At 44.4% G+C, this 57,671-nt stretch carries 47 protein-coding genes and 1 tRNA gene (2 of these 48 running past the window's edge); 26 read left to right on the forward strand and 22 right to left on the reverse strand.

Features of this window, described 5'->3' with window-relative positions:
- Both ACZ5QV_RS08480 and ACZ5QV_RS08485 read right to left on the reverse strand, forming a co-directional pair.
- Positions 1-451: the start of a methyltransferase domain-containing protein gene (locus ACZ5QV_RS08480; RefSeq protein WP_464599411.1), read on the reverse strand. Its footprint begins 1,697 nt before the window's first position; 451 of the gene's 2,148 nt are visible here — the first part of the coding sequence; its start codon is at positions 449-451; its stop codon lies beyond the left edge, outside the window.
- 240 nt (positions 452-691) lie between these two features.
- The gene (locus ACZ5QV_RS08485; RefSeq protein WP_464599412.1) at positions 692-1,984 is read right to left on the reverse strand and encodes an anion transporter; all 1,293 of its coding nucleotides are present in this window, start codon (positions 1,982-1,984) and stop codon (positions 692-694) included.
- Positions 1,985-2,304: 320 nt separating this feature from the next.
- Between ACZ5QV_RS08485 and ACZ5QV_RS08490 the strand changes: the two genes are divergently transcribed.
- Positions 2,305-2,377 (forward strand) — tRNA-Gln (locus ACZ5QV_RS08490).
- 212 nt (positions 2,378-2,589) lie between these two features.
- Here ACZ5QV_RS08490 and dsr1 read toward each other — a convergent pair.
- Both dsr1 and ACZ5QV_RS08500 read right to left on the reverse strand, forming a co-directional pair.
- Entirely contained in the window at positions 2,590-6,381 is a 3,792-nt protein-coding gene (gene dsr1 / locus ACZ5QV_RS08495) for an anti-phage defense-associated sirtuin Dsr1 (protein ID WP_464599413.1), read from the reverse strand.
- On the reverse strand, positions 6,381-6,545 hold the full coding sequence (locus ACZ5QV_RS08500) for a hypothetical protein (protein ID WP_464599414.1): 165 nt from the start codon (positions 6,543-6,545) through the stop codon (positions 6,381-6,383). Before ACZ5QV_RS08500 ends, dsr1 begins: the two co-directional genes overlap by 1 nt.
- 645 nt (positions 6,546-7,190) lie before the next feature.
- On the opposite strand from ACZ5QV_RS08500, the gene ACZ5QV_RS08505 reads away from it, so the two are divergent.
- Together ACZ5QV_RS08505 and ACZ5QV_RS08510 are read left to right on the forward strand one after the other, a co-directional pair.
- Positions 7,191-8,366: an AAA family ATPase gene (locus tag ACZ5QV_RS08505; protein WP_464599415.1), complete on the forward strand. Its 1,176-nt coding sequence runs from the start codon at positions 7,191-7,193 to the stop codon at positions 8,364-8,366.
- A gap of 277 nt (positions 8,367-8,643) precedes the next feature.
- On the forward strand, positions 8,644-11,109 hold the full coding sequence (locus ACZ5QV_RS08510) for an SUMF1/EgtB/PvdO family nonheme iron enzyme (protein ID WP_464599416.1): 2,466 nt from the start codon (positions 8,644-8,646) through the stop codon (positions 11,107-11,109).
- A 105-nt stretch (positions 11,110-11,214) separates the two neighbouring features.
- Here ACZ5QV_RS08510 and ACZ5QV_RS08515 read toward each other — a convergent pair whose 3' ends face one another.
- The 10 genes from ACZ5QV_RS08515 to ACZ5QV_RS08560 all read right to left on the reverse strand — a co-directional run bounded on the left by ACZ5QV_RS08515 (position 11,215) and on the right by ACZ5QV_RS08560 (position 20,439).
- Entirely contained in the window at positions 11,215-12,207 is a 993-nt protein-coding gene (locus ACZ5QV_RS08515; RefSeq protein WP_464599417.1) for a radical SAM protein, read from the reverse strand.
- 172 nt (positions 12,208-12,379) lie between these two features.
- A complete protein-coding gene (rpl12p, locus tag ACZ5QV_RS08520; protein WP_464599418.1) occupies positions 12,380-12,682 on the reverse strand; it encodes a 50S ribosomal protein P1 in 303 nt (100 codons plus the stop codon).
- 35 nt (positions 12,683-12,717) lie between these two features.
- Positions 12,718-13,746, reverse strand: a complete 1,029-nt coding sequence (locus ACZ5QV_RS08525) for a 50S ribosomal protein L10 (protein WP_464599419.1) — start codon at positions 13,744-13,746, stop codon at positions 12,718-12,720.
- Between the two features lies 1 nt (position 13,747).
- Positions 13,748-14,389 (reverse strand): 50S ribosomal protein L1, encoded by a 642-nt coding sequence (locus ACZ5QV_RS08530; RefSeq protein ID WP_464599420.1) that lies wholly within the window; start codon positions 14,387-14,389, stop codon positions 13,748-13,750.
- Positions 14,390-14,646: 257 nt separating this feature from the next.
- On the reverse strand, positions 14,647-15,132 hold the full coding sequence (locus tag ACZ5QV_RS08535; protein ID WP_464599421.1) for a 50S ribosomal protein L11: 486 nt from the start codon (positions 15,130-15,132) through the stop codon (positions 14,647-14,649).
- Between the two features lie 463 nt (positions 15,133-15,595).
- Entirely contained in the window at positions 15,596-16,057 is a 462-nt protein-coding gene (locus ACZ5QV_RS08540; protein ID WP_464599422.1) for a transcription elongation factor Spt5, read from the reverse strand.
- On the reverse strand, positions 16,054-16,257 hold the full coding sequence (locus ACZ5QV_RS08545) for a protein translocase SEC61 complex subunit gamma (RefSeq protein WP_464599423.1): 204 nt from the start codon (positions 16,255-16,257) through the stop codon (positions 16,054-16,056). Before ACZ5QV_RS08545 ends, ACZ5QV_RS08540 begins: the two co-directional genes overlap by 4 nt.
- A gap of 555 nt (positions 16,258-16,812) precedes the next feature.
- Complete coding sequence (gene ftsZ / locus ACZ5QV_RS08550) at positions 16,813-17,937, reverse strand: cell division protein FtsZ (protein WP_464599424.1); 1,125 nt, start codon at positions 17,935-17,937, stop codon at positions 16,813-16,815.
- A gap of 415 nt (positions 17,938-18,352) precedes the next feature.
- Positions 18,353-18,943, reverse strand: a complete 591-nt coding sequence (locus ACZ5QV_RS08555; protein WP_464599425.1) for an endonuclease dU — start codon at positions 18,941-18,943, stop codon at positions 18,353-18,355.
- Positions 18,944-19,143: 200 nt separating this feature from the next.
- Complete coding sequence (locus tag ACZ5QV_RS08560; RefSeq protein WP_464599426.1) at positions 19,144-20,439, reverse strand: proteasome-activating nucleotidase; 1,296 nt, start codon at positions 20,437-20,439, stop codon at positions 19,144-19,146.
- 57 nt (positions 20,440-20,496) lie between these two features.
- Between ACZ5QV_RS08560 and ACZ5QV_RS08565 the strand changes: the two genes are divergently transcribed.
- Entirely contained in the window at positions 20,497-20,982 is a 486-nt protein-coding gene (locus ACZ5QV_RS08565) for a multiprotein bridging factor aMBF1 (protein ID WP_464599427.1), read from the forward strand.
- 207 nt (positions 20,983-21,189) lie between these two features.
- Here ACZ5QV_RS08565 and ACZ5QV_RS08570 read toward each other — a convergent pair whose 3' ends face one another.
- A complete protein-coding gene (locus ACZ5QV_RS08570; RefSeq protein ID WP_464599428.1) occupies positions 21,190-22,032 on the reverse strand; it encodes a TatD family hydrolase in 843 nt (280 codons plus the stop codon).
- A 336-nt stretch (positions 22,033-22,368) separates the two neighbouring features.
- On the opposite strand from ACZ5QV_RS08570, the gene ACZ5QV_RS08575 reads away from it, so the two are divergent.
- Positions 22,369-23,397: an isocitrate/isopropylmalate dehydrogenase family protein gene (locus ACZ5QV_RS08575; RefSeq protein ID WP_464599429.1), complete on the forward strand. Its 1,029-nt coding sequence runs from the start codon at positions 22,369-22,371 to the stop codon at positions 23,395-23,397.
- Between the two features lie 170 nt (positions 23,398-23,567).
- On the opposite strand, the gene ACZ5QV_RS08580 is transcribed toward ACZ5QV_RS08575, so the two are convergent.
- Positions 23,568-24,878: a homocitrate synthase/isopropylmalate synthase family protein gene (locus tag ACZ5QV_RS08580; RefSeq protein ID WP_464599430.1), complete on the reverse strand. Its 1,311-nt coding sequence runs from the start codon at positions 24,876-24,878 to the stop codon at positions 23,568-23,570.
- A gap of 1,098 nt (positions 24,879-25,976) precedes the next feature.
- Here ACZ5QV_RS08580 and ACZ5QV_RS08585 point away from each other — a divergent pair.
- Positions 25,977-27,641, forward strand: a complete 1,665-nt coding sequence (locus tag ACZ5QV_RS08585; protein ID WP_464599431.1) for an IS1634 family transposase — start codon at positions 25,977-25,979, stop codon at positions 27,639-27,641.
- Between the two features lie 28 nt (positions 27,642-27,669).
- Here the strand turns inward: ACZ5QV_RS08585 and iscB are convergent, their stop codons facing one another.
- On the reverse strand, positions 27,670-28,488 hold the full coding sequence (iscB, locus tag ACZ5QV_RS08590; RefSeq protein WP_464599432.1) for an RNA-guided endonuclease IscB: 819 nt from the start codon (positions 28,486-28,488) through the stop codon (positions 27,670-27,672).
- A 360-nt stretch (positions 28,489-28,848) separates the two neighbouring features.
- A complete protein-coding gene (locus ACZ5QV_RS08595; RefSeq protein ID WP_464599433.1) occupies positions 28,849-29,001 on the reverse strand; it encodes a hypothetical protein in 153 nt (50 codons plus the stop codon).
- A 381-nt stretch (positions 29,002-29,382) separates the two neighbouring features.
- Between ACZ5QV_RS08595 and cbiT the strand changes: the two genes are divergently transcribed.
- From cbiT to ACZ5QV_RS08670, 15 genes are all read left to right on the forward strand, one after another.
- Positions 29,383-29,976 carry a precorrin-6Y C5,15-methyltransferase (decarboxylating) subunit CbiT gene (cbiT, locus tag ACZ5QV_RS08600; RefSeq protein ID WP_464602072.1) on the forward strand — a complete coding sequence of 198 codons (594 nt, stop codon included), beginning with the start codon at positions 29,383-29,385 and terminating at the stop codon, positions 29,974-29,976.
- A gap of 345 nt (positions 29,977-30,321) precedes the next feature.
- Positions 30,322-30,930, forward strand: coding sequence for a cobalt-factor II C(20)-methyltransferase (locus tag ACZ5QV_RS08605; protein WP_464599434.1), 609 nt, complete (start codon positions 30,322-30,324; stop codon positions 30,928-30,930).
- Between the two features lie 9 nt (positions 30,931-30,939).
- The gene (cobM, locus tag ACZ5QV_RS08610) at positions 30,940-31,707 is read left to right on the forward strand and encodes a precorrin-4 C(11)-methyltransferase (RefSeq protein ID WP_464599435.1); all 768 of its coding nucleotides are present in this window, start codon (positions 30,940-30,942) and stop codon (positions 31,705-31,707) included.
- On the forward strand, positions 31,704-32,222 hold the full coding sequence (locus tag ACZ5QV_RS08615; RefSeq protein WP_464599436.1) for a cobalamin biosynthesis protein CbiG: 519 nt from the start codon (positions 31,704-31,706) through the stop codon (positions 32,220-32,222). Before cobM ends, ACZ5QV_RS08615 begins: the two co-directional genes overlap by 4 nt.
- A 182-nt stretch (positions 32,223-32,404) precedes the next feature.
- Positions 32,405-32,758 carry a cobalamin biosynthesis protein gene (locus ACZ5QV_RS08620; protein ID WP_464599437.1) on the forward strand — a complete coding sequence of 118 codons (354 nt, stop codon included), beginning with the start codon at positions 32,405-32,407 and terminating at the stop codon, positions 32,756-32,758.
- A complete protein-coding gene (cobJ, locus tag ACZ5QV_RS08625) occupies positions 32,727-33,527 on the forward strand; it encodes a precorrin-3B C(17)-methyltransferase (RefSeq protein WP_464599438.1) in 801 nt (266 codons plus the stop codon). The genes ACZ5QV_RS08620 and cobJ overlap by 32 nt, the downstream gene beginning before the upstream one ends.
- Positions 33,517-34,242 carry a precorrin-8X methylmutase gene (locus ACZ5QV_RS08630; RefSeq protein WP_464599439.1) on the forward strand — a complete coding sequence of 242 codons (726 nt, stop codon included), beginning with the start codon at positions 33,517-33,519 and terminating at the stop codon, positions 34,240-34,242. Before cobJ ends, ACZ5QV_RS08630 begins: the two co-directional genes overlap by 11 nt.
- A 210-nt stretch (positions 34,243-34,452) precedes the next feature.
- Positions 34,453-35,925 carry an IS66 family transposase gene (tnpC, locus tag ACZ5QV_RS08635; RefSeq protein ID WP_464599339.1) on the forward strand — a complete coding sequence of 491 codons (1,473 nt, stop codon included), beginning with the start codon at positions 34,453-34,455 and terminating at the stop codon, positions 35,923-35,925.
- A gap of 272 nt (positions 35,926-36,197) precedes the next feature.
- Positions 36,198-36,347 carry a hypothetical protein gene (locus ACZ5QV_RS08640; protein ID WP_464599440.1) on the forward strand — a complete coding sequence of 50 codons (150 nt, stop codon included), beginning with the start codon at positions 36,198-36,200 and terminating at the stop codon, positions 36,345-36,347.
- A gap of 150 nt (positions 36,348-36,497) precedes the next feature.
- The gene (locus ACZ5QV_RS08645) at positions 36,498-41,600 is read left to right on the forward strand and encodes an S-layer protein domain-containing protein (protein ID WP_464599441.1); all 5,103 of its coding nucleotides are present in this window, start codon (positions 36,498-36,500) and stop codon (positions 41,598-41,600) included.
- A 364-nt stretch (positions 41,601-41,964) separates the two neighbouring features.
- Entirely contained in the window at positions 41,965-42,180 is a 216-nt protein-coding gene (locus tag ACZ5QV_RS08650; protein ID WP_464599442.1) for a hypothetical protein, read from the forward strand.
- Positions 42,167-43,987, forward strand: coding sequence for a CehA/McbA family metallohydrolase (locus ACZ5QV_RS08655; RefSeq protein WP_464599443.1), 1,821 nt, complete (start codon positions 42,167-42,169; stop codon positions 43,985-43,987). Before ACZ5QV_RS08650 ends, ACZ5QV_RS08655 begins: the two co-directional genes overlap by 14 nt.
- A gap of 79 nt (positions 43,988-44,066) precedes the next feature.
- Complete coding sequence (tnpC, locus tag ACZ5QV_RS08660) at positions 44,067-45,629, forward strand: IS66 family transposase (protein ID WP_464599444.1); 1,563 nt, start codon at positions 44,067-44,069, stop codon at positions 45,627-45,629.
- Between the two features lie 47 nt (positions 45,630-45,676).
- Entirely contained in the window at positions 45,677-46,705 is a 1,029-nt protein-coding gene (locus ACZ5QV_RS08665) for a right-handed parallel beta-helix repeat-containing protein (protein WP_464599445.1), read from the forward strand.
- Between the two features lie 211 nt (positions 46,706-46,916).
- Positions 46,917-49,898: a NosD domain-containing protein gene (locus ACZ5QV_RS08670; RefSeq protein WP_464599446.1), complete on the forward strand. Its 2,982-nt coding sequence runs from the start codon at positions 46,917-46,919 to the stop codon at positions 49,896-49,898.
- Between the two features lie 43 nt (positions 49,899-49,941).
- On the opposite strand, the gene ACZ5QV_RS08675 is transcribed toward ACZ5QV_RS08670, so the two are convergent.
- A complete protein-coding gene (locus tag ACZ5QV_RS08675) occupies positions 49,942-50,598 on the reverse strand; it encodes a cytochrome c biogenesis CcdA family protein (protein ID WP_464599447.1) in 657 nt (218 codons plus the stop codon).
- Between the two features lie 79 nt (positions 50,599-50,677).
- On the reverse strand, positions 50,678-51,178 hold the full coding sequence (locus tag ACZ5QV_RS08680) for a thioredoxin family protein (RefSeq protein WP_464599448.1): 501 nt from the start codon (positions 51,176-51,178) through the stop codon (positions 50,678-50,680).
- Between the two features lie 270 nt (positions 51,179-51,448).
- On the opposite strand from ACZ5QV_RS08680, the gene ade reads away from it, so the two are divergent.
- The gene (ade, locus tag ACZ5QV_RS08685; protein WP_464599449.1) at positions 51,449-53,128 is read left to right on the forward strand and encodes an adenine deaminase; all 1,680 of its coding nucleotides are present in this window, start codon (positions 51,449-51,451) and stop codon (positions 53,126-53,128) included.
- Between the two features lie 131 nt (positions 53,129-53,259).
- On the opposite strand, the gene ACZ5QV_RS08690 is transcribed toward ade, so the two are convergent.
- Together ACZ5QV_RS08690 and ACZ5QV_RS08695 are read right to left on the reverse strand one after the other, a co-directional pair.
- Positions 53,260-54,090, reverse strand: coding sequence for a P-loop NTPase (locus tag ACZ5QV_RS08690; RefSeq protein ID WP_464599450.1), 831 nt, complete (start codon positions 54,088-54,090; stop codon positions 53,260-53,262).
- Between the two features lie 120 nt (positions 54,091-54,210).
- Entirely contained in the window at positions 54,211-54,597 is a 387-nt protein-coding gene (locus ACZ5QV_RS08695; protein WP_464599451.1) for a DUF134 domain-containing protein, read from the reverse strand.
- 167 nt (positions 54,598-54,764) lie between these two features.
- Here ACZ5QV_RS08695 and ACZ5QV_RS08700 point away from each other — a divergent pair, with 167 nt between their 5' ends.
- The 4 genes from ACZ5QV_RS08700 to ACZ5QV_RS08715 form a co-directional block, all read left to right on the forward strand.
- Complete coding sequence (locus ACZ5QV_RS08700; protein WP_464599452.1) at positions 54,765-55,193, forward strand: NifB/NifX family molybdenum-iron cluster-binding protein; 429 nt, start codon at positions 54,765-54,767, stop codon at positions 55,191-55,193.
- Between the two features lie 152 nt (positions 55,194-55,345).
- The gene (locus ACZ5QV_RS08705) at positions 55,346-55,711 is read left to right on the forward strand and encodes a NifB/NifX family molybdenum-iron cluster-binding protein (protein WP_464599453.1); all 366 of its coding nucleotides are present in this window, start codon (positions 55,346-55,348) and stop codon (positions 55,709-55,711) included.
- A gap of 82 nt (positions 55,712-55,793) precedes the next feature.
- A complete protein-coding gene (locus ACZ5QV_RS08710; RefSeq protein WP_464599454.1) occupies positions 55,794-57,050 on the forward strand; it encodes a cation diffusion facilitator family transporter in 1,257 nt (418 codons plus the stop codon).
- Positions 57,051-57,134: 84 nt separating this feature from the next.
- Positions 57,135-57,671, forward strand: partial view of an ATP-binding protein gene (locus ACZ5QV_RS08715; RefSeq protein ID WP_464599455.1) — the 5' portion only. 414 nt of this gene lie beyond the right edge of the window; 537 of the gene's 951 nt are visible here — the first part of the coding sequence; the start codon lies at positions 57,135-57,137; its stop codon lies off the right edge, out of view.

Raw genomic sequence — 57,671 nt, forward strand, 5'->3', positions numbered from 1 at the left:
AGTTGTCATACCCTTCCACATGAGAGAAACCCCTGCGAGCAAGTTCCAGGGCGTGCCTGCCCTGCCCGCAGCAGAGGTCAAGTACATTCTCTTCGGGGGAAAGTTTCAGGATTTTTGTGAAAAGCTCGACTTCCAGGGCTGAGATTTCCGGGTCATCCAGCACATCGGCATCGGTCTTCAGGTAAAGAGAATTGAAGATCTTTTGCCACCAGTTTGACTCCACATGCGCCTCAAGGTCGGGCACCGGGCCCAGACTATTTTTCCGGTCTGCACCCTTCTGTCCCCTGAGCTTTTGTCCGATGAGGCCTGAGCCTGAATGAGTCATTTCTGCCCCACAGGCTCTTTTCGTTTCCATTTCTACCCCAGCCTGGAGAGCCGGTCCTGAGACCGTGCCCGGGCTGCCTACCCGCTTTGCCTGCGGGCCTGTTTTCTGGCGTATTCTCTGGCTCATGATTTGATATCTTCCGAAAATATGATGTATTTTGCTTGTTTTCCGAAGAGTTACAGGATTGAATTTAAGGGATTTTTAAGGATTTTTATGAAATTTTAAGAACTTTTATGAATTTTTAACGATATTTAAAGCGATTAGGAGGTTTTTTTACCTAAATAAATCATTTAAGTGGATTAATTTCAAATTTAAACCCTTATTTTCCTTTATTATGGCTAAAAAATGGGTTATACTCTATAGATATCAGATTCTACCTGATAATAAAAATCTATTAAGCAAAAATAGATATATAAATGTATTTAAAACAGTTATAATCAAACCATAACGGATGAAATCTAAAAAAGAGAGCTTAAAACCCTTTTTTTCTGCATTCTGGACGATAATAACGTTGCTTGCAGCCCCAAGAACCGTAAAATTCCCTGCAATAGTGCTTCCGGCAGCCAGCGCCAGGGCCTGGGCCTTAGAAGCTCCGATAGCTTCCATTGTAGGAAGGTAGAGGGCCACGAACGGCACGTTGGAGATAAGCTGGCTCAGCCCTATGCTCAGGAGGAAAATCGTGGAAAGAGCTGTTGGGTCAAAGCCGGAGACTGCAAGAAGGCCCTGGAAAAAGCCCGAGTCCCAGACGCTCTGCATGAGCACGAACATGGAAGCGAAGAAAACAAGGGTCTGCCAGTCAAGCTTTTGCAGGACCTCTATTCTCCGCCTGTTCAGGAGGACCGGAAGCGAGGCAAGGAGAGCTATCCAGGTCAGCCTGAAATCCAGCTCCGGGGCCAGGGAGAGCAGTCCAATCTTGCAGGCGATCAGCCCCAGGAGGAGCAGGAGCGAGAGCTTTGAGACCAGGGCCAGTTCGGGGTCCGCAATTTCAGCCTTGAAAGGCTCAAGTGGCCCTTTCCGGAATTCCGACGCAAAGCCGAGCCTGAGCACCAGGTAAACCACAAAAAGGTTCAGGAGCGTGGCAGCCCCGAGATAGCGGAAAAAGGCCAGAAATGGGTTTTCAAACCCGCTTTGCACGGCTACGAGCAGGTTCTGCGGGTTTCCTATGGGACTCATGACGCTTCCGGTGGTAACCCCAAAGGCCAGAGCCAGCAGGAGCAGTTTCGGGGAAAGCCGGTAGCGCCTCGAAAGCTCCAGCACAAGGGGTGTCCCCATGATAGCCACAGTATCATTCATAAGGAGAGCCGAAAGCCCCCCGGCCGAAAAGATCAGCAGCAGGACAAGCCCGTCCACAGTCCGGGCCCTTCCAAGCAGTTTTCCCGCAAGCACTCCAAGGTAACCGCTCCGGTTTAACCCCTCCCCGACCACGAACATCCCGAAGAGAAAAAGCATCACGTCCGGGTCCACGGCCTTCAGCGCCTCCCAAACCCCGATTTTTCCGGAAAGCAGGACGGCCAGGGCTCCCCCGAACATTATCTGCCAGATCTGAAGCCTCAAAGACCCGACCTGCCGGAGGGCCGTCAGCCCGAAGACGGCGAGCAGCACCAGGACCGAAAAGTCAAAAGCATCGGCCACGGAAGAAAGAGCAGGACCTGAAATCATGGATCTGCGTGCATTACATTCTCAATATATAAGCTCTGCGCCCCTTCCACATGAACGATTTCCCAAACACCCGGGCTTGAAACCGGCCTGCGGAAACAGTGTTTATATAAAAGAGAGGAGATGGGGCCGATTTCGTTTATGGGGCCAGCCTGAGGAATCAAAAAATAAAAACAGGCCCGGATTTCTAAATTATACTGAAAAAAGAACGTAATACGGGACGAAAAGCTCAAAAAAAGCAAATATCCGGCCGGCGGCCAGAGTTCCGGTAAGCATAAGAAATAAGTACCATAATAAAACTATAGAGGAAAGTATTCAAACGCAGTCCTGTAGGGTAGTGGTCAATCCTTCGGGCCTTTGGAGCCCGGGACAGCGGTTCGAATCCGCTCAGGACTATACAACAACTTTACATAATCTTATATATATCACTTTTTTGACGTGTTGCATATAGCTACTTTCTACGATGGACACTTAAGAGCCACAAAAGATGAAAATGGAACCTCGCTTTTTTGAGTGGCTATCCCTTGCAAAAACCAATACGGTCCTGAATTGAATTCCATCTTACCCACAGAAAACGGCGAAGAGCCTATAAAATTTCCATTTTATTTTTAAATATCATGCCTCCTAGCTAAAGTAGTTAAGCGAACAAAACGAGGATCACTGATAAGTTGCTGATTCTTTTGTTCAATGACATCCAAGCATTTCTGGAAATCTCCTGAAAGCCAATGTGCATCATCGCTAACAACCAAATCCAAAAAGTTGAGCGCTTCTTTCGAAAACTTCGTACAAATCTGATTTTTATCCATGCGATCAAATAGAATCTGTGGACTTTGCGATGGCTTTATCCAGGACTCCAATTTTTGTAATGCTTCTGGAAATGATTCATCAGCAGCCAAACACAATAGTGCAAAACTTTCTGATATTATAGGTGTTATTAGACTGATGTCCTTTGGCCAAATAGAGTGAAGATATGGAATCAAGCGATTATCCCAGTATTCACCCCGACGGTCCTGTGCACTTACAAGAGCAGTTACTAATGTTTGAGCTGTTCTTTCGAGTCCTTCTTTTGGTAAACATTTAGTCGCATTGGACAATTCTTCAGTTGTAAAAATGTCGCCAGGATCAAGAGCTACATATGTCAAAAAAGCTGCGAACTGCCCTGCATGCTTGCCGAGTTCCTGATAGTGCTTTGCTCCCTCCAAAAGAGGTTCCTTTATATCTTCCAGAAGCGGCCGGTACAAGCGTGGAGACCACAAAAAGCCTTCCCAGACCACAGGAGCCTCAGTTAATAAACTCCAGTCAAACAAAGGCAGAAGGTATTCCTTAGTCCAATTCGGATCTATTCTGTAAAGTGATATAACATGTGAAGCCAGTAAGACTCGGCCATGCCTAAATTTGTTTATTTGTATGTTGCATAAATCCATAAAAGTAATTTTGAGTCCTTCTGGTAAGGATTGATCATTTTCTAATTTCCGATACCACCATTTTAGCAGTGCATCTGTTACGATGCCCACAGGCTGGTTAATGGCCCGCATAACAGGATCATCCGAATTCTCTTCATCTGGGTAATCTTGTTCAAGAATGCGATGGCAAAGATTAAAGTAAATTTCGTCATGGCATTCAAAAGTCTTGGCAATTGCCCGTAGCCACCAACTAAGCTCATGAGCGAGTGATTGTATTATCTCATTTGAAGCATTGTTTAGAATGGGGGCCAGTTTGTTCCAAGATTTATTGTTATTAGGTTCATTTTTAGTATCGTCTTCTGACCAAACCAAAAGTGCCTGTTTCCAACGTCCAATAATCCATATATCTTTTTTAGATAGCTCACACAGAGCACAAGATGTATTAGAGAAGTCATTGCGACAACGCTGCCTCCAGTCATCTTCTTCCCAATGATCAGGAGTTTCGTGTTCCTTGAGCCATTCAATCAGTCCCGAGCAGTCTTGTGGTGTGAGAGATAATTTATGCCAATCATCACTGCTCCCTATCCAGGATGAAAACTCGTCTCTCTCGTCTTCGGCCAGTGTCCAATTTGGAGATTCTTGATTCAATTTATCCAATTTGGCATTGGCTCGCTCACCCCATTCCCCACCAGCCGCCTGAAATTTTGCAAGACGCAACCATACCATCCGATTAATAATACGTTCCCACTTTTCATCCTCAAAGTCTGCTTTGAACATCTCATGTGGTGGTCCTACCAGAATAGCCCGCTCCAGTTCAGAAACCTCTGAAGAAACCAGTTTTGGTGCCAAAGAGACTAATAGGCGTATTGCCTCGCGTCGTGTCTCTATTGACCACAGCCACCAGCAATTATCTCCCAGTAACCAGTCAAGTGCCTGCCGCTGTGAAATCACTTCATCATGTGAAGCAGCAAATAAAGCTAAACGCTTAAACACTGGATAAGATTGTTGCCACCAGCCTTCAGCGGCATATCTAGCCTTTTTAGAATCACTTTGCGCAGTTGCCAGCCATGCATCTCTGGTAAGTTTAATCAGAGCCGTCCAATCATAATGATTGCTATTTTGAGGGTGTTCGCTGATGGAAGGTTGATATACATAAGACGAATCTCTTTTGTCATTCGCATCGCCTAATTCCCGTACCAAATCCAATGCATCACGCAACAACAAAGTGAAATCTTGCAAAAGGTCTGGCAAAACTTTCTGGTAATTCTGATCTTTTGACCAATCATCTATCAAAGAATGCACTTCATCACTTTGTAATACAAGGTCCCAGTTAACTAAATCTTTAATATGAACTGGCTCTGATGGGATATGCGCATTCTCAACTAAATGAGAAGATGCTCTCAAGACTACCCGAGGTGCCAGATTTTCACGCAGTTCCATACGCAAAAAAAATGTCAGCCCATTTCTTTTGATACGGTTTACACAATTATGTAAACTATAGGTTGAGTGTAATTTAATCCGTCCAGCCATAAAGATCTCCCATAGAGATCTCATTGGTGGGCTGGGAATGGCATTTGGTGCATCTGCAATGATACTATTAATTTCATCCTGTTCCCCGTTTGCAAGACGATCTAATTTATCTAATCGATTACAAATTTGATGGACGAATCTTTCATGCAAACGATCACCGTAACTAGCAAGCCAAATAATTAGTTTAGGATCACCAAGATGTCGAGTGAGCCAACGAGACAAGTGAAAAATTACATCGTCACGGGTGCAATATTGTGCTCCATTATCAACAATGCACATCCACGATGAATGTGTATATGGTGCTGGACGGTGAAATATACTGAAACGTAAATCCTTATCTTCAACGCTGTTAGCAGTAACCCCAAAACGTGATAAATCTCGATGTTCAAACTGCTTCTCTGAGAGCGGCCCCAACCATTCTAATGGGGGGACGGGATTCAGATTGGCAAAGTGTTTCGCTGCCAAATCATCTGTTAGTGCCCAGAGTACTCTACCGACTGCATAATCTGTTCGTGATGAAGTCAGTGGTGGGGTGCTTGCATGCTGTGAGATTATCATCTCTTTTCCCTGCACACCGTCGTGGTAGGTATCAGCCCACTCTTTTAGAGTCCTGTGAAGTGCAGAGTGATCATGCGTGCCAGCAGGCACCTCATAGAGCAGTGGGATGACACCTTTCGCTTCCCATTCAATCTTTGCCTGTTCTCGTACTCCATTCTGATAACTTGCAAAGGCAAAGGCTTCAGGCCGGGTTTCACCAAGTAATTCATCTGCTGCAAGTGCATCCATCATGTAGCGCAAGACCGGATCGTTGATCCCATATCCAATAAAGCAAACTATGTAATGTCGAAACAGCTCGGTTATAAAACGAGATGCCCATCGTTCAGTGAGGTAGGCCAGACCAAAATCCCCGCTAGTTAAAACAAGCCGATTAAGTTCAGTTTCATCAAGAGAATCAGGTAACAACCCGTGAAGATACACAATTCCATCCCAACGGCTTTTTTTGGGAATGGGTAAAAAAGGTGCAGAATAACTTGTAATGTCTAATTTGTCTTTTGTAATTACATGTTGAAAAAGTCTGTCAAAGTTAGTTGTAACTAGCCGGACTTTACCCTTGCGATTAGTAGCTAATTGAATCAGGGCTTTGTGTGTTATTGTAGAGTCATCTTCAATCTGTGATAGAGTGAGAACAGTATTTAATGCTGTTCTTACCGCAATACGCTTTCCGGGGTGACGTCGTTCCAATAGATCTAATGTTGTGTCAAACTGTTTTTTGTTATAAGTTTGCTGTTCTGTGGGAGTGGGCGTAGTGCCAAGGTTTTCATATATATTATCAACTAAACCTTTGAAACCGGGAAGGCCCGCAGGGTAGGAAATTCCGGCACCACAAAAAAAGACGATTCTTCCTTCTTCTTGTGCTTCTAATAGATTTTCAGGGATGTCAGGGCCATTGGCGACGAAGGCAGGCATCAGAGCGTCACTACTCCTTTTACCAAGTCCTGGATGAAGATTTTTCCTATAATACCGTCTTCAAATTCCTGAGACTCATTTTTGAGCAGAACACCGCACAGGCTATCATCAAAATCTACTTCAATGGATTCTATTACTTCAACGTGCCCAAATTGAGTCAACATATGATTTTCCTTCCATTATATACTATATTTTTAGACTTATATTTTTACTTTTAACGGTTTAATTGAACGTACTCACTGAATAAAATCTTTTTTATATGAATTGTCCCAAAATTACTCCAAATTTTTAATTAATATTACAACCTGAATGAAAAATATAAGTTCTAAAATATATTCTTTTTAGATCCTTGCTTTCCCCACAGATATTTTTTTTGATTATTGATTCTTAGGTTCTACACGTTTTCACAAGCAAGCGACCTATTAAATCAACATCTTTGAAACCTTGGCCAGAGTTGATAACTTCTCTTTTTACCTTCTCATGCTTTTCGGATAGTTTTTTCCTCCTTCAACCAACCTTCTGACAAAAATATCCATGTTGACAATCTTCTCATAAATTCTTCTGGCGTCTCGTTTTTTTGTGTGGTTAAACCTCACAAATTTAGAAACGTATTTAATAAAGCGGCCAGTGTTCCGAGGTTCATATTCACCCGCATGTACCTTATCTGATCGGGCTAGCTGAAGTGGAATACAGGGTTAATTATTGGGCCGCATGTTGTTTATAGTCATAATCAACTAATAAATAATTAGTCGAAATAAACTAATAAATTCTTAGTTAAATCTAAATGCATTCAAATTTAACTATAATATATGGCCGAAAAAGTGTTCATGGTTGGTGGAGAAACCGAGCCTCCGTATTTTATCGGAAGGGAGCTAGAAATTAAAAAGCTGACACTGGATATTCTGGAAGAGGCCCAGATCAGTGTAATCTTTGGCCCGCGCAGAATAGGAAAAACAACTCTCCTCAAAAACTTCAAATCGGCCGTGGAAAAAGAAATCCTTTTTGTCCCGGTCAACTGCCGGGAAATGACCGATCTTTCCGATTTTTTCAGGGTAACGACTCAGGCCCTGGTAGAAGCCCACGCAGAAAAACACAGTATTAAAGGCCTCGCTCAAAAATTTGCCGGAATTTTCAGGGATAAAATCACGGTAGCTTCCGGCTCTCTTGCAGAAATCGGAGGCAGCATAGAACATGTTGGAAACGTTTACCTCAAATTCAGGGACAACGAAATAGAGGAAAAAGACCTGATTCCGGAAACCTTTGACTTCATTGAAAGCTTCTCTCAGGAAAAAAAAGAGCCCTTAATAATCGCTTTTGACGAATTTCAGGAACTCCGCCGGTTTAACGGCAGCATCTTCAATACGGTGAAAAGCCGGATGTACATGCCTCCTGAAGTCAGATACATTTTTTCAGGCTCATCCATATCCTTCATGCAAAAGGTTTTCTTAAAGCCTGATTCCCCTCTCTACCTCACGGCCGTCAAAACCGAACTCAAACCGATAAAGGAAGATGATCTTAAAAAATATATCAAAAGCCGGCTCGCAACAAAGCATATAGATATCTCGGAACATGCCCTTGAAAATATCCAGGAGCTGACCGGAGGCTTCCCCTTTTACTTCCAGAAATTAGGAGCCCTGCTCTACCAGGACGCTCTCCTTGAAGAAAAAACCCGAATTAAAGCTAAAGACGTGGAAAGAGTTTTTGCCGCAATGCTTGAAGAATTCGACAGCGAATTCGAGGCCCGCTACCTAAACTTCAGCGATCAACAAAGAAAGGTTTTGAGATCTCTCTCCTCAGAAAAACAAAAGCGTCTCAGCCAGATAGCTCTCGACATGAACACGCCGGCCTCATCCCTTACCACATCCATGCGGGGCCTTTATGGAACAATGACCGTCAGGAGGCCGGAAGGAGGTTTGTATGAGATCACGGATAATGTTTTCAGGCTCTGGGTAAAGAGGAATATTCTGGGGCCGGGGGCGGAATAAGTTATTAGTTGTATTTAAATATAGTCAAATTTAACTAGTTTTTACACTTATAATTTTCCTTTTGCATGATGGTTTTTGAACAGGGTTGAAGAATGGGCCGTAAATACCAGTTTACGGCTCTCGTGTTTTTCAGGAAATTTCAATATATATTTATACAGCTTGAATTAATATATTAAGTAGTGTTGACATTCCTAAAGACCTAAGGTGTATATTACATTCCGCATTAATTCATGTGGGACCTGTTCAGGAAATTGATTGAAAATGGAGCTAAATTCTTTTGGTAGATGAGAAGTCGAACTTGACGTCGAAATATTTTAACGACGTTGCAACTGGTAAAGATTCACTTGGATTCAAACCTTACGTCGAGGCTATCGCAGAGTTTCTTACTGACGAGGATACGCTAGCTCCGATCACTCTTTCTATTGAAGGCCAGTGGGGTTGCGGTAAATCTTCTTTCATGAAACAATTGAGTGATAAAATCGAGGAAGGGAATGGCCCCGAATCAACACGAAAAAAATATTTCACAGTATGGTTCAACTGCTGGAGATATGAAAAAGAAGACGAGTTATGGGCTGCTTTTGCACTTAATTTTATGGATGAGTTATCGAAACAGCTTTCATGGAAACCTCTACAACATTCAAGACTTGAATTATTTTACTTAAGGTATAAACTTAAACTTAAAAGTAATTTTCTAATTTTTGTTCATTTTTATTGGAGCATTCTTTCTTTCGTTCTTGTTTTTTTATTTTTGTCTCTGATTATTACTTATGTTTTGCATTATCTGGGAATGCCTTTACCTTTCTTTATAGAGAATAAAGTAATCGAAAACTTCGCTAATGTTGTTCTGATTTTAACTCCACTTGTGGGTCTCATGAATTATTTTTCTACCGAAAAGTGGTTTATAGATTTGTTTAGAGACCCTTTTGGTCTGAAAAAACTTGAGTCAAATACGAATTACAAAGAACGTATCCCTTTCAGAGAGCATTTTCATTCCGATTTCAACCAAATAATCAAGTCCTATGTAGGGGATTCGAAAGTCTATGTTTTTATTGATGACCTCGATCGGTGTGAAGTCCCAAAAGCTGCTGAACTCATGCAGGCGTTAAACCTCATGATCTCGGATAAATCTAATGTTTATTTTTCCATAGGCATGGACAGAAAAGTTATTTCTGCGGGGCTTGCTGCAAGGAATGAAAATATTCTTCCGTATTTGGGTGTGGACGGACTTAAATACGGTTATGATTTCATTGAAAAATTTATCCAGCTCCCTTTTAAAGTGCCAAGTCCCACAAATGAAGATTTTAAGAAACTTCTAAACCCTCAACATGAACAGGAAAGTTCCTCCAAAGCCTCTGACCTATCTGTGAATTCATCGAGTAATCTTAAAGCTCCTCACTCCAGTTCACAGTCTGATAAAGAAAACGACCAATCAGAACCTATCAGAAGTATCAAATCTGAGGAAACAATCCCTGATGGACCTCCAGAGGAAGAAACAGAAGTTCCGGAGCCGTTAGAAAATGATTCTGATTGTGAAGACCCAAAAGAACTTGATAACATTCTGGAAATGATTGTTCCCGCTCTTGATAGAAACCCTCGTCGTATGAAGCAGTTCATTAATCTGTTCCGTTTTCAGAGAACTATAGGAAAAAGAACGGGTCTTTTTTCTTATGATACGAACACGGATAATGAGTATATGTGGAATTGTAAAAAACTTGCAAAATTCGTGGCAATAAGCATGAAGTGGCCCTCTCTGATTTCAGATCTTGGTTCAGACCTAACACTTCTTGACCAGTTACAGGATTACGCATTGAAGTCATTGAAGCCAGAAAATGAAAATGAAAAACTGGAGAAGTGGACCAAAGATGAAAGGTTGACGAATTTATTGAGATATGGCTGTGTGGAAGAAGGTAACCCCTCAGAAAATAAAGCCGAATATATCTTTTCAGGTCTTGATTTTAGCAAGTTGTTGCAGATTTCACCTGTGGTTGTAAATCCTGATACCGGACTTTCACCTATTAATGTAGGTGGAATAGAGTTCATGCCAATCCCTGCAGGAAATTTCATGATGGGGTCACCTAAAGATGAAGAAGCTGTATATTATTCTGAAGGTTCTGTACATAATGTAACCATTAAAAATCCTTTTTACCTTGGTAAATACCCGGTTACTCAGAAGCAGTGGGAAAACGTTATGGGTAGTAATCCTTCCATTTTAGAAGGAGATGATCGGCCTGTAGAAAATATTTCCTGGAATGACGTTCAGGACTTCATCAAAAAACTCAATGGAATGGAAGGTACTCATAAGTACCGTTTGCCTTCCGAAGCTGAATGGGAATATGCCTGCAGGGCAGGTACAACCACCAGATATTCCTTTGGTGATGATGAGTCAAAACTTGAGGACTATGCCTGGTATAGCGGTTATGAGACACTTGAAGAATGGAATGAGGATAAAGATTATATTAAAAATAAAGGTACTCACCCAGTTGGCCAGAAGAAACCCAATCCCTGGAACCTCTATGATATGCACGGTAATGTCTGGGAATGGGTTCAGGACAAATATCATGATAATTATGAAGGTGCTCCTTCTGATGGTAGTGTATGGGAAGATGGCAATAGCTCCGACCGTGTGTTCCGGGGCGGCGACTGGGACAGCAACGCTAGGGGCTGCCGGTCGGCGGCCCGCAGCAGGGACGACCCCAGGGAGCGCAACTTCAACGTTGGCTTCCGTCTTCTGAGGAAATTGTAACTACTTTCTACTTTACCACTTTACTACTGCCGTGGATGCAGGTAATTCTTTGGCGAAGCCCGATGGCCCAAAGCGTGCGAAGCCGCCGGGCCTAATACCCTGCTTTCACATCCACTCATAACACATCAAAACTTCAGGCTTAAAATTCTGCATCAGACTGTTTTCCGCATACCCGAAAAAAAGGCACCCCTCACAGTTCTTGACAAGTTCCTCCCGCCGGCCTGCCGATTCTTTCCAGACCATTTCAAACCCGTCCCTCATCACATTTCCGAGCGGCTCGTGCTGCACCCGGCAGGCCTCGGCCGTTCCGTCGTGGGTGACGTTTATTATAACCCCGCTGGCCCGACATTTATAATTCATGTCCCTGTCCCTGACCATGCGCAGGTAGGTCTTGGAGTTGATAATCGGATAGCCCTCTTTTTTCATTTCGATTATTCTGTTAACGACCCTTCTAAACTTTTCTTTGTCCCGGATTCCGAATTCGTTCCAGGTCTCGTCATCTATCCCCGTAAATTCGTGCACGGGCTCAAAGGAGATTTTAACGCCCATCTCCTTTGCAAGTTCTATCAGGCCCTCGATGTCGTCCAGGTTTTTTCCGCTGAGGACGCAGTTCATGAGGATGGGGTTTTTCTTCTTCTGCTCTTGCCGGACATCCCGGGCCTTCTTTATGCCTTTCAGCAGGGTTTCGAATTTCATCTTCCGGATTTCTTCATAGTTCTTGATTCCATCCACGGAAACCGAGAGGAAGTCCACATCCTTCAGCTCCTCAGCTCTTTTGTAAAGGAGTTTGCCGTTTGTGACCATCGAGGTAATCATACCCAGTTTTTTGGCATGGGCCATGATTTCGGGCAGGTCCTTTCTGAGGAGAGGTTCCGTGGTCCAGGCGTTGTAGACTCCGATGCCAAAAGCTCTGGCATCCTCCAGAAGCTTAAAAACCTCTTCTTGAGCTGGATCTGGGCCTGTTTCCTTCCAGTATTCACAGAAACTGCAACGCATATTGCAGCGGGCGTTCACTCCGTGGGAGAGGACAAAAGGGCGTTTTTTAACTCGGATTTGCCAGAGGGCTCTGGCCGCGAGGAGGGGGTCGAATCGGGACATGATGATCTTTACCCTGTTTTTTCTGCGGTCGTTTATACCCGTCGGTCTGGAGGTTCAGAAACGACCATAAGGTGAAAAAAAGGTTGATATATATGAGTATAAGAATTTTCAACAAGTTGTCATAATCAAAAAAAAAGGTTGTCCGCCCTGAGGCAGACAAAAGGAATCAAATTTATCCGAAAAGGGCGCCGAGACCGGCCATGCCTTCTTCTTCGTTGTCTTCCTCTTCCTCTTCTTCGACAACTGCTTCTGCTGCTGCTTCAGCGGGTGCTGCTGCGGCTGCTGCTGCGGGGGCTGCGAATGCTGCCTGTGCGATGGCTTCTTCGATGTCCACGCCATCAAGGGCTGAGATGAGGGCTTTTACTCTGGATTCGTTAACTTCGGTACCTGCTGCCACAAGGACTGCAGTGATCGCTTCTTCTGTGAGGGCTTTACCTGCGTTGTGCAATAAGAGTGCTGCGTATATGTATTCCATTTTGATCACCTAAATTAATTGTAAATGTAAAATGATTATCCGAAAAGGGCTCCAAGACCGGCCATGCCGTCTTCTTCGGATTCTTCCTCTTCTTCTACTTCTTCTTCCTTCTCTTCAACTGCTGCGGATGTGACTGCGGCTGCGCTTGCGGCTGCGGCTCCGAGAAGAACTTCTCTTAGCTCGTCGTCCACTGCATCTGCGTTCCTGTCAGCGGCTGTGGATGCAACTGAAGTCATCTCTCCGTGGGCCTTTGCCAGCAAAATGTCCATGACTCCCGGTTCAAGCACAACAGCATTGACACCCAGGTTCTTTGCTTCCGCAAAGGCTTTTGCCAGCAGAGTGCTGATTGTTGCAGTAGTCGGGTAGGCTGCGTTGACAGATAAGTTGAAAGCGTTCTGAGTTGCCCTGATGATGTCTGCAACGTATTTGCTTTCATCGACTGCGAGGACATCAGGCTGATAAATTGTCCCGGTTTCGTAGACCGCTCTTAAGTCCAGTCCCACTATGAGGGGGTAGATCTCAAGCTTGGACAGCATCGTGGCAAGCTTTTGAGGGACTACTTCGCCTTCCTTACAGACAACCTTTGTATCCTTGACCGCGACTTTCCCTGCCTCAATTATGGCAGGAATTCCTGCGCTCTGGAATTCACCCAGGATAGGGCCTGGCGGGAAACTGGTCGGGCCTTTCTTAACAATGATGTCGAGAGGGGCAATTGCGCCTCCTTTTATTGGAGAAGGCGTCTTTGTACCTTCAAGCAACTTGTAAAGCTTGAAAGGGTTTTCATTTGTGAAGATAAGGGCCGTCTGCTTGTCAATGAAATCCTTCATTTCGGGGATTTCTTCTCCGAGTTCATCCAGAGCACGCTCGACGAGAGAGTTTCTGGAAACCTTGAGCACGGCAACGTCTTTTAAGTTTCTCCGCATCTTCTGGATCTGGGAGGCAAGGATTCCTTCAATCCCCACCATTCCGAAAATATTGTGTGTCCGGATGAGTTCTTTAATATTTTCGATTTCATCCGTTTTCCACTGCGGGACGTGCTTGGTGTGATGCTCATCTTCTACCATCTTACACCACCCTCTCGGATTTGCCCATGGTTGTAGTGACATATATGGACTTCAGGTTTTGCCTACCCTTCTCGAGGGCGCGTTCTACCCTGGTCACAATAGTCTCAACATTCTCGGCCAGAGCTTCAGGGTCCATGTCTCTTCTGCCTACGGAGACATGGAAGGTCAGCTTGTCCTTTGACCTGAGCTTGATTGCGCTCTGCTTGCTCTGAATCAGCTCGTTTATGTCCTTGTTTGGAAGAAGCGGAATCGGCATTTTACCTCTGGGTCCGAGGACAATACCGAGCTTCTTACCGATAATCGGCATGAACTGAGTTTCTGCAATAAAAATGTCACATTCATTTGCAAGGGTTCTGGCTTTTGCTTTATCCTCAGTCAGTTCCTCTAATTCTTCTTCAGAAATAACGTATGCAGCACCGGCATCCCTTGCCTTAAGCCCAACGTCACCTTTTGCAAATACGCCGATTTTCAGTGTCTTTCCAAGTCCTCTTGGAAGAATCACTTCTTCATCGACTCTGTTCTTTGGTTGGTTCATGTCAAGGTTCTTTAAGTTAATCGCCATATCCACGCTTTCAGAGAATTTGCGCGCAGGCGACTCCTCAATTACTTTCTTGACAGCTTCCAGTATAGATTTTTCCACCATTGTATTCCTCCCCGTAGTGTTGAACATTCTCGTTCAAGCAGCTGTTTCAGCTTACTACGGTTGGTTGAAAGCCACAGCTCCGACTTTACCGGATAGTTTTTTTAGCTCATTCAGCAGTATGGCCTCAACATCACGCATTTGAGTATAATGTCTGGCAATATGCCGTCAAAGGTTTCTGAGCTATTCTGTAGTATTCCATTTAAAACTATTGGTGTAGGGCCGAGCGTGCTCTCTAAAAAATGAAGAGCAAAAAAGGCTTACCACTCTTCATTTGCAAGCGCGTCTTCGAAACTGCCTTCACTGAGTGCTTTCTGGCACTCCTTTGGAGCCATATTTTCGATGGTCACGCCCATGGGTACACAGGTGCCCATTACCTCTTTCATTGTAGCCTTGAGATCGTAAGAAAGGACGCTTTCCTTTTTCATGCGGGCAATCTTTGCTACCTGCTGGATGCTCAGGTTACCCACAACCTCGGAGCCGGAAGTGCCAGACCCTTTTCGAATGCCTGCTTCCTGCATGACCAGCGCGGAAGTCGGGGGAGTTCCCACTTCAATTTCCACACTCTTGTCATCAGCGACGATTATCTTTACAGGAACCTGCATCCCGTTATAATCTCGTGTCTTTTCGTTGATTTTCTCAACTACTTCTTTTATGTTAATCCCGAGGGGTCCCAGTGCTGGGCCTAGAGGGGGTCCAGGGTTTGCTTTTCCTCCCTGGACCAGTGCTTCAACAACACTTGTCATATGAGTCTCACCGCTTTTATTAGTATTAATTGAGTGTGCTACTGTAACGCCAGCAATATAATATCATTGCCAGCTCACGATTCCTCAGGCAGGATGCCCGTGACTTTAGTCGTGGAAGGAATACCGTCAATTTTCAGGCATTCCGTTCCTCGTTTGGATTTCTCCACTCTGCTTTGGAAACGAATTTCCGTAGCAGGTAACGCAGTTTTTAACTGTTCTTCTCTTTTGCTTGCTTCTTTTCCAGTTACACCGGAAATTCCACAAATTCTCAATTTGTGCTACTGCAAAAAGAGAACAGAACTTATATTAATATAATATATTAAGCTAATGTTTGATATTTATTTACAAAGAGGCCAGGGCTTGATTCATCCCCCTGCTAAAGCAATGGGGTTTTCACATTCCTCTGTGCTCCCGGTCCGTAATTATTCCTATAGTTTTTCGGGCACATCGAGTAAGCCGGGGCTCAATCGTTTCTCTCTTTCTTGAGCACCCTTACAGTATCACCACGTAGTGTTATAGGTATCGGTACGACCGCATCGAAGAGTTCAACCGTAATCTCCTCACGCCCTTCGTCAACCCGCTTGACCCGGGCCCTTTCACCCTTGAAGGGGCCTGTGATTACCTCTATTATGTCTCCTTCCTTTATGCCGGTAACTACCGGTTTTGGTTTCAGGAAGTGTTCGATTTCGGCAATATCGGAGCTCCCTTTTATAATGGTCCTTGCATGTGGGATGGCCTGAATTGCCATATCCACAATTCCTGCCTCCGGGGCCTCGACAAGGACATACCCTTTCAATTCTTCAGGGGAAAGAATCGCCCTGATGTCAAGCATCTCCTTTTTCGAAACCCGTGCAAGGGCTTCAGATACCGATTTTTCCTGGTTTGCGGTAGTTTTGATTATGAATATCTTGGAATCTTCACTCATTGGGCCACCCACTGGGGCAACATCGTAAGCAGTACATAAATGATAAAGCCTATGGCCCCTACCGCCAGGATTCCGGCGCCCGCAACTTTGGCAATAGTCAAGAACTCTTCCCTGGACGGTTTCTTTGTTAATTTCAGGACTCTCAGGTGTGCTCTTATCACCTGGCCAATACTTTCTTTGGTTATTTTGGTATTAAACATAGATTCTGCCAAATGATTCACATCCAGGTTTTATTTGATTTATTTTTTATAAATTAATTATATTTTTTGAATTGGATTATTCTCTTAATTTGCTCCCTTCTCTGCTATTCCCATTTCCTCATCTTCTGTTATGGATACAGACTCCCTGGTCTTTTTTCCCTGGGTGGGAGTTTATTACTTAAGGAAAGCTAATTACCGATTAGGAAAGCTGATAACCTATTATTATTTCCTGCTATTTTAAGATATCAGCAAGTCTGGCGTATCTGGCTATTTTAAGGGCTAAATACTCTAATAGATCAGGAGTTCTGAGAAGTGAAACTCTCTGATGCCTTGCAAGAGTTCTTTTCAGGAGCTTCTTTTCAGAGCTTCTTTTGCGGCGTCCTTTGAATGTTTTGATGCCGAATTGTATCGGCACCATACGGCATTTACCATAAAAATAGTTTTCGATTGGACTTTAATCCCTCATTTCTCCCTTAAGGAGAGGAAAACAGTATTTTTCTCGATCAGGGACTTTATCCAATCGTTATTTTTGTCCTTCTGTTATTTTTATCCGGTTTAATCCACGAAATCGATTCCGTATTTGAGTGTGACATTTTTGTCGTTGCCGTGTCCGTAGATCTGTGTGGATGTAACACCTGTTACCACAATCATTGTACGCACGGTCTGTTCGAGATCAGGGTCGATCTGGGCTCCCCAGATCAGGCGGGCGTTGCTGTCGATCCGGTCGTAAACTTCCTGAACCACGCATTCGGCTTCCGATATTGTCATATCAGGTCCGCCTACCACGTTTACAAGGGCTGAAGTCGCACCTGAAATGTCCACATCAAGGAGCGGGCTTCTAAGGGCTTTCTGCACGGATTCCGAAGCTTTGTTGTCTCCATCAGCTTCTCCAAGCCCGATCATTGCGACGCCACCGTTTTGCATAACGGTCCTTATATCTGCAAAGTCGAGGTTGACCAGTCCGGGCTTTGTGATAAGCTCGGTTATACCTTTGACAGCCCTCATCAGGACCTCATCCGCAACCTTGAAAGCGGCCTGTAGTGGGAGATTAGGAACTACCTCTATCAGTTTGTCGTTTGGGACCACAATGACAGTGTCTGCGACATCCCGGAGGCGTTCAAGCCCGGCTTCGGCGTTGGTCCGACGGATCTGTCCTTCCACTCCGAAAGGAAGGGTGACGACCGCAATCGTAAGGGCCCCGGCATCCCTGGCAGCTTCGGCAACAACAGGAGCTGAACCGGTTCCTGTCCCTCCTCCAAGACCTGCGGTGATAAAGACCATGTCCGAGCCTTCAACGATTTTGTTGAGCTCATCCATGCTCTCGATGGCGGCGTCCTCGCCGATCTGGGGAAGGCTGCCTGCCCCAAGTCCTCTTGTTTTCTTTTTTCCGATAAGGATTTTCTTGTTGGCGTGGACATGGAGGAGATGCTGGGCATCGGTGTTCAGGGCCACAAGTTCCGCACCTTCTATTCCTTCTCCCACCATGCGCTGAATGCTGTTTGAACCCCCACCTCCGCAACCCACTACCTTGATCGTTGTCTGCAAGCTTTTCAGGATTTCTTCCAGTTCAGCATTGATATCATCGTTTTGGTCGGAATAATCGGGGGTTAAAAACCCTTCTTTCCTTCCGCGTCCCTCCTGGGCAGAGCGAGCAAGGGCTTCTTCTACTATGGATTTCATACTGTTTTCCTCCAGTCTAGCAAGATGATAAATTTGATACTGAATAGTGTTAAAGAACTATTTAATCATCAGATTATACTGTATCATGTTTAATAGTTTTCCTTCTGATGGTTCCATTTTGATGAACAGTTATCCCCTGGTGTTCGGGTTTCCGGGGAATTAATTCTTTTTTGAGCAGGCAAAGGGTAGATGAGGCAATTCTGGTAGGTCCTCAGGCACTCTTTTCCTTATGAACTCTTTTTTTTTATCGTTTTTTTCAAACATTGTTTATTTTTTTAAATTTAGAGGCCGCTCATTCTATTTTTAACTTTTCCTTTTTGATGAGGATAAACGGGAGGCCCCTTTTTCCTTCTCCTAAACTTTGGTTCCTCCCTTCTTCTACCCCAATTTCCTCTTTACAGGGATGTCTGATTTTTTACGCTTTACCCCTGGATTCTCCTAAAATAATGCCCGTTGCTATCATGTGAGCTACGCGGAGGGGCTCGGGGATATTGCTCCTTGTTGCGGTTAGCCTGACTATTTTTTTTGCACTATCGGATCCTATCCCGGCTTTCTGTATATATATCGGATTTTCGGTTTTTTTAGTAATCACTTCCTCTATCCTGCCAGCTTTTTCTATTACCTTCAGCCTCTCCTCTCCGTCTGTAAAATGTCCGAGGGCCGCCTCGATCTTTTCAAAGTTCGGATATGAGCGCATAATCACGATTACCGGCAAGCCGGTCTCTTTATTGAGCTTTGAGATGTCCACCACGTTGAAGCCCCCGTATGTGACCCCATCGAGCATAATGACTCTAAGCTGTCCGTAGTGTTTGCTCCTTTTTACCATCTTGCAGATAACTTCGGTGGCATCCTTTCCATCCCGGGTGATTTCCGACCGTAGCACCCCGTCCATCCAGTCCCCTCCCCGGAAAACAGTCCCGACTATCATTATCTCTTCCCCGATCAGGAAGGAATCGTCCACGCCAAGGACGCGGATTTCAGGTTTGATGTGAAAATCCAGCTTCACACTTTTCTATATGCGGTAATTGTAAAAATAGTTTGGTTGTTTTTGATGAAGGCAGGGGCCCCCCTCTCGGGTAGGTAAATTATAAAAATAGTCTGTTTGTTTGTTTTTGGGGGTGGGAGGGCCCCCTTCTGCGTAAGCAATAAGCCCCGGAAGGGGCCGTCCCTTCGAGTATGTAAAAAGTTTTTAGGTTTTCTTTCGGTTTACACGAACATTGCTTCCGGCAGAGTCGTCTGTTTCAGTCTCTGGGTCTTCGCAGCCATTGAAACTTTGTCGGTGGCTTCAAGGAAGTCTTCCATCTCCACCGTCTCTTTATCTTTCCGAACCGCAAACATCCCGGCTTCCGTGACAATTGCCTTCAGGTCCGCACCATTCATGTTTTCGGTCATTTTTGCAAGCTTTTTGAAGTCGATGCCTCTGGCAAGGTTCATCTTTCTGGAATGGATTTTCAGGATCTTTTCCCTTGCCTCCTGGTCGGGCATCGGCACATAGACCAGGCGGTCAAACCTGCCCGGCCGCAGGATCGCAGGGTCAAGGACATCCGAACGGTTGGTAGCTGCGATAATCCGGACGTTTTCTCTTTTATCAAAGCCGTCCATCTCAGCCAAGAGTTGCATAAGGGTCCTCTGGACTTCCCTGTCCGCGCCCGTGGTCTCGTTTAACCGTCTGGCTGCAATTGAGTCGAGTTCATCGATAAAAATAATGCTGGGTGCTTTTTTCCTGGCCATTTCAAAGATTTCTCTGACCAGTTTTGAACCGTCCCCTATGTATTTCTGGACAAGTTCCGAACCTACAACCCTTATGAAAGTTGCATTTGTCCGGTGGGCCACCGCTTTTGCAAGCAGGGTCTTTCCAGTTCCGGGTAAACCGTAGAGAAGCACGCCTTTCGGAGGCTCGATCCCCACACGTGAAAAGCGTTCCGGTTCTTTTAATGGAAGTTCCACAGCTTCTTTTAGTTCCTGAATCTGCTCTTCAAGTCCTCCTATCTGTTCGTAATCGATGTCTGTACTTTCAAGCACCTCCATTGCCGCAACTATAGGCTCTTCCGTTGAAGGAAGTACCTCTGCGATAGCAAGGGTGTGCTGGTTCAGGGCAACTTTTGCCCCGGGAGAATGTTTTTTCTCTTCGATGTACTGCGAGACATTGACCAGAAACTGAGGGCCGTTACTGCTTCGGACGATTATCTTGTCGTTTTTTATAACGTCGATAACCGTGCCGATTATAAGTGGCGAAGTTTTCATTCGGTCTAGTTCTGACTGTAACTTTCGAATCTCCCTTTCATATTTGATTTTCTGATTTTCCAGATAGCGCTTCTCGGATTCGATCTGGCTGCATTGCTCTTCCAGAAAATTGTTCCTGCTTTCAAGCTGCCGCATTCGGTCCTGGAGGTCAGATGTGTCCTCCTCCATCCCCGCCGTATCAATCCGATCGTACACCGGCCCGGATTTTATTATGCGGCTGCGCACGTTTCCATCCTTACTCTGGGTACTTTCAGTCATGGAGCTCCGAATAATATTTAAGTTCGTACCGTATATAGCGTTTTCGAAGTGATCAAAATGCAGTGCGAAATATGTGGTGCAGAGATCCCCGGAACGCCTACAACTGTTACAATTGACAATAGTGAACTCCAGGTATGTCCGAGGTGTGCACAATACGGCAAGCCAGTTGACAAGCGAATTCCAATTTCAAGGAAAATCTCTCCCGTGGCCCGGGCAGTACAGAGGCCTGCTAAAAGGCCCCAGAAGAACTTTTTTGATATTTTACAGGATGAACTTGTCGATAACTACGAACAGCTTATCCGGGATGCCCGGGAAGCCAGGGGCTGGTCTCAGGAAGACCTGGCTGAACATATAAAAGAAAAAGCGTCCCTTATAAGAAAGATTGAGAGAACTGATATCGTACCCGAAGATTCCGTGCGTAAAAAGATTGAGCGCATCCTTGAGATCAAGTTGACGGAAAAGACATCTGACTCAGAGCAGGAAGTCACGCGTTTCAAAAAGGATACAACACTTGGAGATATTGTGAAAATCAAAAGAAAATAAGCGCCAAGAGGTCCAGGGAAGAAAAATAAATAGTCTCTGATAGCGTTTAAGGCCTGATAAATCGGTTGAACCGTGTGTCTGAGTGGAGAATGGGAAATGACACTATAAGAGTTTTACCTCTCATCGTTTCCCTTTTTGTCCTTCTCCTTTCTTTTTCTTACCTTTTTTTACTCATTTCCTTAAAATTGTTATTTTTTTCCAATATTGTTACAACTCAATCTCGATTTCATACACTTTTTCGGGGTTTTCCTTGTGGATGGTCCAGAAAGGTTCTTCTCCGTATTCTTCAACAAGTTTCATCGTCCTTCTGGGGATAGTCTTTGGGCCAAGCACCGCTCCGGGGCGGTTCGGGTCATCGATGTAGTCTGTTTCCATCATAAAGCGGGTGCCTTCCTCAATGGCCTTTTCAATAGCTCCCTTGCTTGCAATAACGCCCGGAAATATCCCGAGTTCCTCCGAGACTTTTACCAGGGGCGGGGAATAGTGTTTGACCACTTTATACATTTTGATTCCGGTTTTCCTTGCCCTTTCCGCGATATCCCGGAGTTCCGGCTCTTCCACGTTTTCGGTATGGAGCTGTACCGCGCAGTCCTGCTCCCGTCCAAGCCCGAAGGCATGTTCCATAACCCCGTTTGAGGCCTCCCATATCTCATCCGACACCGGATAGTGGGGCCTTCCGGACTTAATCCCCACCGCAAGGCCCTTTTCCACATAGCCTGCGGCAAGTTCGAGGCCCCCTTTCATAACCCCTGCGGCCTGAGAAAGCTCCATGTATTCCGTAAGCTTCGTGATTTCGGCCGGGTGGACCCCGATCACGGGAAATGCCCCAACTCCCAGTTCCCGGATCTTTGCCGCAAGCTCAACGGTTTCGTCAAAGACGGGCAGGAAGTCCTCGGGTTTTTTAACGGCGATTCCCAGGGTCCAGCTGGGTTTTGAGACCAGGATGATGTGAGTCCCCCCGGCTCTCTGAAAGTCCTTTACAGCTTCAAGCCCCCTGGCTCTCGGGTCTATGTGCATGTGGTTATCGGTAATCGGGATTTTTGCGGGCATTTTTACACCTTCTCGCACTTTTTTCTGTTACACTTTTTCAAAAAGATTTCGTAGGTAATATTATTACCTATAAATAGGAATACATAGCCTGAGTGTCGGAACCAGAAAAATATTCGAATAATACTGTTCAGATTTTTTGAAAATGGTTCCCTTCAGGTTTACCCGTTTCTTCCGTAATTTTGCGGATATCATGGTCAAGTTTTATATTAAATATATTATATTAAACTCGTGAAATTGACCTTAAATCGAAAACGTGATGTTGGTTTTAAATTATACTCGTAAAATTGATCTTATATTGAAAACATGATGCTGATCTTAAATTAAAATGGTGATTATATGAGTAAAACCGCAGCAGTAATTAAAGGCGACGGGGTAGGCCCCGAACTCGTGGACGCAATGTTGAATGTCGTGGAAGCCGCAGACACGGACGTAGAGTTCGTGATGTGCGAGGCCGGAGCAGGCTGGTGGGAAGAAAACGGAGGAAACTCCCTCATCCCTGACGAGACCTGGGATATTCTTGATAATTCCGACGCCAGCTTCAAAGGTCCTACCACAACTCCCGGTAAAGTTGGCTCTCCCAGGAGTGTGGCCGTATCCATCAGGCAGAAATACGACCTTTACGCAAACGTCAGGCCCATAAAGACCTTCCCCGGTACAAGCTCCCCTCTCGGAGATGTGGATACGATCTGTGTCAGGGAAGGAACGGAAGGCCTCTACATAGGAGAGGAAATCAAACTCACCGATGACGTTTACATTGCAATCCGGAAGATTACCCGCACATCCTCAAACAAGATTGCACGTTACGCCTTCGAGGAAGCAAAAAGGAGAGGTTTCGATACCGTTGTTCCCATCCACAAAAGCAACATCCTCAGGCAGACCTGTGGCACCTTCCTCGAAGAGGTCGAAAAGGTCGGGCAGGAATTCCCTGAGATTGAGATCTGGCCCTACCACATCGACAACATCGCAATGCAGATTATCAAGAACCCTCAGCTCTTTGACAAAAAGGTCCTCCTATCCACCAACCTCTTCATGGACGTTATCAGCGAGGAATGTGCAGCTCTTGTAGGCAGCATCGGAATGATATACTCCGCAAATATCGGTGACAATTTTGCTATGTTCGAGCCTGCCCACGGGTCTGCCCCCAAATACGCAGGTCTGGACAAGGTCAACCCTGTTGCAACCGTCCTTGCCGGGGCCTGGATGCTTGACTACCTGGGTGAAAAAGAGAACTCAGAAGCCATCTTCAAGGCCACAGAGCGTGTAATCTCCGAAGGCAAGTACCTCACCTACGACCTCGGAGGAAGCACCAAACTCAGTGAAATGGCCGGAGAAATCGCAAAGTACACGGCTGAAATCCTTAAATAAGGAATATTCCGGATCAAGAGTCTGTAAAAGACCCTGAAAAACAGACCTTGTAAAACAGACCCTGAAAAACAGACCTTGTAAAACAGTTTGTATAATAGAAGGGGAGGGAATTTTAGAGCAGGCCTCAGAAGGGCTTCACTCCTTAATCTCCTTTTCCGATATTTTTATTTTTATTCTTCTGGTTCCGAAACATTTTCTCCTATGGAGAAATCTGCGTCGGGGTGGCCGACCTTGCAGATGGGCTGATGAATGAAGTACTTTTCAACGTAGGCCATGAGTTCTTCGTCTGAGATACACGAAACGCGCTCTTCGTTGTCGTAGAGCCTCTGGATATCCTGCTGGATTTCTTTCAGACGGGGGTCGTCTTTCTCGATTATGGTTTCGACATCGAGCATCTCTTGCAGGGTCTCCTGGATCTTGTGCCGGATTACTTCCATGCCTGAGGAGTCTCCGATAAGAAGGAGCCTCTTTCCGCCTACCAGTTCCGGGGGGTAGGGCTCGTAATTGAAGGGGTTTTTCAGGACGCCTGCAGCATGAATTCCGGATTCGTGGGCAAAGATGTTTTTGCCTATAACGGCCTTGTTTCTGGGGATTCTGATGCCTATCTCTTTTTCCATGAACTTTGAGAAGCGGGTTATGGGTTCGAGGTTGTACTTATCAAAGCCTTCCACTCTGTCCTTAAGGAAGAGGAGGATTTTCTCCAGTTCGGTGTTTCCAGCCCTTTCCCCGATTCCGAGGAAGGTCACACTGCTCCAGTTGGCCCCGTGCCAGTAGCCTGCAATGGTACTGGCTGACCCCATCCCGTAGTCATCATGGACGTGGGTCTCGATGTTTTTGACCCCTATCTTCTTCTTGAGGTGCTCCACCAGTTTCGGGATTCCATAAGGTTCGTCAATTCCCATAAAAGGCATCCCGTAGCCCACGGTATCGCAGACCCTGATGATACAGTTAGGATCGATCTCCATGATCTTTTCGATAAGCGGGAAGACGAAATTATAGTTATCAGCCCTTGTCATGTCTTCCAGGTGGGCCCTTGTCCGGAGCCCGTGGTCCACAGCGTACTGAAGAGCGTCCAGATACTTCTCTTCGGCTTCTTCCCTGCCGGAAAGCCTCATCTTTGAAAAGATGTGTGAATCCGATACCGACATCAAAATCCCGACCTCTTCAAGCCCTTCTACTTCAAGGATTTTATCGATATCTCCTCTTAAGGCCCTTGCCCAGCCCGTGATTTCGGGGCACTCATAACCCCTATCAAACATGAGTTTTACGGCGTCTCTGTCCCGTTTGTTGAAAACAAAGGCTTCCAGTTTTTCAATCCCTATCTCATGCAGGAACTCGTAGATCTGAACTTTGTGTTCTCTGGTGAGGACTATCCCGGGCATCTGGGAACCGTCACGGATAGTACTGTCACTTATAAAAATATCATTTCCATAGGGCAGTTTTAACTTGGGTAGATCATCATATGATTCGTATATCTTCATCAAGTTTCCTCCTCTCTTTTTTTACAACATTGGGCCTGCATTGAGCGTACAGACTTCCACGTTGAGGGGTTTATATTCAATTGAAAAAACTGCATCAGGTGTATCAGGTTAAAAAAATTAATTTATTATAAAACGAGGGTTTTCCCGTTTCTGTGTAAAAATTCCTTTTTTTTCGGACAGGCTGACCTGCCCTTTTATTTTCCATCAGCAGAAGATCTCTTCCTCAAAAACCTGAGCAATTAGGCGAAGGTTTTAGCAGAGGTGGTTAATTTAAGCTTTATAACCATAATCTGGACATGTATATGTGTTTATAGTTAAAATGTCTTTCTTTCAAATTTTTGGAAATGTATTGCAATTTTTTGAAATCGTTTTATCTCGTGTCGCAGAAGACTCCTTCCTCGATGTTTCTAATCGAAGATTAGAAACTCCTGTTAAACCTGCGGTTTAACACGACCGCCGTAGGCGGGCAGGTGGGAGATGAATGCGACAAATTGGTTTAAATTTTAATTATTTGAATAAGTGTTGTCGATCTTGCAGTTAGTCGGACACAGTTCTTTTTAATGGTGACACTTGTAATCGTCGTGTTCCAGTTGATGTCACACAATACTCCGTATCCTTTGGACATTCGACCCCTTACGAATCCTTCTCCTTTTTTAGTTCGTATCTTGTCGAATTTTCTAATTCCGAATATTTTACCAGTTGGTATTGACTTTTCGGATCGTTTGCCTTTGGTTTGCTGGTAATCTCCCTCACTAACGTGTCTTTTGAAATATACCGTATCATCCAGTTGAACATGTTGATTATCAGTGCAGCATATCGCAATTGCATCGTTATAGTGAGTTTTCGGCAGTTTTAGTATTTGTTCTCGTTTGAATTTCGACTCGTAACCAAATGTTTCGTCGAATTTCCAGGATGATTTTTTAACTCAGCTTTCAAAGAAGAGCTATTTTTGCCTTGATTTGCCACAAAAATCAGTGGCAAGGAAGATCCGTTAAAAAAAATATTTGTAAGGCCTAAGTTCTAAATTACATTTAAAAAGCCTATTGTATCTGTTTTTTGAAGAAATATCTTTATATACGTAGAACCTAAATTTATATCATGGTTTTTTTAAAACAGAAAATAATCAACGGTAAAAAATACTGGTATATTATTAAAACTGGCAGAATTGATGGAAAAGTGAAAACTATATTTCAGATATATTTAGGCAATGCCGAAAAAATATTTGAAATGAAAAAACAGAGTGAATCATTGCCCTACATGAAACTGAAATCTTTTGAGTACGGCAAACTTGCCGCACTTCTTCATGTGAATGAAGAGCTTGGATTCGTTGACATAGTGAACAAGCACACTATGAAAAAATCAATCGATGGTTTAAGTGTCGGAGAGTATCTTTTACTTGATATAGTGGGGAAATCTCATGGAGTTTTAAGTGAAAACGGTATTGGGGAATGGTTCAAAAAATCGGCCTTATCTTTTAAGTGGAAATTCCCTCATAAATTAAATTGTCAGAATTTTTTGAATCATATGAATTACATTGATTCCGACACAATGAAAAATATTGAAGACGATTTGTGCCGAGTTCTCATCGAAAAAGGACTAACCCCTTCAGTACTGTTTGTGGATGAATCAAACTGGTTCACTTATGCTACCAATTATGATGAAAAAAGTGAATTGCTTCATAAAGGGTATAACAAAAAGCATCGTAAAGACAAAAATCAGGTATCTGTAGCGCTGGCTGCTAATGATTACAACTTACCTTTTATTCACGAGACATATCCAGGAAATGTGCATGATTCAGAGGAATTTTCAGGTCTGGTTGACAAAATAGTAAACCGTCTAACCGAATTGAATATTTGTTCGGAAGACCTTGTTCTTGTTTTTGATAAGGGAAACAATTCAAAGGACAACATTGAAAAAGCAACTTCAAAGATGAATTTTGTAGGGGCTGTAAAAGCAAATCAGGCAGATGATCTTCTTGAAGTGCCATTATCTAAATATCAATTTTTATATGAAAGCTCAGAAGGCCACAAAATTTATGGCTATCGGACAAAGCATCAGTTTTACGGGACAGAATTTACAACAGTAATTACTTTCAATGAAGGAACTCACAAACTTCAAAAAAGAACTTGTGAGTCAAATATGTCAAAAATAACTGAGAATCTGGAAGACCTACAGAGGAGACTGGAAAGCAACAGAGGAAAAGCAAGAAACAGGAGCAGTGTAGAAAAAGAGGTTGCAGACATTATTATCAAAAAATACAGAAGTATGGTGAAATATGAAATTACTGATGCTCCTGAAGGTAAGAAAAAACCTCAGTTAAAGTTCTGGATTGACGAAGAGAATAAAAATAAGCGCGAAAATTCATTAGGAAAAAATATACTATTTACAGATAAGCACCGTTGGCACACTAAAAAAATTGTGCAAACATACAACAATAAAGGCGCTATAGAGGATGATTTTAAGCTATTGAATGATCACCTGCTTGTCCCTGTGGGACCGGTGTACCACCACAAAGATGAAAATATCAAAGTTCACGTATTTCTGTCTATAATTGGCTTACTTTTCTACAGATATTTAGCCTGGGAGACAAAGAGATATGGTCTTTCTATGAGAAGACTAATTGAAAATTTGTCCGAAATTAGGCTGGCAGTTATCCAGGATAAAGAATCAAACAAGTGTAATATTATTCTGGAAGAGATGAGTACAAAGCAAGCATCATTATTTTCTTTCTTGAACCTGGGTAATTACCTGCCACCCCAATAAAAACGTCATCAGTAGGATTATTCATTCCTTAGGCCCACACAAACAAAGCCGCTTGATAACGGAAAAACATGCATCTTTGAAAGTAAAGTTTAAGTTGAGATTTAATAATCCCAATTTCAGTTGCATGTTTTGTTTTGGAGAGAGATCCATTGATTTCAAATTTACCTGCATGTAATTCGTCGTGGCAGGTGCGACACAATGTGATAAGATTATCGGGAGTATCTGTACCATGATTTGATCTGAATATAATATGATGACAATCCAGTTTACGGTCTTTTGATTTGCCTTTACAATGCTGACACGTATATCCGTCTCTACTCAGGACGTATGCTTTTACATTATAAAAGTTCTTCATAGGACCATTTTGATATCCAGTTCTAGATATACCAGGATTGGTTATTATGTGAATATCGAATGATGCAAGTTCAACTGCCCATTTTGTTATCGGTAAGATGGACTCAACGAAGTGTTCTTCTCTCAGATGAGATTCGACCTTGCTGCGAATTGACGGAGCTATTCTACCAGATTTCTTGGAGTTATGACGGTTGTTGAATCTTACTGGTCGATACCTGGTTTTTCGGCCTCGGCGGGTACGTCTATAACTGGATCGAGCTTTCATCTTTTTAGAGATGTCATCTCTGATCTCGATTTCAGACTGGTATACTACCTGATTATTGGAAACTGCAGCACAACCGACATGTTTTGATCCCGTATCCATTCCTGCAATAATTGATTGAGTATATTCTTTACTATCGTAAAGTAATTTGATTGTGAACGGAGTGGTTTTCATCACTTTTGCCCTGTTAGTTTTTAACAAAATCCTGGCTTTCGCAGGACTTGTTGGCATAAGGGTTTCCATTCTTGTTCAGTACATATACAAACATTTGTAATTACTCCCAATTTAATAGGATTATGCGTATCTGAACTTGTGGAGTCAAGTTCGGAATTCGTCTTCCTCTCGATCTGATATGGAAAGGTTTTGTATGATGCAAGCACTGTTCCTACCTCTCAGAACTGTTTAACTTACACCCTTAGAGCCTGGAACTGAGACGGCATTCCAGAGTAACTATAATATTCTTTCCTATCGGCTACTGACTATATTAAACTCCCAGTCAGTGATCTGGTCAATCAGGAACTCGCTTTTACAAGCAAGCCCCTTCCTCGATGTTTCTAATCGAAGATTAGAAACTCCTGTTAAACCTACGGTTTAACATGACTCCGTGAGGAGGCAGGGAGGGGTTATTGACATATTGTTTTTATATATGCCGGTATCCGGTATCTGGACATATTCTTTCCCTTCCCTGGCCTTTTTCTTTTTCTCTTTTCTCTTCTCTACTATTTTTTCCTCAATTCTCCGCAATTTTTCTGTACCCTTCCTTTAAAACAGGGCCATCGTAATGTTTGCAGAGGACAGCTTTTTGGAGAGCTGCTTTTCGGAGGGACTTTTCCAGGAGTTTTTCCAGGAGTTTTTCCAGGGGTTTGACTCTATTTTACTTGTTTCAAAGAGCCCGTTCTTCAGAAAGGAGGCCCCCTTGATAATGCGCTTTTTGAGAATAAGTTATATCTAGCACAAGTTACATGTATTTAATTCCACTCAGTCCACTATGTACATTAATATTTAAGGATTTAACGATGCATTTTATATTCAATTCATCCCTAATGTATAATTATAATAAATATAATTATCTATGATGTTTAGCCTGTCACAGGCTATGTTTAGCTTTATTAAACTCATTTGATTATTTGTCGTGAGGAATTTATGTCCGAAAAAGCAACTCTCAACGATAATCCGGAAATTATAGGTGTCAGCGGCGGTCCGACAAAGCCTGAAATCATAGCTGTGTCTCTTTCCAAACTTGACCTCAAAGACGGGGACCATTTTGTGGATATAGGTTGTGGGACCGGGTCCGTGTCCATCGCAGCATCCCGGATTGCCCATTACCTGTCTATTTATGCGATTGATGCCAGGAAGGAAGCCATTGATGCCACGGAAGCGAATTTTAAAAATTATGGCATCAGGAACAGTAAGGTACTCAGTGGTGAGGCCTCTGACCTTCTGAATTCCAATATGTATATTGATGCCGTTGACTGCGCTTTTGTAGGCGGGACAAAGAACATAGGGATTGTGCTTGAGAGGCTTGTGGAAAAGAAAGCAAGGAGCATTGTCGTAAATGCCGTCCGGATCGAAACCGTGGTCAGGACGATAGAAGTGATGAAAAGGCTCGGCATCTTCGATGAAGTTGTCCACCTTCAGGTCTCAAGAAGCGCCCCTATTACAGGCGAGACCATGTTCAAACCTGAAAACCCGGTCTACATTATCGTAGGAAAACCTTAATTTCCGGGTCGGTTCTTGCTGGAAAATATTACTTATATTAATTTCAGAAGTGTCCTTTAAATTTTGTTAAAGGTTGCTGAAATTCATCACATTTAATGTAGTATCGTCGCAGCTAACAGCTAACCGGGTTATTTCGATAAACCAGGTTATTTCTATAATAGATATTAAACGGCTTCTTAAACTTGAGACATTTTCTCAACTTGAGAAGTTCCCTCTACAAATCAGTACATTGTCGAATGTTATGCTGCTTATACCTGAAGAATATCCATCTAATGCATACTTTCGTAAAAAACATATGTCGAGCAATTCCTGCGGGGATTTGCTGAGACACAACGGAGAGATAATATGTTAATCGGAGTAGGACTTGGGCCCGGAGACCCTGAACTTCTGACCCTGAAAGCTGTAAAGATTTTAAAAAACAGTGCTAAAGTGTACGTCCCCGGCCGGCTTGCAAAGGAGCTTGTGGCCCCTTATGCTGAAGCTGAGATCCTTGATTTTCCAATGACAAGAGACCTCGATGCTTTAAACACCCTCTGGAAAGAAAACGCAGATAAACTGGTAGAAGAGTCAAAAAAAGGGGACGTTGCCTTTGGGTTGATCGGAGACCCTAACTTTTTCTCTACCTTTTCCCACCTGAAAAGAGTCATGAGAAAATTCTATCCCGATGTCGAATTTGCAACCGTTCCGGGAATCAGTTCCATAACCTCCTTTGCTGCAAGGACCGATGTCTCGGTAGATACCTCTTTTGAGGTGACCGATGGATCGGAAATCGAGCATAAGATCCACCTTAAAGCCAGGCATCCTAGGAAAATCATGGAGAAACTGGAAGCTGAAGGGTACAAAGAATTCATATTTTCGGAATGGCTTTTCTCGGAAAAGGAAGTAATCATCAAGGAAAAGGAAAAGATCCCGGAAGAAGGGAACTATTTCAGTATCATATACGCTAAAAAATGAGGGTAAAATATGCCAGAGCCAGAAATTGAAAAGGGAGCCCTATCGGGCAGGAAAGTTTATTTCGTGGGTGCAGGCCCCGGAAACCCCAAACTGATTACCGTACTCGGGCGCGAGCTGCTCGAAAAGGCGGACCTTGTGGTCTATACAGGCTCCCTTGTAAACCCCGAGCTTCTGAACTACACAAACGGGGAAACCATTGACAGTTACGGGCTAACCCTCGACGAGACCAACGAACTGCTCGTAAATGCGGTAGACGCAGGAAAATTCGTCGTGCGCCTGCACACCGGAGACCCCTCCCTTTACGGCTCCATTGTCGAGCAGATGGAAGAGCTGAAGAAATACGGGATAGAGGCTGAAAGGGTCCCGGGCGTGTCCTCGGTCTTTGCGGCCTCTGCCGCCCTCAACACCCAGCTTACCCTCAAAGGGGTCTCGGAAACCCTCATCATCACCCGGCCCGCGGGCAACACCCTTGAGGAAGATGAAGACCTCATCTCCGAACTTTCGAAATACAACACGACCATGGCCATCTTCCTTGGCACCCAGAAGATCCAGGAAATCATGGACAAGGTCCGCTGCCCGAAGGACACTCCTGTCGCAGTCGTCTACAAGGCTTCCTGGGAAGACGAAAAGGTCGTTATCGGAACAGTCGAGGACATTGCGGAAAAGGTAAAGGCTGCAGGAATCAAGCGCACGGCCATGATCATCATCGGGGGAGTTGTTGACCCCAAAAACTACAGGAGGTCACACCTATACGGAGTCCCTCAGAAACCGCTGTGATTACCTTTGAGAGAAACAGGGAAGTTGCCTCCCGGATAGTAGAGCTTCTGGAGGGCGACCTCCTCCTTTATGAAAAAGGGATTTTCAAGCAGGCTTTTGAAGAGTACAGGGTGATAGTCGCGGTCTTTGCAACAGGTATAGTTGTCCGGGACATAGCTCCTCTTGTCAAAGACAAATGGTCGGACCCGGCCGTTGTTGTCGTGGACTCGAACCTGAACTTCGCAATTCCCCTTCTCGGAGGCCACCACGGAGCCAACGAGGCCGCAAGAAAAATTGCAGAACTCGGGGCCGTTCCCGTGCTCACCACCGCGACCGAGGTACATGGAAAGCCGTCTGTTGAGGGTATTGCCTCCCGGCTTGGTTGTAATATATTTAACAAAGAGTCCACGGTGGCCGTAAACTGTGCCCTGCTTGACCAGGAGGTCGAGGTGCTGGAAGTAAAGGGCCCGAAAATCGTGGTAGTGGAAGAGGACGTGTCCGTGCTTGTGAAAAAGAAGCAGGGGCCTGATACTTAATCGATATTTTCTTGATACTTAATCGATATTTTCTTGATACTTAATCGATACTTAATCGATACTTAATCGATACTTAATCGGTACTTAATCGATACTTAATCGATACTTAATCGATACTTAATCGATACTTAATCGATACTTAATCGATACTTAATCGATACTTAATCGGATGACGATAACGGATGATAATCGGAATCGGAACTCGCAGGGGCGTGAGTAAGGAAGAGGTGATAGAGGCTATCAGGCAGGCCCTCGAAGAATGTGGGGAAAGCCCGGGAACTGTCACCTCCCTTGCCTCTGCAAAACTCAAGGAAAATGAAGCAGGGCTGCTGGAAGCGGGCAAAGAGCTCGGTCTGCCGATCGAGTTTGTGCCGGATGAAGTCCTGAACAGCTACGACCCGCCTTCGAAATCCCAGGCGAGCCGCTTCGGCCTGAAAGGGGTTTCGGAGCCCGCCGCCCTGGCCCTCTCAAAAGAAAAAAAACTGATCTTCAGGAAGAGAGTATATGGAAGAGTCACAATCGCAATCGCAAAATAAAACGTCCGGTGGAAGACTTTACGTCGTAGGCATTGGCCCGGGCTCTGTTGAGCAGATGACAATCAAGGCGAGGGACGTGGTCCTTAACGCTGATTACGTGCTTGGAAACAGCACCTACCTTGACCAGATAGCAGAGCTTCTGGGCACTCAGGAAATTATCCGGAGTTCCATGGGCAAGGAAGTGGACAGGGCAAGAAAAGCCGTGGAACTTGCAAAGGACGCAAACGTGGTCATGGTTAGCGGTGGAGACACCAACGTCTATGGCATGGCCGGAATCGTCATCGAGGTTGCGGAACACGAGAACCTTGATGTGAACATCGAGGTCCTGCCCGGAGTAACGGCAATCCTCGCCGCGGCAAGTATGCTCGGAGCCCCCGTTGTCACGGACTTTTCAGTGATCAGCTTAAGCGATCTTCTGACCCCATGGGACGTTATTGAAAAGCGCCTGAACCTGGCCGCAGATGCTGATTTCGTAATTGCTCTCTACAACCCCAAAAGCCGGCAGCGCAAGTCCAACTTTGCCAGGGCCATAGAAATTATAAGGAAGTACAAGGCCGATTCCGTGCCTGTGGGCCTTGTAAAGAACGCTCTTCGGGGCAAGGGTGAGGCCCAGATCGTGACCACCCTCGGGGAAGTCATGGAACATGAGGACTGGGTGGACATGAGTACCGTCATTCTTGTAGGCAACGCCGAGACTCGCATCTGGAACTCTTCCAAAAAAGACATCATAATCACTCCAAGGGGGTATCAGCGCAAATATGACTACTGAAAAGAAGGCTGAAGAAAAGGACGCCGAAAACCTGGAAGAGCTTACGGAGCTTACGGTAGACGTGGACCCCGAACTCATAAGCATCTGCAAGGACTCCGGGGCCAGGACCGATGAGGCCAAGGCCATTTACATGAAGAGCCGGACCATGATCCAGGAGCTAATCGGGAACAATACGCCCGAAGACCGCTTCCGCCAGCGCTGTGTGGTTGCCACGGGTGACGTTTCTGTGGCCGATATCATACGCTTTTCCCATGACCCTATCCCCGCAGGCGTCGAGGCCATAAGAAAAGGGGCTCCCATCTTTGTGGATATCAACATGGTCAAAGCCGGGGTCACAAAGAGAGGCCATAATTCTGAGGTCATCTGCGTGCTTGACGAAGACCCGGACTCCGAACTGGCCAACAAATTCAATATCACCCGGACTTCTGCCGGTTACCTGGCGGCCCGGGACAGGCTTGAAGGGAGTATCATTGCAATCGGAAACGCCCCCTCCGCTCTCATCATGGTCTGCAAACTGATCGAAAAAGGAATCAGACCGGCCCTTATCATCGGGATGCCGGTCGGTTTCGTAAACGCGGCCGAATCAAAGGAGCTGGTCAGGAACCTCAAAATCCCGGTTCCTTCGATTTCATGTGTCGGGACCAGAGGCGGAACGCCCATGGCCGTGGCCTGCGTAAATGAGCTTGTAACAATTGCAAACGAAAAGGATGAGTGAGCTTAGCTCACTTTTCCGATTTTCTTTTTTTGTATTCTCTTCAAATCTTGAGGATCGATTCAGGCGTTGACTTCAGGTTTTCTGCTTTGATATTATTTTTTCTTTTTTTTGATGTTTAACTGTAACTATTCAGCCATACTTTGAACAAAGGCAATTTTTCCTCGTTTCGAGGAAAAATTGCATATAAAATAACTCTATCTCTTCAGTATCATGCTTACACGTGAAGAGATTCTTGAAATCTATGAAGAAGGCCCTGAAGCAGTCGTTGCTGTAATTCAGAGACTTGAGACTATCATAGAGAAACAGGCTTCTCAAATTGCTGAACTTGAGGAACGTGTAAGGGTTTTAGAGGCTCGTCTAAATCAAAACAGCCAAAACAGCAGTAAACCTCCTTCTACTGACGTTTTTGTGAATGAAAAACCTAAACCTAAGAGTAGCCGCACAAGAAGTGGGAAAAAACCTGGTGGTCAAAAAGGTCATTCTGGAAGTACTTTCGAAATGGTTGGGGATCCTGACCATATAATATTTCATTCCCCTCACTGCTGTGAAAATTGTGGTCATGATCTTGAAGATACTGAAGTTCGGGACTGTGAACGCAGGCAAGAAGCTGATATTCCTCCTGTGAACATCATATTTACCGAACATCGTGCTGAGTCCAAGAAATGCCCTCACTGTGGGAAAATAAACAAAGGTACTTTTCCAGACTCTATAAAATTCCCTATTCAATATGGACCTCGCCTTTTATCCTCTCTTGTATATTTAAGGAACTTTCAATTGATTCCTTATAAACGGATTTGTGATTTGTCAGAGGACTTTTATGGAATACGTATCAGCCCTGCTACCATAAAAAGAGCTGAAAAGGAATTATTCCAGAAATTGGAACCTTTCGAAAAAGCTGTTTTCGAACATCTACGGGTAGCCTATTCTGTACATTGTGATGAAACAGGAATGAGGGTTTTAGGGACAAAATGGTGGCTCCATGTTGTTTCAAACAGTCTGTGGACATACTATTTTGTACATCCAAAAAGAGGATCAGAGGCAATGAATGCTTTGGGTTTTCTTCCAGAATACAAGGGGGTAGTAGTTCATGATGGTTGGGCATCATACAACAAATATGGATGTGAACATGCTCTCTGCAATGCTCATCTTAAGAGGGACCTCACTGGAGTTGAAGAGAATTTTGAGCAGCAATGGGCTAAAAAAGTAAATGAACTTCTGAGTGAAGTAAAAAAATATACCGACGAATGCAGAGAAATGGAAATTCCAATAGATCCAATAAAAGTCAGGGCATTCGAGGAAATATACGATAAAATAATTAAAGAGGGAATTGAAGAAAATCCACCTCCTGACCTCTCAAAACAGGTTAAAAAAAGAGGAAGACCAGCACAAACAAAAGCAAAGAATCTCCTTGATAGGTTCATAAAATACAAGGATAGGATTCTGAAATTCCTCAATGACCTGAGAGTTCCATTTGATAATAATCAAGCAGAGCGAGACATCAGAATGATGAAGCTACAACAGAAGATTTCGGGAACTTTCCGAAGCATCGAAGGAGCGGTAGCTTTCTGCAGAATTCGGGGATACATATCCACTATTAGAAAGAATAGCTTGAATGTCATGGATGCTATTCGAGCGGCGCTCAATGGAGCGCCGCTATTATCCGATAGTTGCAACATTAGCTGAAACTATGCTTTTTTTATCAGTAGGCTGAATAGTTACGTTTAACTTTTTTATTCTGTATTTCTCCGCCCAATTTCAAATTATTTTTCTAATTTCATTTTATAACTTATCTCGATTTGTTACCTAACTTCCGTATTTTTAGGCGCATATCTGTTTTTCCACAAATTTGTTCTTTCAGATGATTACGGTTTTGGAATTCGAAGCCTTATCTGATGCGCCTACGATTAAGCACCTAATTCAATGTCTAGAGACGTTTATGTGCCTAAAAATGCGGAATGCAGGGATCAATCACAACGGCAGAAATCCAGGAAGCCTTCTACTGCTGGTTGAATGAGGAGGTTGCACATGGAACAGGACCTGAAATCACCACTGAGGCTTCAGGAATTTATTTTCCTGTTTTGAAACCTGAGTTTAATTACATATAACAGAACCAATAACTTACTATTGATCTATGCTGAAATAATCTATTTTTTACTGAGTAAATTGGAAAAGTGATTGTTATGTGGAAAAGAAACAATAAAGGAATTATTTTATCAGCTTTTTTGCTTATTCTGATAATTGGTTCGAGTGCAGGAATGGCAGCTGAACTGTGTTTATATTCAGAAGAGTCATTCCAGGCTACCGTAAACAGTGCTTTCTCAGAGAAAGCACTTTGTTCTATAGATTTTGTTTTTCCTGGCAAACTTGTGGTAAATTCCGATACTCTTGTCGGGGATGAACAAAGTGGGATAGTTACAGGTTCTGCCGGAAATATTCCATTGGCTGATTTTTACAGCGGGGAATTTCCAGAACCTGACCTTCTGGAAAACTTGCGGAATAATCCGTTCAAAAAGGAAGAGGACTCCGGCCTGAAGCGCGGAGAATGCCTGAAATTAGAAGACGGGTATGCCCTTATGGTTTCCGACTTTAGCACTGAGGGGGACAAATCATTTGTCAAACTTCTCAAAAAAGGTGAAGTTCTTGAGGAATACATCCTGGAGGCCGGGAATACATATTATGTCACCGGTGCCATGCCCGGCCAGGCTGTGGGGGACGAATACATTGAGGATTCAGGAACTCGATATTACGCTGTCGGCTCTGGTCTGGTTGTCGGGGACAAATATACTTTGAGGACCGGAGAAAACTTGACATTAAATGACGGGTATGCACTTACGCTGCTTGCAGTTGACAAATACGGGAATGAAGCCCTCTTAAGTCTTTCAAAAAATGGAGTTCCTCTTGACGAAAAAATCGTAGAAGCGGGAGAACATTATTACTACAACAGGTCTGCCAGCGGAGAAAATAAGGTTATTATCGATCTGATGTTAAGTCAGGTATTTTTAGGAGCCGTGGATTCGATTGCCCAAGTTATTTTCGAGGGTCAGTATTCGGATACCGGTACGGTTGATACTAATCCTGTTGTTATCCTCAGGCCCGGGGATGAACTGGAACTTGAAAATGCGTATTCCCTCCGGCTGGAAGATGTGAGTCTCAAAAGTGAAAGCTGCCTCATTAATCTGGAAAAAAATAATGTTTCTGTGGACCGGAGAGTGAGCGTTGAGGGTGAGAGCTACATTTACCAGCGAAAGGATGTCGGCAGTGGAAACATAAAAACCATCCTGGAAGTCCCTTTATCAGATATTTTTAATTCAGATTCTTTGCAGTGCGTGGAGCTGAAAACTGATTATACCATATTCTCTGATGAAAATACCGTTGATATTTCCCCTGTGGTCTTTATGAATTACGGGGATTCCTGGGACCTTGGGGACGGTTATGTGCTGGAAATAAACGAGATTTCCAGAAATACAAGGGCTCTTGCCTCTCTTATGAAAGACAATAAAGTTGTAGATCAGGACGTCCTCGAAGGAGAAAGTGCTTACCAGTACTTCAGAAAAACTTCCGGGGACGGAAGTCTCCGACAAATTCTGGATATCAGTGTAAACAATGTATTCTGTGGAAAAATCACCAACTGTGTTGAATTTTCTTCGGATTATATCCGGAATTCGGACCTCAATACCCTTGCTCTTGATGATAAAATAATCTTGGAAAAGCTGGAGCAACTAGAGCTTGACGAGGGCTATGTCCTGAATCCGGAAACAATCGATTTGAATGGGAACAAGGCTTTATTTTTGCTAACAAAAGATGGTCTCAACCTGGACGAGCAGATCCTGTCCGCAGGCAGCAATTATTATTACATCCGGTCAATAAATGGCTTAAACCTTTCCATCCTTACCTTCAAGCTTGAAAAAGCATTCATGGGGGAGGAAAACAGGCTTGTAATTATAAAAGACCTTGAACAGAATTCGGATCAGGGTCTGGTTCCGGAGTCTTCAATTCAGCCGATAAACAGGGAATCTGCGGAAATCAGAAGCCCGGTTTACAGTGGTCAGGACCTTCAGGCGGTTCTAGATTCAAACGGGGGTTACCTCAGGATAAACGGCAGGAATTTTGCTGACTTCTATTATAATCTGAAGAACGGGGCCGTCGGGGAAGAACTCTATATCCTGCAAGCCGGGGCAGCCAGAGAAATTGCTGTGGAAGGTCTTGTATACATGACGACAGTCCAAAAAAATGATTACGAATATGAAGGCTGGGCTGATGAGCAGTATGACCTGCTGGGATTCCTCGGGGAGCTCTTTGTACCCTTTGCCGGATCTCCCGATAAACTTGCCCCGCTGCTCCTTGACGATGATGAAAAATACATCCTGCAGACCGGGGAAATCCTCGACCTGGGATACGGCTACGGGCTTGAGGCCAAGCAGATCGATGTCGAGGGTGAAAAGATCTGGGTGCAATTTACAAAGGACGGGGAGTTTATGGATGACGCGATCCTTGACACGACAGATCCCGAACACTCGAGTTGGGAAGTGGATCTTGATGATATCGAAGATGAAGATGATGTTGTAGTCTTCAGAGTTCACGTAAACGATATCCTGACGGACGAAGAAATGGGGAAGGGTTTTGCACAAATTCAGGGACTCTGGTTAATCGATTATGATAAAGCTTTCACTTTTGAATGGGACGATGAATTCGGAGTATTTGAAATCGATACTATAGGATATAATTATTTGCAGCTCACCAATCCTCACTCAATACCCCTCTACAAGGACTGGGAACAGGAACTTGCGGGAGACCTGAAGTTCAAAGTTGCCGATGATGATGAACTCAGCTTCTATCTGTGCGAGGAGTACACAGCTCCTGGAACATATGAAGTGGACGGGGAAATTGCCGAAGGGGCTCTGGCCCATCAATGGACTGGCCTGAATTTTGCAGCTCTGCACTATAACCCGGATACGGGTGTCGCCTCCGAAAACCTGGCGGTAAATTCCATTAACGGCAGGCAGGTCCCCGAAGGAAACATGCTGTACTCCACGGCCTCCGTGGAATCTGAGTTTGAATGCGGAGCCTGGGGTTACTATCAGGCTCTCTGGTTTTTGGCAGATGAATACCTCGCAGGCTATACCGGGAATACGGGATTTGTCGGAGAGGACATTGGTTTGATTTCGGAAGGAAAACTCTGTAAAGTGTTACAGAACAATGCTGATGGAAAGTTCCTCTATGCCGGCTCATCCCTCTCCCTTTCCGAAAATTACTCCCTTAATATCGTGGAGCTGGACATAAATGGAAATACTGCCTGGGTTCAGCTTGAAAAGAATGGATCTGTATTAGAGGATGCTTTTATTTCATCGAATGAAGATTACGTCTATGAAACAGACATAAGCACAATTGAAGATGTTCCGTTAATTGCAGTGCATTTTGGAAATATGTCCGATGACGGGGGAATAACAGGAGTGTTTATAGAAGGCGTATTCCAGATCTCGGAATCCTGTATTGAAGTAAAACCAGGAGACACATCTGGCAAAATGCAGATAACTTCGGTTTCCGTGTCCGGGATATCGATGAAAAACCAGGAACCTGTCAACCTGAACAGGGATTCGATTATTCCTATCACCGATAACATCCGGTTCCGGGTAGCCGACTCCGATACACTTCGTTTTTACCCATTCGTATATGTTGAAATCCTTCCGGCTCTGGAAACATACCTTGTAGTTGACGATGACCAGCCTGCAGATTATAGTTCCATACAGGATGCAGTGGATAATGCTGCTCCAGGTGCTACAATCCTCGTTAAGCCGGGTACGTATGTGGAAAACGTGCATGTGGACAAAAGTCTGACGATAAGCTCAGTACCGGGCAGTGAGGATAATACAAATGTACAGGCTGCGACCCAGGACCATGTTTTCCACCTAACTGCAGATAAGGTGAATATCAGAGGTTTCAATATAATAGGACAAAGTGGTAATTGTGGAATCCTGCTTGATGGGGTTAAGAACTGTAATATTGATAAAAATAAACTATCAAACAACGAATTTGGTATTAAACTGTATTATTCCAGCAAGAACAAGCTGACCTATAACGTGGCTTCAAACAATGATTATGGAATATATCTGAAAGATTCTAGCAACAATACGCTGAACAATAACATGGCTTCAAAGAACGATGGTTGCGGCATATATCTTGGATGGTATTCCAGCAACAACACGCTGATCGATAATATGGCTTCAAACAACAACTATGGCATCTATTTGAGTTATTCCAGCAACAACACCATGAGAAACAACATAATGTCAAATAATAAATTCAATTTTCAAGCTCCTATTTACACTGTCAGTGACATCGATACCAGTAATACTGTGGATGGAAAACCGATTTATTATCTGGTCGATATATCAGACATTGTTATAGATTCATCTTCGAATGCAGGGACGATCTACTGCATAAACTGCCAGAACATCTCTTTGAATAATCTTACTTTAAAAAACAATACCTTCGGTGTTTCATTTTATAATACAAGTAACTCAAATGTTAATAATAGCACAGCTGTGAACAATGGTTATGGAATTCATTTTCATTCATCCAGCAACAATACGCTGAACAATAACAAGGTTCATAACAACGTTTTAGGTATCAGTCTGGAAGATTCCAGTAATATCATGCTGAGTAATAACATGGTTAATTCGAACAGTCAGCATGGTATCTTCCTGGGACGTTCCAGCAATATCATGTTGAGCAATAACATGGTCAATTTGAACAGTTATTTTGGTATCAGTCTGGAATATTCCAGTAATAGCATACTGAGCAATAACACGGCTTTGAATAATTCCTGTGGTATTATAATATCTAAATCTATGAATAATACGTGTTCTTACAACACTGTAAGTTCAAATGATTACGGAATTGCTCTGGTCGATACTGGAAACACTTCTATCTACAACAATTATTTTAACAACATAAACAACACTTATTTTGGAGGAATAAACGCCGGCAATGTCTGGAACATCACAAGAACCGGGGGTACAAACATTATAGGAGGTCTTTACATCGGCGGGAATTTCTGGGCAACGCCTAATGGAACAGGTTTCAGCCAGACTCATAACGATTCTGACGGAGACGGTATCTGCGAAGAGGTTTACGACCTCAGAGGAGGTAATATCGATTACCTGCCGCTTATTATGCCTCAGTTTGTTGACTGGGACCCCTGGGACGATTCCGATTCCCCCGGAGGGGAAGCAATCACAACACCGGAAATCCAGGAAGCTGTCTACTGCTGGCTTAATGACGTACATGCACCCGAAACAGGAGCCGAGATCACCACGGTGAGGCTTCAGGAAGTAATTACTCTCTGGCTTGAAAGTTGAGGATGTAACTCTGCAAAGATTCCATCCACTACTTTTTTATTTTTTTTTACTAATCGCTCTTAGGGCAAGTTGTTAATATTATTCAACAAATATCCGGAATGCCGTCTTAAGCCTTTTTTTCCTTTTGTTTCTTCTCCGGTTGGCCCCACCCACCTGTTTTATTTAATCAACATTTACAAAAAACATATAAGCGAAGCTTGCACAATTTCTATCGGAGTGATGTGGGCATCAGTTATAAAAAAGTGCACCTGAATCTGGAGTTCATATGGATATTAAAATTAAAGCTGCAATTATATCGACAGTATACTCTATTCTTGGCCCATTGATAGGCGTACCTTTAGCCTGGGCCCCAGGGGGGCATGGGATGGGTGGGCTTCTGACAAAACTGGTTTTTGTGCTTGTTTTCCCTCCTACCCTCACTTATAGTAAACTGAATTCCTGGCTGGCGTTTGAAAGTTATTACGACCCGACAACGGGCATGTCAGGGATCAGTAACGGGGGGTATGAAGGTCTGATTGCAAATGGAATCCTGTGGTTAATAATAGGGTTTCTGGGAGGGATGTTATATGAAAGGCGATAAATTTGTCATATTTTCAATCTCATTAATAATTTTGTTCAGCATTTTACCGGTGTCAGCTGTAAACTCAAACGAAGAAACAAACGCAAATGAAGAAAGTTTGAATGGGATAATCACTTTTAAATTCGGAGGTTCCGGGGACAATTTAGTTCAAAGTTCAGCCGAATCCGAAATCTCGGAGTTCTTCCCGGTCCACGTAAAAATCGTTGATTTTGACAATGAAGAGGTCTGCTGGGAAAAAACGATTGAAGAAAGTGAAGACTTCGACGTTTTTATTGAACCCGACAGGTACAAAGTCTATGCTAAATTTTCCAACAAGAAGTCCACAATAGAATACAACAACAAAGGAATCGGGTATGAAGTTGAAGCAGGAAAAGGGCTTGTATTATATGTTAATACCCAGAACAAAGATGTATTTTCCGATGCTCCCTGGCGCGTAAGTCCCGGTGAAACTGACATCTCCATATTATTATGCATTGTGGATGCAAATTATTTTGATTATGACCTGGATTCTGTGAAAGTGTATCTGGATATTGACAGGGACGGGGTAGAAAATGATGCCAGTGACCGTTTGCTCCTCGAAAAACAGTATGATATAACCGTGGAAAATAAACTGTATAACCTTTATGAATATGGGGAATTGTACGATATAATTTCCCTTCCAGTTTCCGGCACGGACAGGAACGGAAATCCTTACAATTTAAAGGATATAAGCGGGAAAGTGTACCTTCATATTAAATTTGAAGAAAACGGCGGCCTCTTCGATCCGGACTGGGACGCCCATGATAATTTGAGAATTGAATTAAGCGACTATTCCCTCCCTACCATCCGGAACTGGTATGCCGGGGATACTCACTACCATTCAAGTTATACCGATAACCTGGCTGAATCGGGAGGGCCGATTGAAGCAACGGCCCTGGTGGGAAAAGAAATCGGTCTCAGCTGGGTCACAATAACGGACCATTCTTTTGACCTGGATTCCGATCCTTCCGGGTCAGATTCAAGAAATGAAGCTGGAAAATGGGCTTATTTAACAGGGGAGTGCAGGGACTACTCCAATCCGGAATTTCTCTGTATTCTGGGAGAAGAAATCTCGGTTGTGAGCGAGGAAGGAAAGTACATCCATTTACTGGCCTATAACATATCAAGCCCGATCAAAGGAGAAGGGGCAAATGGAGACCTGCTTGGAGGAAGTGAGAAAAATACGGATAGCAATGGGGATGGGAAAGACGATATAGCCGTTACCTTCAATGCAGTCGATGTAATGGAAAATATTAGGGTGTTGGGGGGGCTCAGTTATGCGGCTCATCCCTTCGATTGTGCAAACTCTATTCTTAACAGGGGCTTCTGGACTCTGGGGGACATTGAAAATTCGGATCTTACAGGCCTTGAAATCTGGAATGAAGCCGATAAAACGGCTGAACTGGATGTGGGGCTGGAAGTGTGGAAAAACCTTTTGCTAAGCGGAAGAAAAATCTTTATTCTGGCTGGTAGCGACGCTCACGGAGATTTTAACCATAAGGAATCCCTTATCGAATCTAGCTGGGAAACCGCTTTTGGAAAAGTGAGGACCTATATTTATTCAGATTCTCTTTCGAAAGAGGGGGTTCTGGAAGCTTTAAGAAACGGAAACAGTATTTTGACCGAGGGCCCGGTCCTTGTCTTTGATGTCGAAGGAAGAGGGATCGGAAACACCCTGACTATTACCGAAAACGAAGAGCTTACCATAAACATTACAGGAGCATCGTGCCCTGACCTGGGCGAAGAAATTAATTATACTCTGTATCTATTCAGCTACCTCTGTTTCTAACTTATATTTCGTATAAACTCAACAATTACTTTTTTCATATAGATTAATATAAAAATCATCGGATTTTGGAATGAGGTTTATGAAATGTGAAGAGATTCTTACTCAATGCCGTTCAGACCCTGAATCCATTGTTTCATATATTGAGGATCTTGAGTCTCGGTATGAAGATCTTGGATCTCGGTATGAAGATCTTGGATCTCGACACGAAGAGCTTGAATCTCGGTATGAAGATCTTGGATCTCGACACGAAGAGCTTGAATCTCGATATGAAAATCTTGAATCCGAAAACACCGAACTTCGAGAAAGACTTAATGAGTTAGAATCTCGCCTAAAAAAGAATAACCAAAACCAAAAAAGAAATCGACTTCCCTCTACTAACAATTCTACTGATAAAATACCTCAATCAAAAGGTTCACAAAAAGGAAGTTTTAGACGTCCTGGCGGCCAAAAAGGGCATCCTGGTTCTACATTAAGGATGATTAAAAATCCTGATAAAACAATCATTTATAAGCTACATAAATGTGAACATTGTGGTTGTAACATTGAGAAGATTGAAGTTATAAATTACGAGAAGAGACAAGAATTTGAAATAATTGTAAGGCGTAAAGTGACCGAACATCGTGCTGAGATCAAAAAATGTCCTTATTGTAACCGCAAAAACAAAGCTGCTTTTCCGAAATCAATTACAAAACCTGTCCAATATGGCAATATGGTTTTAACAATTGCAATTTACCTCCGAAACTACCAATTGATTCCCTATGACCGAATCAAGAAATTATTTAAAGATGCCTTTGGATTTGATATAAGCGTTGGTACAATAATTAGGGCAGAAAATAAGTTATTTCACAAGTTGAAAGGTGCTACAAACCACATCAAGAAGCAACTGATAAAAGAAAATGTCATCCATGGTGATGAAACTGGAATCGACGTTGGTGGTCAAGGGGAATACTGCCATTTAATCTCTACAAAAAAATATACATACTATTTCCATAATAGGAGTCGAGGATCAAAAGCAATGAATAAAATGGGAGTGTTGCCTAAATATAGAGGAATTATAGTCCACGATTTCTGGAAACCCTATTTTAAATACAAATGTGAACATGCGGCATGTAATGTCCACATTCAAAGAGAACTTAAAGACATTTATAACATATTCAAGCAAGTGTGGGCTGAGGAGATGTCTGATCTCCTATATGAAATTAAAAAATGCGCAGACTTTGCCAGAAAACAGGGCATACAAATAGATGAAGATACGCTCAAGACCTTTAAAGAAAAGTATCAGTCAATACTAATGAAAGGATTTGAGGACAATCCTCCACCTGAAATCTCGAAAGACAATGGGGTTAAAAGAGGAAGAAAAGCGCAGAGCGATGCAAAAAATCTCCTTGATAGACTTTCAAAGTATGAAAAAGAAATCTTGAGGTTTGCTACGGATCTAAGAGTTCCTTTCAGTAACAACCAAGCAGAAAGAGATCTCAGAATGATAACAGTTCAGCAAAAAATATCGGGAGATTTTAGGAAACCCCATGGAGCAGATGTTTTCTTTAGAATTAGGGGATACATATCTACACTAATAAAGAATAATATACCTACTATAAGTTCACTTCATGCGGCGATTGAAAATGTGCCACCCTTACCCTGAATAGATACTATACTCTTTACTACGGGCCCACCGGCGGGATTGAAAGGGTGCTTCTCTCTAACAGTTTTGACGCCTATCCTCAAAACTCTCAGCTTAAATCCGTGAAGCTCAATTCATCAGGTTATCTGAGAATAGAGGCTTATTCTTCCGGGGATGGCCGGGTTTATAGAGCCTACACCAATCCCATATGGGTCTCGACAAACGTATCAAAAACCCTCTCCGTTGATGATGATTCGGGGGCTGATTATGTTTTAATACAGGATGCTGTGGCCAATGCAAATCCCGGAGATACAATTATGGTTTATCCCGGGACTTATGTCGAAAATGTAGATTTGAACAAAGAACTGACCCTGGTCTCAGTTTCCGGAATACCGGATGATACTCTTGTTCAGGCTGCCGATCCCGGAGCTCATGTCTTTAACGTCAGGGCCGACAAAGTGTTAATCGCTGGCTTTAAAGTAGAAGGTGGACTCAGTGGAATATATCTCAACAAAACTCATGAGTGTAATATCAGCAATAACGATTTGTTAAATAACACAGCCGGAATCTGGCTTGAATCTTCAAGTAATAATGAACTGAGCTGCAACAGAGCAAACCGAAATTATTTGCACGGCATATATATGAACGATTCCGGGTACAACATAATCATCAATAACATCTTCAACAATACTAATAATACTTATTTTGAAGGCTTATGTCCCAGAAACTTCTGGAACACGACAAAGACTGCCGGAACCAATATAATAGGTGGCCTCTACCTCGGCGGCAATTTATGGGAAAAACCTGACGGGACAGGTTTTAGCCAGACCCACCCCGATTCTGATGGGGATGGTATCTGCGAAGCTTATTACGAGCTTGGGGGAGGAAACATCGATTACTTCCCGCTTGCCAGGCCCCGCTTTGTTGACTGGAACCCCTGGGACAACCCTGACTCCGACGGAGGAGTTGCAGTTACAACTTCGGAACTTCAGGAAGCTGTCTACTGCTGGCAGAATAACGAGCCTGCTCCAGAAACAGGGGCCGAGATCAGCACAGAGAAGCTTCAGGAAGTGATTTTCCTCTGGCTTGAAAGTTGAGATCAGAATTTTATAAAGGTTCTATCTCCAACTCATCACTTTTTTTAATTTTTACCTTGACTTCTCTTTTCAAAAGCATCACACCCCTTACATTTGAACAAATCAAAAAAATTATATAGGCCAACTCCTTATTTTTTTATAGACTTTTCGTATTGAATTGGACATGTTGGCTATTACATTGGTATTTATACAACTTTTTGGAAGTGTGGCGATGAAATATCTTAAAATTCTTAAATTCTCTACAATTTTTTTCTTATTGATCCTGTGTGCGGGCAAAGGGGCTGCATCGGACATTTATGTCAGTCCCGGTGAATCAATCCAGGCCGCAATAGACGGGGCCTCTTCGGGGGATACGATTATTGTAAGGCCCGGGACATACTCCGGAAGCCTTTCAGTAAACGTGGAAAATCTGACAATAAAGTCGGAATCCGAAAATCCGGATGATACCATTGTTGGGGCATTTTCTGTAAATGCTGATTATGTAAAAATTAATGGTTTTAACATAAACGGCTGGAATAAAGGCATTTATCTTAACCAGATTGAGAACTGTGTCATTGAAAACAATAATTTACGGGACAATGATTGGGGAATCTACCTGTATTGCAGCGACTTCAACACATTGAACGACAACCTTGCGGATTCAAATGACTATGGAATCTATCTGGACCATTCAAACCACAACATCCTGATCAATAGCAGTGCAAACAATAATGATGCCTTCGGCAGCTATGTAAGTGAAGGGTATGGAATCTCCCTTTATCAATCTGACAATAACAGAATTATTAATAACGAGGCGAACTTTAACAGCCCACACGGCATTAAACTGTCTTTGTCCGATAATAATGAATTTGTTAATAACAGTGCAAATTCAAATGAAGGAGGAAGTATTGCCGGTGTCACATCAGGTTACGGAATTCACCTGGATAGCTCTAATAACAACAGATTAATCAGTAACACAGCAAATGAGAACCGTAACTACGGTATTTATTTAGAACACTCAAGCTGTAATACTTTTGCAGGCAATAACATAAGTTTTAATGAGAATTACGGGATTGGCCTGTTCACTTTTAGCAGTGAGAACCGTATATTTCTGAACGACTTTATAAATAACTATTATTATAATGTTAAATACTCAGGCAACAATATCTGGAATACAAGCGAAGCGCTTAATTACACATATAATGGGAACGACTACAATAGTTACCTTGGAAACCATTATTCTGGAAGCACTCTCTCTCCTTATTTCGGTAGCGACTCAAACGGAGATGGGGTTGGAGATTCTCCATTTGAAGATAGGGACCATTATCCGATCATGGCTTCGGTGGTCCGGTACGTGATTACCGATGTGCCTTCCATTTCTAATTTCAATGCAAACCTCACTTCAGGGCTTGCCCCCCTTACCGTCCGTTTCACCGACGAGTCCCTGGGCAAAACCTTCTGGTGTTTCTGGGCCAGCGAAGAAGCCTCTGAAATTGAGTCCTGGGCCTGGGACTTTGGGGGCGGGGACACTTCCACACTTCAAAACCCCACACATACCTACAGTGAACCCGGGGTTTACACTGTCAGCCTGAAAGTGAGCAGTCCATATGACTCAGACATAGAAACAAAGACGGAATACATTTGGATCCTCGGACCTGATGCCAGACCGGTGAAAAATCTCAACTCGAAAAAAACTTTTCTGACCATCCAGGCGGCCATTGACGATCCCGTGACTCTGGACGGGCATACTCTTGTTGTGGGACCGGGGACTTATACGGAAAATATAGATGTAAGCAAAAGCCTGACCATTGTTTCGGAATCTGAAAATCCCTCCGATACCGTTGTGCAGGCTGCCAATTCTTCAGACCATGTTTTTGAAGTAAGTGAATATTCCGTGCTTATCAAAGGGTTCAATATAAAGGGAGCTAGTGGGGATAAGCAGGCTGGAATCCATCTGAGTGGAGTTGAAAACTGCAGTATTGAAAACAATGAATTATCGGAAAACTGGTATGGAATTTCCCTTGAAAGTTCTGCAAACAATACTTTGATGAATAACAGAGCAAATTCGAACTCTGATGATGGTATCTATTTGAATTATTCCAACGGCAACTTCCTGGTGGATAATATCGCAAGTTTAAACTTCAACGAGGGCATCTTTCTGGACCATTCCAGCCATAACGTTCTGGATAACAACACGGCAAGTTTCAGTAAATCTTATTACGGTATCTGGTTGAATTATTGCAGTGACAACATCCTGAACAATAATGCAGCAAATTCAAACCCTTATGGTTTTGTCCTTTATTATGCAGACAACAACATTCTGAACAGTAATGTGGCAAATTCAAACATGGACGGTTTTTTTATAAAATATTCAAACAGTAATATACTGAGCGGGAATACAGCTTCCAATAATAGCCGTTATGGAAACTTTATGATGTATTCTTATTCCAACCTTGTAAACAAGAACATAGCTTCGTACAACGGTTATGGGATCTTTTTAAAACATGCCAATAACAACAGGATTTTCCTGAATGATTATATAGGTAACAATGATGAAAATGTTGAGGTCGATATAGGTTCCAATCTCTGGATTTCCTCCAAACCACTTAGATACAGCTATGAAGGTAATGTCCACACCGGTTATCTTGGAAACCATTATTCCGACTATTCCGGCAGTGACTCCAACGGGGATGGAATCGGGTCTCAATCTTATTCCGTAGATTGGGATGAAAATGACCGGTACCCTCTGGTTGCATCGGCAGGTCAGTATACCATTATCCCTAAATCCCCCCCGGTTTCGGATTTTAAAGCAAATGTCATTTCAGGCATTGTTCCTTTTTCCGTCCGGTTTGAAGACCTGAGCCTGAACAACCCTACTTCCTGGTTCTGGGACTTTGACGGAGACAATGTTACGGACTCTACAGAGCAAAACCCTATGCATACCTATGCCTCGGCAGGAAACTATACGGTTTCTCTGAATGTGAGCAATGGGTACGGATGGGATATAAGCTCAAAACCAGCTTACATAACTGTTAGTTCCGTTGACTGGAACCCCTGGGACGACTCCGGGTCAGAGGGCGAAATCGCAGTTACGACCGCAGAACTCCAGGAGGCCGTCCATTGCTGGTTGAATGATGAAAACGCACCTGGAACAGGGGCTGAAATCAACACGGGGAGGCTTCAGGAAATAATTTCCTTCTGGCTTGAAAATTGAGGGTAGAGGTCTTGAAAACCCTTTTCCATAAATTTTTCTATTTTTAAAATAAAAAGAACCCTCGTAGGTGGTTCTGGTAGACCATCCAGAGCCCTACGAAAATTATCACAATCCCCGCACCCTTTTTAATTGCGGTGTCATAGTGCGAAATTGTCCTGAGTTTTGTGGAGGAGAGATGGGCAGAATATGCTAGCAGGAGCATGGGGACCGCAAATCCCATGGAGTAGATAAAAAGCATAAAGGCCCCGTATCCTGCGTTTCCTTTCAGGGCCACGAGGGTCAGGATCGAAGCCAGGATGGGGCCCACGCAGGGAAGCCAGGCAATCCCCAGGGATATTCCAAGCAGGAGGCCGGCTGTAACCCCTTTTCCCTTCATTCCTGTAAGGAGGGGAAAGCCCGCAAGGGCATTGAAAAGGTTGAGCTCAAGGAGTATTGCCATCCCCATTATGAGGATCATCCCTTCGGCAAGGACCTTCAGGTAAGCTATGTATTCCATAAAAACCGCCCCGAAAGCCGAACTGAGGACGCCCATACCGGTAAAGGAAATCGAAATCCCCAGGACTATGGCAAGGGGCCTCAATTTACCGGTTTCCGTGGAAGAGGCGAGTACAACCGGTAGCAGGGGCAGGATGCAGGGGGAAAGGACACTTATCAACCCTGCTCCGAAAGCTGCGAGGGGGGTCATTGATTCGGGAAACATGTGAGTTCTCTTTATGGTTTCTTTTCTCAGGATTCTTTCTCAGGTTTCTTTCTCAGATTCCTTCTCAGGGTCAAACTTTTTATTCAGTTTTTTCTTCTTTCCATGCGACAGCCTGCTCAAGCACGCTTTCAAACATTTCTTTTTCCCTCAGTCCGAGAATACGGGCCTGGAACCTGTCTTTTGTAACGTTTCCGTCCGGCCCCATGTAAAGATATTTCCCATCCTCAAGGCCCACGATTACACAGGAATCGGGAATGCCAGATACCCCAAAATACGAGGCAAGGTGCCGGCTATTGTCCACATCTATTGACATAACCGTGGCTCTTCCTTCGTATTTGATTGACATTTCAGCCATGATAGGCTTCATAGCCTTGCAGGGGCCACACCATTCGGCTCCCAGTTTCAGGAAAACCGGGCCTTCCTGAAGGGCCTCGTTTATCTGGTCCAGGTCTGTGACCTCAACCACGGTGGAATCTTCAATAATAGGGGAGTTTTCGTTTTCTTCCACGCAGCCGGCCGTAAGAAGTGAGGCTGTAATCAGAAATATAAGTGAGACAATTATTTTTGTATTTCTTTCCATTGTTTTCCTTTCCTTCTCAAAAAATGGATGATGAAATATGGGGGCCTGAAAATACCTTGCTTTACTTTTATTTGGTTTCCGGGTTTAAGTTATTTTTTCATGTATTTAATAATTTTATATGTACGGCCGGGCGGCTAGCTTTCTTTTCCGTTCTGCCGCCTGGATGAGAGCTTCCCCCTGAACATATTTACTGAAGATGTTTCCCTGTCCAGTGGGTTTGAGGGGGTGACTGGAAAATCTTTATACATCTGTGGCTACAATATTCAGGGTATGAAAACCTATCGTGGAATCCTTCTTGATATCGTTTCCAGGCGCAAGTTTCGGGGAGAAATCAGCGTTGAAAACGGAATGATTGTAAGGGTTGAAGAAAAACCCAACTCCGAAAATCACTACATCCTGCCGGGCCTGGTCGATGCGCATGTGCATATAGAAAGTTCCATGACCGTGCCCTCGGCTTTTGCCCGGATGGCGGTCGCCCACGGGACGGTTGCGGTTGTAAGCGACCCTCACGAGATTGCCAATGTGATGGGCGAAGAGGGTATAGATTACATGCTTGAGGATGCCCGAAAAGTCCCCTTGAAGATTTATTTCGGGGTCCCTTCCTGCGTGCCGGCAACGCCCTTCGAGTCAGCCGGGGCCGTTCTGGACGCCGGGGCCGTGGACAGGCTGCTTGCCAGAAAGGACCTGCATTACCTTTCCGAAATGATGAATTTTCCGGGAGTAATCAACGGGGACCCGGAGGTCACGGCCAAACTTGAATCGGCCAAAAAGTACGGCAAAGTGGTGGACGGACACGCCCCGGGCCTGCGTGGAGAAGCCCTCAAAAAATATGTAAGCGCCGGGATTTCCACGGACCATGAAGCTTATTCCTATGAGGAGGCTGTCGAGAAAATAAAACTCGGTATGAAAATCCAGGTCCGGGAAGGAAGTGCCGCTAAAAATTTTGAAGCCCTGTACAGCTTAATCGATGAGTTTCCGGATTCGGTCATGCTCTGCACTGACGATTCCCACCCCGATACCCTGATTTACGAGGGACATATCGATAAACTGATCAGGATGGGCCTGGAAAAGGGTCTTGACCTTTTTAACCTGCTCCGGGCCTCGGTGCTCAATCCCATGGAGCATTACGGGCTTAATGTGGGGCTGCTGCGGGAAGGAGACCCCGCCGATTTTATCGTGGTGGAAGACCTGGAGTCCTTCCGGGTTTTGAGCACGTTTATTGACGGAGAATGTGTTTATGACCAGGGAGATGTTCTTTTCCAGCCGGAAAAAAGCCTGGCAGTAAATGTCTTTTGCAGGGACATAATTTCGGTTTCCGATGTCAGGCTAAAGCTGCGGCCGGGCGAAGGAGCCGGTGAGGAGGCCGGGGGTCAGACTGTGGAAAAGCCCGGAAAAATCAGGGTGATCGTTGCCGGAGACGGAGAACTGGTGACCGGCCAGGAACTTGTAAGGCCAAAAGTGGAAAATGGCAGGCTGGTTTCGGACCCGGTGCGGGATATCCTTAAGCTGGTCGTCCTGAGCAGGTATAAAAACGATCCTGTTCAAATCGGTTTTATCAGGAACATAGGTCTGAAAAAAGGGGCAATAGCAAGCAGTATAGCCCATGATAGCCATAACATCATTGCCGTGGGAGTGAGCGATGAGGATATCGTTTCGGCGGTAAACAGGCTGGTAGAAAACAGGGGAGGAATCGTTGTGGGAGCCGGTGATGAATTTTTGGACCTTCCGCTTGAGGTGGCGGGGCTTATGAGTACCCGGAGCGGGGAAGAGGTCGCGGCCCGGTACCGGATGCTCAATGAAGAGGCAAAAAAACTGGGAACTTCCCTCAGGTCTCCGTTTATGACCCTCTCCTTTATGTCCCTCCTGGTAATCCCGGAGCTGAAACTGGGGGATCTAGGCCTCTTTGATGTGGGAAAATTCGAATTTGTGGACCTTCTTGTGCCGGAATAAGTTCCGGCCATTAATTTTTTCAAAAAAGTTCTGGAACTATGATGTATAAATATATTCAAAAGTTCCTGTGAAAAGTTCTGGAAATAACCCTGTAGAAAAAAATAGATAAGGAAAAGAGCTTCCTTTTCCTTTCAGAGTATCTTTTCCACGGCATTGACAACGAGGTCGAAGTTTTTCTGCCATTCCGAATTGTGTTCGAGGCCCTGCATGATTGTGCCTTTGTCTTCCATTTCTGCCACTTTCGGCTCGATGGGAAGTTTTGCGAGTACCGGGATGTCGAAGTCCCCTGAAGCTTTCTCCACTCCTCCTTCTCCAAAGACATTTATCAGTTCCCCGCAGTGGGGGCAGACCAGACCGTTCATGTTGTCTACAAGTCCGATGATAGGTATGTTGAGTTTACTTGAGAAGTTTATGGACTTGCGGACGCTGATGAGGGCCACGTCCTGAGGGGTGGTTACAAGGATCGAGCCATCGCATGTGGGGATGAGCTGGGCGACACTTAAGGGCTCGTCTCCGGTTCCGGGAGGCAGGTCAATGATAAGGAAGTCGAGTTCTCCCCAGTACACCTCTTCCAGGAACTGTTTGATTGCTCCCATCTTGGCAGGTCCCCTCCAGATAACCGGAGAGTCCTTATTTTCCAGCAAAAAGCCAATGGACATGACAGCAAGGTTCGGAAGGGTCTGGACTGGTATGATTCCCCTTTCATCGACTTTTGGCTTTTCCGATTCGACCCCGAAGATGGTAGGGATGGTCGGGCCATGGATATCACAGTCAAGCAGCCCTACTTTGTATCCGTGCAGGGCCAGCCCGGCGGCCAGGTTTGCGGCAACTGTGCTCTTTCCGACCCCACCTTTTCCGCTCATGACCATGATCTTGCGCTTGATGCGCCGGAGGTTGACGATGATTTTGGGCTCTTCGGGCTTCTTTGATAAACTTTCCAGTGGTTGAACCTGATCTGTCATTTTTTATCACCTGTTTTAATTTTTATATGTGTTTTGCAGTCCGGTCTGAAGTCTCCAGTCCGGGAGTTTCTACTTTTCGGGCCCATCGTTTTTTTTTGAAGTTTATGGGTCCGGGTTTCTTCAAGCCTCTTCAGAGCCGGCCCCATTCTTACGGAAACGAGGCTTTCCGGGACACCCAGTGGCTCCGATATCCTCTGTATTTTCGGTATGGATATAGTTGCCGCCCTTAATCTCTATAGCTTTTCCTGTGCTCAGGGCCAGAGCGATCTTCATACGGGCAGCCTTTAGGTCTTCCCAGAAGGCTCTTCTTGAGATCCCCATCCGGACTGCGGCGTCTTCCTGCCGCAGGCCTTCAAGGTCTACAAGTCGGATAGTTTCCAGCTCTTCGATGGTAAGGGACACTACTTCCAGGTCCGAGAGGGGCATTCCCCTGGGCTTAAAGTACGTGATGTCAGGCGTGAACTCCACACGTCTCGGGCATTTTGGTCTTCCCCTGCATTTCTTCATGGTAATTACTTATGTACATTGTAGAGTAAATATATAAACATTCCTCCTTTTTAGTAGAAAACTATTTATATTTTCGCGCAAATGTGTGAAATGGCATACTTTAATATTCAGGATTCTTTAAAATTCACTTCTTTACTTACCTTGAAATTATAACTGGTGATTATCAAATGAAAATCTGTGTAACATCCACGGGAGCAGGGCCGGATTCTGAAGTTGACCCACGTTTTGGAAGGTGCGGCTACTTCGTAATCCTGGACTCTGAGTCCGGTGCGATTGAGTCTATTGAGAATAGAAGTGCAGGTGCTTCCGGTGGGGCAGGAATCCAGGCCGCGCAGACTGTCGCAAAAGCAGGTATTGATATCCTGCTTACGGGTGGTGTAGGACCAAACGCTTTTGCCGTTCTCTCTGAGGCCGGAATTGATGTGAAAATCGGGTCTTCCGGCAGCGTCTCTAATGCTATAAAACAGTATGAGGAAGGCAAACTCCAGGCTATCAGCAGCCCGAATTCAGCACCTCATGCCGGTATGGGTGCCGGACAGAGTGCCGGACAGAGTGCCGGAAGAGGACAGGGTCGTGGGCAGGGTCGTGGAAAGTAAGACATCCCGGAGACCCTCTCCCCGGTTGCGGGGCTGAGCTAAACTCCTTATATATTCCGAATGGTTTACATTCTTTACTATTAAATATTATTAGATTATAAATAAACCTATTAAAAAGTTATTATAAAATGTTGAAATTTAAGGTGATTTGAATGAAAGTATGTGTTCCTACAAAAGATGAAAACGGCCTTGATGGGCTGGTTGAACAGCACTTCGGAAAAGCCCCTACTTACACTATCCTGGACACCGAAAGCAAGGAAGTTTCTGTAATCCCAAACACCAGCGAGCACCTTGGAGGAGTCGGTCTGCCTCCTGAATATCTCCACCAGAACGGGATTTCCATCATGCTCTGTGCAGGCCTTGGGTTCAAGGCAGTACAGATGTTTGAAAACTTCGGGATCGAGGTTTTTGTGGGAATCGGGGGTACGGCCAGGGAAGCCTTTGCTGACTGGGAAGCCGGAAAGCTCCAGAAAGCAACGGCTGACAACTCCTGTGCCGACCACGGACACCAGCACTGAGCCGTTTCTCTCCACTAAAATTACGATGAAAAATTTCCTCCTCTGAATAAGCCCCCAGCGGATACAAAAAAAGGACCCCCAGATGACTATAGAGGAAAACCTGAAAACCGGAGTTGAAGCATCCAGGAATGCTACCCTGGCGCTTGCCCTTCTAGCCTTCCTTAAAGGGGTAGTCGGGTTCTACTCCGGAAGTTCAGCGCTGCTTGCGGACGCCGTCCACACAGGGCTGGACATTTTCACCTCTCTAGCGGTCTGGGTCGGGCTGAAGGTCAGCCTGAAAAGCAGCGGGGGCAAATTTCCTTACGGTTACTACAAAGCTGAAAACCTTGTAGCTCTCTTCGTTTCTCTCTTAATCCTCTTCTCAGGTTTTGAAATCCTGAAAATGGGTTTTGCAGGCATAAAAGCTGAAGTGGCGGGTGCCTCCTCCTCTACGGGGATTGAGTTTCAGGGCCTAACCCTCGCAACGGCTGTTTTTTCGGCGCTTTCGGTCTACGCCCTTTCCGTTTACAAAAAAAAGGTGGGCACAGATATCAATTCCCAGGCCCTGCTTGCGGACGCCAGGCATTCCTATACGGACGTTTTTGCGTCCCTTGTGGTGGTCGTGGCCGTCCTGGGTTCCTGGCTGGGAGTTTCGGAACTTGATTCTTTCGGGGTTATTGTTATTTCCGCCCTGATTTTCAAACTGGGAATCGAATGCGCAAAGGATGCAGTGCTTACCCTTATGGATGCCTGGCTGGACGAGGAGTCCGCCGAAAGAATCCGGAAAAATATCCGGGCCATTCCCGGAATTCTGAAGCTAGAAGACCTGAAACTCCGGAAATCAGGGCTTGTGGTCTTCGGGGAGGCTACGGTGGAAATCGATGGGGAAGCCGACTTGAAAAAGGTTGAGCTCCTTACCCCGAAGATAAAAGCTGCTGTGAAGAAAGAAGTCAAAAATCTCGAACACCTGGTAATAGATGCAAGGCCCGGGAAAAGGCTGTCTTTCAAGCTATCAGTGCCGGTCCTTGATAATTCCGGGCTCCAGACACGGCTTTCGGGTCATCTTGGAAGGGCGCCTTATTTTTTCTTTGCTGTCCTTGAAGCCGGACGGGTCCGGGAATGGGAAATTCTTGAAAACCCTTCTCAGGATCTTGACCGGAAACGAGGAGTAAAGGCTGTGGATTTCCTGGTAAGTGAAAGGGCCAATGTTCTTGTCGTGCAGGACGTGGGTGAAGGTCCCTTCCACATGCTCAGAGACAATTTCGTCAGGATTTTCCGGATTCCGGATGAGGCCAGAACAGCCGAGGACATACTTGGAAAAGTTTTGGAACTGGAAGAAATTACGGGGCCTACGGAATAATATTACGAAGCCTACAGAATAACATTACGAGGCCTACGGAATAATTAAACCATCCTGATATTAAATTTTTATGAGTTGACTTGTATGAAAATTGCAATTGCGAGCGGGAAAGGGGGAACCGGGAAGACAACGCTTTCCGTAAACCTTGCCCTTGCGCTCTCCGATGTACAGCTTTTTGATTGTGATGTGGAAGAGCCTAATTGTTCCATTTTCCTGGACTGTGAGCCGGAATTCCTTGAAGATGTAAATTGTCTGGTTCCGGTAATCGATTCTGAAAAATGTTCCCTTTGCGGACAGTGTTCGGAGTTCTGCCGCTACAATGCCCTTGCTGCTCTGCCTTCTAAAGTGATGGTTTTCCCTTCCCTCTGCCACGGCTGCGGGGGTTGCACTTTGATCTGTCCTGAAGGGGCAGTCCGGGAAGAGCCTCGAAGGATCGGGGTTATTGAAAAAGCGGTTTTAGGGAAAGTTGTGTCTGATAAAACCATATCCGAAGAAACCGGTGGGATAGAAGATGCCGGAGATGCCGGCAGGGTATTTGAGGGTGGAGAAGGCTGTGAGACTCTCGATATCGAGTTTTACAGGGGACTTCTGGACATAGGCGAGGTAATGGCACCCTCGATT

The organism is Methanosarcina baltica (assembly GCF_055394095.1).

Excerpts from the sequence above, each read along its gene's own strand:
- ACZ5QV_RS08485 (WP_464599412.1), bottom strand. The coding sequence starts at position 1,984 with ATGATTTCAGGTCCTGCTCTTTCTTCCGTGGCCGATGCTTTTGACTTT.
- dsr1 (WP_464599413.1), bottom strand. The coding sequence starts at position 6,381 with ATGCCTGCCTTCGTCGCCAATGGCCCTGACATCCCTGAAAATCTATTA.
- ACZ5QV_RS08500 (WP_464599414.1), bottom strand. The coding sequence starts at position 6,545 with ATGTTGACTCAATTTGGGCACGTTGAAGTAATAGAATCCATTGAAGTA.
- ACZ5QV_RS08505 (WP_464599415.1), top strand. The coding sequence starts at position 7,191 with ATGGCCGAAAAAGTGTTCATGGTTGGTGGAGAAACCGAGCCTCCGTAT.
- ACZ5QV_RS08515 (WP_464599417.1), bottom strand. The coding sequence starts at position 12,207 with ATGTCCCGATTCGACCCCCTCCTCGCGGCCAGAGCCCTCTGGCAAATC.
- rpl12p (WP_464599418.1), bottom strand. The coding sequence starts at position 12,682 with ATGGAATACATATACGCAGCACTCTTATTGCACAACGCAGGTAAAGCC.
- ACZ5QV_RS08525 (WP_464599419.1), bottom strand. The coding sequence starts at position 13,746 with ATGGTAGAAGATGAGCATCACACCAAGCACGTCCCGCAGTGGAAAACG.
- ACZ5QV_RS08530 (WP_464599420.1), bottom strand. The coding sequence starts at position 14,389 with ATGGTGGAAAAATCTATACTGGAAGCTGTCAAGAAAGTAATTGAGGAG.
- ACZ5QV_RS08535 (WP_464599421.1), bottom strand. The coding sequence starts at position 15,132 with ATGACAAGTGTTGTTGAAGCACTGGTCCAGGGAGGAAAAGCAAACCCT.
- ACZ5QV_RS08540 (WP_464599422.1), bottom strand. The coding sequence starts at position 16,057 with ATGAGTGAAGATTCCAAGATATTCATAATCAAAACTACCGCAAACCAG.
- ACZ5QV_RS08545 (WP_464599423.1), bottom strand. The coding sequence starts at position 16,257 with ATGTTTAATACCAAAATAACCAAAGAAAGTATTGGCCAGGTGATAAGA.
- ftsZ (WP_464599424.1), bottom strand. The coding sequence starts at position 17,937 with ATGAAATCCATAGTAGAAGAAGCCCTTGCTCGCTCTGCCCAGGAGGGA.
- ACZ5QV_RS08560 (WP_464599426.1), bottom strand. The coding sequence starts at position 20,439 with ATGACTGAAAGTACCCAGAGTAAGGATGGAAACGTGCGCAGCCGCATA.
- ACZ5QV_RS08565 (WP_464599427.1), top strand. The coding sequence starts at position 20,497 with ATGCAGTGCGAAATATGTGGTGCAGAGATCCCCGGAACGCCTACAACT.
- ACZ5QV_RS08570 (WP_464599428.1), bottom strand. The coding sequence starts at position 22,032 with ATGCCCGCAAAAATCCCGATTACCGATAACCACATGCACATAGACCCG.
- ACZ5QV_RS08575 (WP_464599429.1), top strand. The coding sequence starts at position 22,369 with ATGAGTAAAACCGCAGCAGTAATTAAAGGCGACGGGGTAGGCCCCGAA.
- ACZ5QV_RS08580 (WP_464599430.1), bottom strand. The coding sequence starts at position 24,878 with ATGAAGATATACGAATCATATGATGATCTACCCAAGTTAAAACTGCCC.
- ACZ5QV_RS08585 (WP_464599431.1), top strand. The coding sequence starts at position 25,977 with ATGGTTTTTTTAAAACAGAAAATAATCAACGGTAAAAAATACTGGTAT.
- iscB (WP_464599432.1), bottom strand. The coding sequence starts at position 28,488 with ATGCCAACAAGTCCTGCGAAAGCCAGGATTTTGTTAAAAACTAACAGG.
- ACZ5QV_RS08605 (WP_464599434.1), top strand. The coding sequence starts at position 30,322 with ATGTTAATCGGAGTAGGACTTGGGCCCGGAGACCCTGAACTTCTGACC.
- cobM (WP_464599435.1), top strand. The coding sequence starts at position 30,940 with ATGCCAGAGCCAGAAATTGAAAAGGGAGCCCTATCGGGCAGGAAAGTT.
- ACZ5QV_RS08620 (WP_464599437.1), top strand. The coding sequence starts at position 32,405 with ATGATAATCGGAATCGGAACTCGCAGGGGCGTGAGTAAGGAAGAGGTG.
- cobJ (WP_464599438.1), top strand. The coding sequence starts at position 32,727 with ATGGAAGAGTCACAATCGCAATCGCAAAATAAAACGTCCGGTGGAAGA.
- ACZ5QV_RS08630 (WP_464599439.1), top strand. The coding sequence starts at position 33,517 with ATGACTACTGAAAAGAAGGCTGAAGAAAAGGACGCCGAAAACCTGGAA.
- tnpC (WP_464599339.1), top strand. The coding sequence starts at position 34,453 with ATGCTTACACGTGAAGAGATTCTTGAAATCTATGAAGAAGGCCCTGAA.
- ACZ5QV_RS08640 (WP_464599440.1), top strand. The coding sequence starts at position 36,198 with ATGCAGGGATCAATCACAACGGCAGAAATCCAGGAAGCCTTCTACTGC.
- ACZ5QV_RS08645 (WP_464599441.1), top strand. The coding sequence starts at position 36,498 with ATGGCAGCTGAACTGTGTTTATATTCAGAAGAGTCATTCCAGGCTACC.
- ACZ5QV_RS08650 (WP_464599442.1), top strand. The coding sequence starts at position 41,965 with ATGGGTGGGCTTCTGACAAAACTGGTTTTTGTGCTTGTTTTCCCTCCT.
- ACZ5QV_RS08655 (WP_464599443.1), top strand. The coding sequence starts at position 42,167 with ATGAAAGGCGATAAATTTGTCATATTTTCAATCTCATTAATAATTTTG.
- tnpC (WP_464599444.1), top strand. The coding sequence starts at position 44,067 with ATGAAATGTGAAGAGATTCTTACTCAATGCCGTTCAGACCCTGAATCC.
- ACZ5QV_RS08670 (WP_464599446.1), top strand. The coding sequence starts at position 46,917 with ATGAAATATCTTAAAATTCTTAAATTCTCTACAATTTTTTTCTTATTG.
- ACZ5QV_RS08675 (WP_464599447.1), bottom strand. The coding sequence starts at position 50,598 with ATGTTTCCCGAATCAATGACCCCCCTCGCAGCTTTCGGAGCAGGGTTG.
- ACZ5QV_RS08680 (WP_464599448.1), bottom strand. The coding sequence starts at position 51,178 with ATGGAAAGAAATACAAAAATAATTGTCTCACTTATATTTCTGATTACA.
- ade (WP_464599449.1), top strand. The coding sequence starts at position 51,449 with ATGAAAACCTATCGTGGAATCCTTCTTGATATCGTTTCCAGGCGCAAG.
- ACZ5QV_RS08690 (WP_464599450.1), bottom strand. The coding sequence starts at position 54,090 with ATGACAGATCAGGTTCAACCACTGGAAAGTTTATCAAAGAAGCCCGAA.
- ACZ5QV_RS08695 (WP_464599451.1), bottom strand. The coding sequence starts at position 54,597 with ATGAAGAAATGCAGGGGAAGACCAAAATGCCCGAGACGTGTGGAGTTC.
- ACZ5QV_RS08700 (WP_464599452.1), top strand. The coding sequence starts at position 54,765 with ATGAAAATCTGTGTAACATCCACGGGAGCAGGGCCGGATTCTGAAGTT.
- ACZ5QV_RS08705 (WP_464599453.1), top strand. The coding sequence starts at position 55,346 with ATGAAAGTATGTGTTCCTACAAAAGATGAAAACGGCCTTGATGGGCTG.
- ACZ5QV_RS08710 (WP_464599454.1), top strand. The coding sequence starts at position 55,794 with ATGACTATAGAGGAAAACCTGAAAACCGGAGTTGAAGCATCCAGGAAT.